The sequence below is a fragment of the Corynebacterium kalinowskii genome (assembly GCF_009734385.1).
Classification (GTDB): domain Bacteria; phylum Actinomycetota; class Actinomycetes; order Mycobacteriales; family Mycobacteriaceae; genus Corynebacterium; species Corynebacterium kalinowskii.
This window is the reverse complement of the sequence record NZ_CP046452.1, coordinates 862,936-920,606: the sequence shown is the minus strand read 5'-3', so window position 1 is coordinate 920,606 and position 57,671 is coordinate 862,936. Positions and strand designations below refer to the sequence as shown.

The following is a 57,671-nucleotide window of genomic DNA, read 5'->3' as shown; positions in this document are numbered from 1 at the left end:
CCTGGGCGCACGTGCTGGCGCTTGCCCACTGCAAGGCGGTAGACATCCATGTCGTCGTTGCGCTCAAAGCGAGCACCGCGATCGCCGCGATCTCCACGGTCACCACGATCGAAACGGTCACGACGCTCGAAGCGGTCGCCGCCACGGTCATCACGATCAAAGCGCTCGCGACGCTCACGACGCTCTGGTGGGAGCTCCTTGAGCAGGAAGTCGTTGCCAGCCTGCGCCTGGGTAGCCAGGGCTGCAGCAATGTCTTCGAGAGGCACGTCGTGCTCCTCGGAGTATTCCTTGACCAGGCTGCGGAACAGCGCGATCTGGGAATCTTCCAAAGAAGAGGTAATGGAGTCAGCGAACTTGGACTTGCGGGACTCGTTGACCTCGTCGACAGTCGGCAGTTCCATCTCTACGAGGGTCGCGTTGGTGGCGCGCTCGATGGAGCGCAGCATGCGACGCTCGCGAGGGGTCACGAACAGGATTGCCTCGCCGGAGCGGCCTGCACGGCCGGTACGGCCGATGCGGTGCACGTAGGACTCGGTGTCATGAGGAATGTCGTAGTTGAAGACGTGGGTAATACGTTCCACGTCGAGGCCACGAGCTGCGACGTCGGTAGCTACGAGGATGTCCAGGCGGCCATCCTTGAGCTGGTCCACGGTGCGCTCACGCTGAGCCTGGGCGATGTCGCCGTTGATGGCTGCTGCGGAGAAACCGCGAGCGCGGAGCTTTTCTGCAACTTCTTCGGTCTCGTGCTTGGTGCGCACGAACAGGATCATTGCTTCGAACTCGGTGACCTCGAGGATGCGGGTCAGCGCGTCGAGCTTGTTGCGGTGCGAGACGTTGAGGAATCGCTGCGTGATGTTGGTGTTGGTGCGAGTCTCGGACTTGACCGTGATCTCGGCTGGGTTGTTCAGGTACTGCTTGGACAGGCGGCGGATGCCGTTTGGCATGGTTGCGGAGAACAGAGCAACCTGCTTGTCCTCAGGGGTGTCTTCCAGAATTCTTTCGACGTCTTCTTGGAAGCCCATGTTGAGCATCTCGTCGGCTTCGTCGAGGACGAGGAAGCGCAGACCGGAGATGTCCAGGGTGCCCTTCTTCAGGTGGTCGATGACGCGACCTGGGGTACCCACGACGATCTGAGCGCCACGGCGCAGACCGGACAGCTGAATGCCGTAGGCCTGGCCACCGTAGATCGGCAGCACATTGATGCCACCGAGGTGATCGGCGAATTCTTGGAATGCGTCTGCTACCTGGAGCGCGAGCTCGCGGGTTGGGGCAAGCACGAGGGCTTGTGGTGCGCGCACGGACTTGTCGATGCGGGAAAGCACTGGCAGCGCGAAAGCTGCAGTCTTACCGGTACCGGTCTGCGCGAGGCCGACGACGTCGCGGCCTTCCATTAAGACTGGGATAGTCTCGGACTGAATTGGGGATGGGGTCTCATAGCCAACCTTGGCGATGGCCTTCAGCACTTCTGCAGGCAGCCCCAAGTTTTCGAAACCTTGCGTGGTGTCGTCCTCAGAAGTGTTCGCATCCCTGACGTCATTATTGACGTCCTGCGAAGTATCCTGAGTTTCCGACGTTGTGACATTTTCCAGCTCTTCTACGCCGCTGGCAACGTTATCGGTGTTACTCATCGCACCCAACCGTACGCCACTTTCCCCAATAATGCGAAGCGCGCCACTTTTTGGTCTCGGAAGATAACGATTCATGCACTTTCATAGCTGGATTCATTAAGGAAATTTATAGTAAACACTATGAAAAAAAGTACTTCTTTCTTTGCTGCGTCCGTTGTGGCCGCCACGCTTCTGACCGGCTGTACCGGCACAAATGAATCAGGCAACGCCCCTCAAACATCTGACATGAAGGATTCAAGGGCGTCGAAAAGCGATGGCAAGGGGCCGAAGGTTGAGGATTCTGAAATGTACCTCGACGGCCAGCTGGTACGACTGATCGGCGGGGCGAACCCGGACGATTGGAGCGTCGAAATGACCGCCGCGGAGTCTGTCGAGCTGGTCAAGAAGTACCAGGAGGAATACCGCGCGAATCCGAGCACTCCGACCGCAATCCACGTGACCATCGACGGCACCTCCACCGAGTTTCTGTTCACCGATCCGGCAATCGATTTGGCCGGGCCGTGGGAGAAGTTTGCGAAGGAAAGCGTGAAGTTAAAGGATCTTCCGGAGACCGTGCACCACTTCAAGGGTCAGGATTCTTCCATCGAAAATGACATCTCTTCTCTTTCAGCGCAGGTACCAGTGGATCAATGTGTGAAGAACATTCAGGACATGGCAGCGACCATCGGCAAGCTGGATCCCGCCCTAGATAAGGAGTACTCGGCCAACATCGGAGCGAAGTCTTGCGGAGAGAAGGAAGCGCACGTCATCTTTGACATCTCCCGCCCACAGGCTGAGCTCGCAAAGGATTTGGCTGCGGTGTACGGCGAGACCAACGGTCCTGAGACGTTTGAGGAGGTCTACTTCGACGGCGCGACCGGCGAGCTGAGCGTGACCGCGTTCGAGGGACAAAGCGACGATGACTCTAAGTTCCGCGAGGTTATGGACAAGTACCCTGAGCTGGCGCAATAACAGCACGCTTCTCGACGCCCGTTCCTAGTTGCATATTATGCGCAGGGTCGGAAGAAATGTACAGTTAGTCTGACACTTAAACTTCCGACAGAGACAAGGCAACCCCATGTCCACTATTGCCAAGGGTGCCGGGCTAAAAGCTCGCCACATCCACTTCATCGCGTTGGGCTCGGCCATCGGCACGGGCCTGTTCTACGGCTCGGCCGGCGCCATCCAAGCAGCCGGCCCATCCGTGCTGTTGGTCTACCTGCTCGGCGGCGCCGTGGTGTACTTCATGCTCCGCGCGCTGGGTGAAATGGCAGTTCAAATGCCTGTCGCCGGCTCGTTCGCCGAATACGTGCGCGAGCACCTCGGTGGCTGGTCGGGTTACATCACTGGCTGGATGTACGCCTTCGAGATGATCATCGTCTGCCTCGCGGACCTCACCGCCATCGCCATTTACATGAAATTTTGGTTCCCGGACACGCCGCAGTGGGTGTGGGTGGCCATCACGCTGCTGATCGTCGGCGCGGCAAACCTGGCGTCTGCGCGCTGGTTCGGCGAGCTTGAGTTCGGCATGACCATCATCAAGGTCTCCGCCGTTATTGCCATGATCCTCGGTGGCGCCGCCATCCTGATCTTCAACCTGGGCGACGGCAACCAGCACGTGGGCATCGACAACCTGTGGAACGACGGTGGCTTCATGCCTAATGGCCCAACCGGAATGATTTCCGCCTTCATCCTGGTCCTGTTCGCCTTCGGTGGCACGGAAATTATCGGCGTGACCGCGTCCGAAGCGGAAGATCCAGAAAAGACCATCCCAAAGGCCGTCAACACCGTCCCGGTTCGTATCCTGCTGTTCTACGTCTTGGCGATCTTCTTCATTGTCTCCATCAACCCATGGCGCACAATCACCGGCGAGCAGTCGCCATTCGTCCAGATCTTCAGCACCCTCGGCGTGAACTGGGCCGCTGCCCTGCTCAACGTCGTGGTTATCTCTGCTGCGCTGTCCGCTATCAACTCTGACTTGTTCGGCGCTGGCCGCGTTATCACCGGCATGGCGCGCTCCGGCCAGGCCCCTGCGTTCATGGGGGTGACTAAGCGCGGCGTTCCAGTCATGACCACCATCTGTTTGCTGGTCGTCCTCATTGTTGGCGTTGTTGCGAACTACTTGATGCCGGATTCAATCTTTGCCACGATCGCAGAGCTCGCCACCTTTGCCACGATCTTCGTCTGGCTGATGATCCTCCTCGCGCAGGTAGCTTCCCGACGCCACATGACCGCCACCCAGGCGGCCGAGCTGAAGTTCCCAGTACCGTTCTGGCCTTATGGACAGTACTTCGCCATCGCGTTCATCATCTTCACCTTCGGCATCATGGTATGGCAGCCAGACTTCCACATGGCACTGATCGCCGGCATTGTGTTCACCGTGGTGATGACGGGGCTGTACTTTGTGCGTCGCTCCCGCACCGAGGCTTAATCAAGGCTTTTCGACGCTCCTAGCCCCTCAGCACCCGTGGATACGTAATTTCCACGGGTGCTTTTAGTTACTGTCCGTTACTTGCACGGCACCCGCAACCATTGGCCAAGCGGGGTTCGGACTTCAATGCCTGACTCGTCCTCAACGACTACCACTTCCTCATCCAGCTCAGCCCATTTGCGTACAATGCCTGCTCGATCCCCAACCACTGACTCTAGGAAGAAGGAAAGCTCCTCAAGGCTGAGCATCTCTAAATGGTCCGCCAAGAAATACCCATTGGCCAGGTCTTCTTGAGTCGGCACCGTGAAATTGCATTCGAATACAGTCACGGCACGCAGCATAGCCGGCGGTGTTAAAGTCGTTGGAGTTAGCAATCGAGCGGAGGAGATGCGCACATGAAAAAGCGAATCGAAGTTACTGGCGCTGTCATCGTTCGTGACGGCAAAGTTTTGTGCGCACGCCGTGGCGAGGGCAAGTCTCTCGCTGGCTACTGGGAGTTTCCAGGAGGCAAGATCGAGCCAGGTGAAACTCCAGAAGAATCTCTGGCGCGCGAGCTTAAGGAAGAACTGCTGTGTGATGCAGAAGTGGGCAGCCACATCACAACTACCGAACACGAATACGATTTCGCGATCATCGTGCTTTCCACCTATTACTGCACGCTTGTGAAGGGCGAGCCTGTTCTTACCGAGCACGCGGAAATCCGTTGGCTGACCGGCACTGAAATGCTCGAATTAGAGTGGGCTCCGGCAGATGTTCCAGCCGTAGAGCTCATCGCCAAGGAGTATTAAGAATTGAGCAGCTCGCCGACGAGCTTCCGTGCAGATCTTGAGTTCGGATTCATTAACAACGCACATCCTGCACTTGAGATTCATGATCCGCGTTTGATTGCGAATTTTGAAGATGAACGGACGATGCTGGCCGCAATTACCAACGAACTGCGGACCTGCAATTCTTTCCAGTTTTCGATAGCCTTCATCACCCCTAGTGGCCTTGCGTTATTGAAAAACGAATTTTTGAAGTTCAAGGGCCGGGGAACCATCATTACTTCCCGATATTTGGACTTCAATGAACCGTCAATGTTTCGTGAGCTTTTGAACTTCAAGAACATCGACGTGCATATTTACCAACACCCGAACGTTGGTTTCCATGCCAAGGGTTACGTTTTTGAGAAGTCCCCAATGCTCACCGCGATAGTGGGCAGTTCAAATCTCACTGACCAAGCTTTGGTTTCAAACCAGGAATGGAATCTCCGGTTCTCCACACAGACATCAGGAAACATCGCAATTCAACTCGAATCGGCGATTGCTCGTCAGCTCGATTTTTCTGTTCCGCTCACTGAATCATGGATTCGGCAGTACGAGGCCACGCGTCGACCTCAAGTACGCCCATCTGTGGCAAGTTTCGCAGGCGAAGTGCTGCCGCTTGAAGACACGATCACGCCTAATAGCATGCAAAAGGAGGCATTGAATTCCCTAGCAGAACTGTGTGAACTGGGTGCTCGAAAAGCAATCATCGTGTCCGCAACTGGCACAGGAAAAACTATTCTCGCAGCCCTGGCCGCCAAAGAAGCGAATCCGAAGAAACTGCTCTTCGTAGTTCACCGAGAACAAATTGCTTCTAAGGCGTTGGAGGAATTCCAAAAGGTCTTTCAGCTTCCGGACAGTGAGTTTGGCCGCTTTAGTGGGGCTCGACGAGAAATCGACAGACGATTTGTTTTCGCAACTATTCAAACGCTCACACAGCCAGCAGTCCTTGAATCCCTACCTCGAGATTATTTCGACTACATCATTATCGACGAATCTCACCACTCCGCCGCAGAATCCTTTCGAAAAATCATCGATCATTTTGATCCCGAGTTCTTGCTCGGTTTGACTGCCACTCCCGAGCGCACAGACAAGTTCAATATCTTTGAGTTGTACGACTATAACGTTGCCTACGAAATCAGACTGCAACGTGCACTTGAAGAAAAGATGCTGGTGCCATTCCATTACTTTGGAGTCGCGGATTACACCGTAAATAACTCAACCACAATTACCGAAACCTCGAATCTCGCATTCCTCGTCTGCGATGAACGAGTGCGATTCGTGATTGAAAAGCTCGAAATGTATGGACTCCCGCAAGATGTCCGAGGACTTATGTTCTGTAGCCGAAAGGAAGAAGCTCACGAGCTCTCCCGATTGTTCAATCAATCCAATGTATTTGGAAAACCGCTACGTACGCTAGCCCTAACTGGCGACGATTCACGCGAAGATCGAGAACGGGCTGTGGCTCTGTTAGAGAATGGCGAGCTTGACTACATCATTACTGTTGACATTTTCAACGAGGGGATCGATATTCCCTGCTTGAACCAGATCGTCATGCTGCGCGCTACTCAATCCAGCATTATTTTCACCCAACAGCTCGGCAGAGGCTTGAGAAAGTTTGAAGGAAAAGATCATCTTCGCGTAATCGATTTCATCGGAAATTACTCAAATAACTTCCTCATTCCGATCGCTTTATTTGGGGATAATTCACGCAATAAAGACAACATTCGGAAGAAGATTATCGGCACGGATGGCAGGGACCGGAAAGCGATTTCCGGCGTATCCAGTGTCAATTTCGATGAAATTGCCGAATCACGAATTTTGATGTCACTAGCGAAGGCTACCTTGAATGGGAAGTTTCAATTCAAAACTGACATCCTTACATACCTGCACAGGCATGGCACGTTACCGAGACTTATCGACTTCGCACGATTTGATTTAGTAGATCCAGTTCTCATCGGAAGTAGCTATCACAACTACTGGTCGCTGCTCTCCTCATTGAAGTTTGTTGAATCTACGCCATCACCTCGTCAAAAGCATTTCTTGGATTTCCTATCCTCTGAACTACTCAACGGCAAAAGACCGCATGAGTTGCTGGTGTTAAAGCGACTACTTGTAGAAAACGATTCAAGCAGAAGCGATTTGCGTAATACCTTGTCTGATTTTGATACAAGCGACGATGAATCCGTGGTCGAATCTGCTTTGAGGGTACTTAGCTACAAATTCATCACAGGAGCCCAAAGGAAACGGTTTGGGGAAAACCCGATTGTCATTTCTGAGGGAGAAAATAACCCTCTCAACAAGGAATTTGCAGAAGATTACGCAAACTCCTCGGAATTCCGCACCCATGTAGACGACATCATAGAAACAGGTTTGTTCCTCGCCAGACACCGTTATTCATGGAATGGAAGCCTGGTCGTGGGCGAGCGATACTCTCGAAAAGATGTGTGCCGTCTCCTTAATTGGCAAGGTAACAACGAAAGCACCATTTACGGATACAAACGAGATCGGGCCACCGCCTCCTGTCCGATTTTCGTTACCTACCATAAAGACGAAAATGTCGATGCGAGCGTCAGCTACGGGGATAAGTTTAAGGACCCGCGCACCCTTCATTGGTTCACTAGAAGTCGTCGCACGCTTTCTTCAGACGAAGTCGTAGACATAGTTACCAATTCAGTCGAAATACATGTCTTCGTTAAAAAAGACGACGCCGAAGGAACTGACTTCTTTTACCTGGGCCAGGCAGTTTCCACGAATGCTGCGCAGACCACGATGCCGGGAAATAAAGGGGAAATGCTCAACGTCGTCAATATGGATCTCATTCTGGAGCACGAGGTCGAGCCCGATCTTTTCAACTATTTTGAGACGTCATCCAACCTAACGGGCAAGTGAATTCCTGACTCCGGCGCGTCGATAAGCAGGCAAAAGCCCCCAGCGCACGGCTAGGGGCTTTGGAGCTTCAGAAACTACTTCCGAACCGGCACCAATACGGTACAGATAGCACCGATGACGGTGGCGATGGCGAAGAACATGAAGGCGTCGGCAGCTCCGAGGCCCATGGTGATCAGGATACCGCCGAGCATCGGTCCAACGATGCCGCCGAGTCGGCCGAAGCCGGAGGACCAGGACATGCCTGCCTGGCGGGCCCTCGTTGGGTAGTGGTGGGACGTCATGCCGTAGATCAGGATCTGGGTGCCGGTCACACCCATGCCCGTAATGGCGATGGCTGGGAACATGAGCCACGGTGAGGCCAGGTATGGCATGGCGAACATGCAGATCGCGGCGGCGGAGAAGGTGAAGATGATGACGGGCTTCGGTCCGATCACGTCAGCAACCTTGGAGGCAGCCAACGCGCCAGCAGCCGCGCCGAAGTTCAGGGCGACCAGGGTGTAGAGGCCGGAGGTGGCGGAAACGCCTGCTTCCTTCATGATCTGTGGCAGCCAGGTGTTCAGGCCGTACACGGCCATGATGGCCATGAAGCTCATGACGCCAATCAGCAGCGTGGACACCACGTACTGGCGGGAGAAGATGGCGCCGAATCCAATCTTTTCCTTTTCACCACTCTCGGTGACCACGACTTTTTCTGAGGTGAACTGAGACTCTGGGAAATCGAACTTCTCACAGATCGCGCGGGCGCGGTCACCACGGCCCATGGCGGTCAGCCACTTCGGGGACTCGGGAAGCATGAACAGTGCCATCGGGAACAGGAACAGAATTGGGGAGGCACCGATCAAGAAGAGCCCGCGCCAGCCGATCATGTCCTCGAACCAGATCGCGAACATCGAGGCGACGACGCCGCCTACCGGAATACCTGCGTAGCCGATCGCATTGAACATGTTCTTGCGGGAAGCGGGAGCAAATTCCGCGATAACGGCACCACCACCGGCAGTAATAACACCCAGGGCAAGGCCAGTGAAGAAGCGCGTAGCGCCGAACATAGCAATGGACGTCGAAAAGGCGCCCGCAGCCATGCCCACTGAGAACCACACGAAAGCAACCAGCATCATGCGTCGGCGGCCAATGCGGTCACCAATCGCACCTGCTCCCAGCGCACCGAACATGATGCCGATCATGGTGTACGAACCGAGACTGCCGGCCACGGCGGCGCTGAGCTGGCCAATGTGGTGTGGCTCGGAAAGCAGCGTCGGAAGGATAGCGCCATAAACGACGATGTCATAACCGTCGAAGATCATGGCAGTGAACATAATGGCGACAACACCGTAAACCGAAAGCCGGTGCTTGGGCGAACGCCAATCAGAAGTTGTCTCGTGTGCACGTGAAGGTGCGGTGGTGGTAACGGTCATGCTCTTCCCTTCTCAAAGGATCAATTCGTGATACGTGACCCCCATGTGGGTGATGTGAATCACATGCACTGGTTGTAGCACGGGGCCAGGCGACGGGAAAGCGTGAATGAAATTTCAGTTAACGGCCATTAATCAAGTTAAACACTCCCCATGCTGGGGGTATATGACGAAAATGCCCCACAGTCACGGCCTTTGAAAATGTTGCTAAGAGGTGTATTCACAAGCACCCCCGGAAACAATTTTGACTACCGCCGCATCACACCACTGCTGGTAGTCCATAACTCTTAAGCGGGAGAACAATGCAACGTCGTATTTTGCTCGCCATCCTGGCAGCAGTCCTCCTGCTCGCGCTCCTCCCGCCCATCTGGGAAATCGCCGATCCCTGCCGCCCCTACCAGACCGATAAACTCCCTCCGCTTAAAGCTGCGGTCCTGAACTCCGCCCCAGACAGCGTCCATATCGAACTCGAAGACTTCAACCCCGGCTGTGGCGTGCAGCCGATACTGGAAGTTACCGCCTCCGCAGAATCCATGACGTTTGAGCAGGTCAGCCAGGTACTCGATTGGGCCGACAACCTACAGCCAGATGGCTTCTGGGGAATCCAATTCCGCCTAAACACCACCGTCGACTACAAAACGGTGACGATCAATGACACCAAAGCCTCCGCATGGTCGGACACCGGCCCCTATTTCGCCCTGAACATCACCCACATCAGCCTCCACACCAGGTCCCGCTCCGCCATCCTCACCCACCCAAACCTGGACACTTCGGACGATGTCAGAGCGTTGAACTCGGAATTGGAGAACTTCTCCTCGCCCCTGCGCACCACTTTCGTGAGCGATTCTTGGACCATCGTCTTCGCCGACCGTCCCGGCATACTGGGCGACCTTGCCGCCTTCATCGACAGCTCCCCGGAACTCGGCGCGGGTTACAAGGCAACTCTCCACATGGAAGACGGCACTATTCGTATTGATGAGACGGGGGCGTCGATAAGCCCAGAGCCTCTCCGCGAGCGTTGGCCACACGGCAACGTGTGGGTGACCCTGCCTTCAAAGCACTGAGAAATGCGCAATTAGGTGCGACTATGGAATTATGCCTACTCCTGACATCGATGGGGTCTCATGAAAAAGCCACCCTCCTGGCTCGTTCCGCTCGGTCTCATAGTTCTGCTAATTGCCGGCCTTGTGCTCTTCAACGCCAAGGTCGCCCGCAAGTCTTTCGAAGAATCCGAATTGGCTCAGAGCTTCCAGGCAAGGTACGAGCAGGCCCTACCGGATGGCGCACACGTCAGGGTGAGTCAATCCCCCAAAGGCGGGGACATCTGGGCCTACATCAGTGTGCCTGCTACCACCAGTGACGAAGCCGTTACCGAAGTGATCACCGACCTCGACTCCATCACCAACGATCTCATCACCCAACATGATGGCAATGCTGATCTCACTCGATATACAAACTGGGGATACTTCACCCTCGTCGTGAGCCCCGATCACCCCGGCTTGCAAAAGCGCTACGAGAAAACCAGATTTGCCACCCAGAACCTGCCCGAAGGCTTCTCGCGGGTAGCTCTCGGATACTCCGGCACCTCGGTCACCTACGACCAGGAGCTTCCCGACGCCCAGTCCTGCGCCAGCCTCTTGCGCGAGCTGCGCACCACATTGAGCGCCCTTCCCGAGGACAAGCAACCACTGGTCGATGATGTTGATTTCTACAACTGCAACCGCGCACGGGTCACTTTTGACGATCATGACGGACCTATGACGGAAAGCCTCACCCGAATAGAGGCTGCGCTAGAGGACGCGGGAACATTCCACCCCGATACGAGCATCACAGTGGATGAAAGCGGTGATTTGACCATCACCAATTCATCTACCGACCCCGTCGTTGAACGGAATGCCTTCCAAAACTGGGAATTCGGCGCAGTGAGGATTCAGGGTAAATAGAAACAATTCCCAGATTCCGCGCGCCAAACTTCCTCGGTGTTGGTAGCTTAATTAGCAAAATCAAACCCATTGCGAGGACTAATGAATAACTCGAGTCGCATGATTGTGACCACCGCAATCATCGCCGTCGCGGTAATCATCGCGGGCACACTTGCCTTCGTCCTGTATCAAGGCAAGGACAAAGAATCCACAACCACCAACGCGGACCCGTCAGCTGCAGCCAACACCACCGTGGCGCCACCATCCACCCTGACATTCGGCACCACCATTGCCCCACCACCGAAAGACGATATTAAGTTCGTCTTCGCTGAGCGCCTTGCCGGCGACCTCATCCCACTTGTCCCCCACGGCGCCACCGTCAACGTTGACCCGAAGGGCGAGCGCAAGGCCGTCACGATCAACTTTCCCACGTCTATCCCGGACGAGGACGTGAAGGCATCCCTGGAGAAAATCCAGCCCATCGCGGAACAGACCTACCAAAACAAGGGCATCATCACCGAAGTAGGCCGACGCACTGAAGGCAATATCGCCATCGCTGCGCAGCCCACCGCACCTTTCCTGCCGGTGATGAAGCTAACCGAACAGTGGGACCTCATTAACGCCGCTGCCCCGAAAATGAAGGACTACTTTGAGTTCGGCATTGTCAGCCCTGAAGGCACGGCTCTCCAAGCCTTTGAAAACTATGACAGGAACACCTGCGGCGAAAAGATCCGCAAGATCAACTCCTCTTTCCAGGAAGATGAGCTGGGCGTGAATGACCTCGGCATGGTTATGCGCTTTCCCGGCTGCGACAACCGACACGTCGTGATCTATGGCAAGCCAGGCAAGTTCGAACTGAAGCTGGACACCATCGCCAATGTCGTACAAACCCCAGACCTCGTCCCAGTGGACTCTGTCGTGGTGGTTGAAAATGACGGCACTCTGGTCGTCGAAACCGCAGGCCCTCCAAATCCAAGTCTCGAAGGCGAGCTCGGCAAGATCTGGGATCTTGGAGCTGTCATCGTCCAGCAAGCCAAATAGCCGCCATTTCCCCACCTCATTGCGCCCCTGTGCGCCCTCAACACACAAGGATCTCCAATGAAACTCCACATCCCAGCCCTGATCGTCGCCGCAGCCTTGCTCGTTGGCTGCGATAACCCACTGTCCGGAACTTCACCTGCCGGTTCCGACACCGAAACTGCCACCCAGCCTGCAACCGAGGCTGCAACCGAGTCCGCGACGCCCACTACCAAGGCTGAATCCAAGGGCAGCGCTGCCGACCTCGAGAAGGCACTCGGCGGATCCGGCGGAGCACTCGCCACCGGCCCTGACGACTTCCGCTTCGTCGAAGAGTACGTCGCTCAACTCCGCGGCGTAGTCACCCCAGAGGTGCGGGTCAACGCCGACCCTAAGGGAATGGACAAGCTCGTCGCCGTCAAAATCCCGCATACCCTGCCAGACGACGAAATCAAGCGCATTCTCGACGCCGTCCAACCCCTAGCCGCTGATGCCCAGCAAACCCACGGCATTACTACACACGTGGGTGACCAAGTTGGGCCAGTGCTTGCCACCGCCGAAGCCGTCTCCTACGAGAGTCAGCTGCTGGATCTGAAGAAGGAATGGGACATGGTCATGGGCACCGTTCCAATCATGGAAGGCAAGTACGAGTACTCCCGCCTAACCGCCTTGTGGCTGATCGCGGCCGACTTCACCGAGCACACCAACGAAACTTGCGTAGACAACCTGCGCTACCTCCACGGCGCATTTGAAGACGAAAAGCTCAAGCTTGGGGACCGCGAGCTGCTGCTCAAGCAAGAAGGATGTGGCGGCAAGTTCGTCGTTATCCACGGCGACCCAGGCGTCATGCAAGACAAGATCGAGAATTTGGCCAACCTCCTTGCCGTGCCAAACCTCGTGCCAGAAGGCTCCAAGGTGCGCGTCCAGTACAACGCTGACCTCGAAGTAGTTACCCCAGGAGCCCTCGACCCAGGCCTGAAGGAAAAGCTGGACAAGGAATGGCACCAGGGAGAGGTCATCGTCTCCAACATGTAGTTAGCCTGCTTGCGCGCAGCAAGCAGGATCAAGCCTGAACCTTCTTTAGCGTGCGTGCTCTAGTTGGCAGTGTTTCCCGACCGTGGAACATCCACACGAGCGCCGAGACCAGCGCGACTAGTGAGCACGCGAGGAAGGCGATTCGGTAGCCGTAGGCGTCGGCAAGCATGCCCACGAGGATCGGGCCGGTGATCGCGCCCAGGTCCTGCGCCATTTGGAAGTTGGCCAGGACCTTACCGCCGGAACGATCATTGCCGATCAGGTCCGCGAGGGTGGCTTGCTGCGCCGGATTCAGCAGTCCACCACCGATGCCGGCGAGGAAGCTAAACCCAATCACCATGACCGGGGTGGTGGCAAAGCCGAGAACGCCGGTGAACAGCAAGTTCAGCAGCAACCCGGCGACGATCATCGGCTTGCGACCGTTACTGTCTGCCAACCGTCCTGACACCTGAATGGAGAGCGCGCTGCCGAGCGCGAACGCGGCCATGGCAAAGCCTGCGATGGCACCACCCTGGTGGAATACGGAGGCCGCAAACAGAGGCAAGATGGCCACGCGCACGCCGAAATTCACCCAGCCATTGACAAAACCTGACAGCAGCGCCGACTGGTACGACGGGTGATGGATGACCTCGCTGACCATCATCGCAGGTGCCACCACCTTCACCTGCTCCTTGGTCTGCTTCGGTCGCAGCAGGAAGCCGACCATGACCGTGACCACGAGCAACGCCGCGCCGTAAATCAAAAATGGGATCCGCATGCCGAGCGGCTCAAGTAGAGCGCCTAGGACTGGACCGAGCACATTACCGATCAGAAACGCGCTGGCGTAGGCCGAGGACGCCCGACCGCGCATCTGTGGCGGGGTGTGCTGCACGATGAATCCCATGGCAGACACCGTGAACATGGTCGACCCCACACCACCGATCAAACGCATGGCCAGAATGTGCCAAAACTCCTGCGCAAATGCGATACCGCCGGTGGTCAGCGCGACAATGATAAGCCCAAGCATGTAGACCCGACGGCTGCCGAGCTTATCGACGGCCCATCCCGAGCTAGGCGCAAAGAGCAACCGCGAGAGGGCAAACACAGAGACAACTGCGCTGGCTGCAGCCACCGTCACGTCGAAGCTACGCGCAAACTGCGGGAGGATCGGCGCGATGATGCCGAATCCCAAGGCGATGATGAAGGCTCCGGCGACGAGCACCCAGATTTCATAAGGGATGGCAGTTTTGGAAGCAGCAGCTTTAGTTGTCATGGCACCCTATAGGCTAGCAGGCTGGACAAATAGCAACAGAATTCGAACATTCGTTCCAATTTAGGCGTGAGTTGTCCGAGCCATGTTTTACAGTGACGCCATGATCAATAACACGCAGACCTCAGCATTCACCGCCACCGTCGATTTCCTGCGTCGGGTGCATTTCACATCGCTTGCCACCGTCGGCATGACCATCAAACACCCACGCTCACTAGCGCGTAGCACCGCGGCGTGGCGTCCACCAACAATTCGCGTGAGCGCTCAGGGCGAACTCTCCCCCATCAACTTCACCATCACACGGCACAGAGTCGGGCACCTCGCGAGGGCGCGCATTCGAGGGTACGGCGAAACCCGTACGCCGGCATACATGATCATGGTTCGCCTCACGGCACCCGATGGCCGCGCCATCGAAGGCCATGAGGCGCGAACGTGGATGCGCGCCATCTTGCCCGATACCGGCAGCTTTTCCTTACACGGGATCGACGGACTCGGCGCCCCAACTTATTGCTGGGTTGTGGACCAGCACTTCACACCGATCGAATCCCCCGCCTCATTGTTCAAGACGGAGAAATCGGCAGCTTAACGCTTGGTGTCCTCGTCGCCCAGTTCCTCGACCTCGATGTCCAACTCGTCTTCGTCGAGTTCGTCGTCTTCTAGTTCATCTTCTTCAAGGTCGTCTTCTTCGAAGTCGTCATCCTCATCGAGTTCGTCCTCATCGAAGTCATCCTCTGCCAATTCTTCAGCAAAGATGTCGTAGACCTCTGGTTCGAACTCGTCCTCATCGAAGGCAGTGAGCTGAGCTTCCCAGTCTTCGGCCTGATCCGCAGCGAGGGAAAGAACATCGAAGAGGCGATCAAAGTCGGCAAAGCTACCGAGATCCAGGATTTCGCTCACCTGGGAGGCCACATCCTCTTGGATGCTTTCAAACAGGCGGGCGCGATCATCTTCGGAAAGCTCCGCATCGTCATCGGTCTCCCAGACCTCAGAGATAGCCTCGTCTACCAAGTCCTCGTAGGAGGTGTCCACGGAAACGAAAGCAACGAACGCGGTCGGAACGTCCTCGTGCACGTCCACCAACACGCGTACCTCGGAGTTCTCGGCAACATCGGCGATGACCAGGTTAGGGTCATCCGTGCTCTGGTAGAAGTCCAAGTCCGCGATGCGCTCGTCAGTGCCGAGCAGCAGGTCGCTGAGCAGAGTCACAATCTGGTCGGTTGCCACGTGGCGGTTCACCGTGGTCAGTGCGTCCTCCACGGAGAACACGACGGACACCAACACAGCCTCAAAGTCCTCATCGTCTTCATCCACATCTGCGGCAGCAATGTACACATTGGCTGCAGGAAGAATCGGGTCGATCTCCACGAACTGGATCTCCAGCTCCGCGGTAATAGGAACAAACATCGTGTCATCGTTGACGCGTGACTCGATTCCCTCTGCATCGAGGGCGGCGGCGATATCTTCGAAAAAGCTCATAACGTGACACGTTCCCTTCGTCAGAACATTGCTGGCAGGAGTCCAACTCGCTTTAGCCTAGTCGCACACTCTGTGACCCGCTGGGAAACAACGCCTAGTAGGCAGAATCCGCCAGCGCGATCATGTCCGCCTCCCGGCGCGCGTCCGGACGCTTCGGGCAAGAAGTACATAGGCCCGACCCCGGACTGCGGTAGACCATGCAGCACGACATCCGTCGCGCGAACACAAAACAGCCATCCCCCAAGGAAGGATCAAACGCCATGATCTCTCCGTCAACCACGGCGGAAAAGTCCACCTCAGCGCCCTTGCCAAGCCCTGCGATGAGATCACGAGCTACCTCCACCCCGAGCACCGGGTCAAAGTTCTCATTCCCCGCTTCCAGAGCAGATTGCCGCAGCGCATCAGCAGTCAGCGCCCACAGCGGGGCGGGGCGCAATTCGAAGGTGGAGCCGAGGACGTCGATAAGCGGTGCTACCGACTCCGCCAGCTCAGCGCCCGCCGCTTTCGCAGACTCAGCAGACTGCTCGGTGTGGAAACCACACCAAAAGCCTTCGCGGGTCACGCGCCCGGCCGAAAAGTCGAGCGATGGTATCGCTTCGTACCCCACCATCAGGTGGACGGCGGGCGCGATCACCGAGTTGCCGAAGCTGTACCACCACAATTGGGCCAGCTGTCTTTCCGGAAGCCGAAACTGCTCAGCCCCGGCGCGCACAGACTCCGGAACCCAATCCGTGCCCGTCACCTCGCTGCCGCCGAAGACGAACTGCTCAAAGCGGGGACTGTCGGCGACCAAAGACGCCCAGGGCAACGACATGTTTCTCCTTCTACGGCAGGAAAGCACTACCCTTATCATTATGGTTAATATCGTCGATCGCGACACCACTTTGTGCATTTCTCTGGCAGCACGTCCCTCCAATCATGGAGTGCGCTTTCACAACTGGCTGTACGCCGAACTGGGTCTGAATTACCTGTACAAGGCAGTCGCACCCGCTGACATCGTGGCAGCGATTGCTGGCATGCGCGGCCTTAACATCCGCGGCGCTGGTGTGTCCATGCCTTACAAGGGCGATGTCATTGCACTCATTGACGAGCTCGATCCCTCCGCAGAACGCATCCAGTCGGTCAATACGATCGTCAACACCGATGGCCATCTGAAGGGCTACAACACCGATTACATTGCTGTGGCCCAGTTGCTGCAGAGCCACAACGTGAACCCAAACCTGAAGGTCGCAATCAAGGGCTCCGGTGGCATGGCTAACGCTGTGGTCGCCGCTCTCGACGACTTCGGTATGAAAGGCACCGTCGTCGCCCGCAACCACGTCACCGGCAGCGCCCTGGCAAGCCGCTACGGCTGGGATTTTTCCGGCGAAGTACCGACCGATGCGAAATTGTTAGTCAATGTCACCCCAATGGGTATGTACGGCGATGCCGAGGACGCGCAAGCCTTCACCGACGAGCAGATCCAGGCCGCCGACGTGATCTTCGATGTAGTGGCCTATCCAGTAGAAACTCCGCTAATGAAGGCTGCGGAGCGTCTGGGCAAGCCGACGATCAACGGAGGCGAAGTCGTGGCCCTGCAAGCAGCCGAACAATTCGCGTTGTACACCGGTATTCGCCCAACTGACGCTCAGGTGATGGCAGCCGAGGAATATTCTCAGCAGAATTGATGTTGGACTAATCCTGGTCAACTGCCAGGACCCAACAAACGAAAGGCAGCACCATGAATAACCCTGTGATCACTGACGTCCTCGGCTCCGATGCAGCCCATCTCGATGACAAGGCTGGCCTCACCGGCCGCGTGCTTATCGACGGCCTCGACCACGCCGTCCGCATCCAGACCAGCGCTGTGGAGAACTACGTAAACCGGTTGCGTCGCAACAATCCGCAGGCTTCCCCTGCGGACCTGCAGCGCGAGATGGATAAGCACTTCAAGCGCCTGGCCACGGGTTCCGGCGGTGCTGCAGGATTGGCCGCTGCTGTTCCAGGCGTCGGCTTTGTCACTGGCGCAGCTGCCGTTGGCGCAGAGTCACTCGTGTTTCTCGACGCTGCTGCGTTGTACACCACTGCCTCCGCATACCTTCGCGGCGTAGATATCCGTGATCCGGAGCGTCGTCGCGCACTGATCCTGGTCGTAGTGTTGGGCGCCCCTGGCACTGCTCTCGTTGATATGTTCCTCGGCGATGCTCAGAAGCAGGACGGCGCGGACAAGAACGTCGCCTCGACCCTGAATAAGATGAGTATGCCAACCCTGAACACCATCAACTCTCAGTTGATGAAGATGGCACGAGCGCGTCTGACTAAGAAGCTGCGCAATATGTGGATCGGTAAGCTGCTGCCGCTGGGCGTTGGCCTGGTGATCGGCACCGTTGCGAACCGTAAGCTGGCTGACCAGGTTATTGAGAATACCCGCAAGTCCATGGGACCAATTCCAACCCAGTACGCTTATCCGCTTCCGGACAAGAATGATAAGAAGCAAAAGCGCAAGGGTTTGTTCCGTTTCTAATATGCCGACTTCCTCACCGATGAGGCGATTGTGGCACCTCATCGCCTCCTACCCGCTCACCGCTTTCCTGGCTACGCTTGCCACCGTCGGCGTGGTCGGCTTTGAGCTTTTTATTCCACTGCTCACCAGGGACGCAGTGGACGTTGCCACCGGCCAGGCCCATGGCAGCGCGGCCTCGCGTCTCCTGACGGGTTACTCCGAACTCACCGCCATCATCATTGTCATGGTGGCGGTGGCGTTGGCCCGTTTTGCCTCCCAGTTTGGTCGGCGCTACACCGCGGGTTTGCTTTCCATCAACGTGCAGCACCGCATTCGCGTTGCCTTGCTCGATACTCTCCAAAAGCTTGACGGACCCGGTCAGGATCGGATTCGGGTGGGCCAAGTGGTCAGTCGCTCCATCTCTGATATCAATATGATCCAGGGCTTGGTGGCCATGTTCCCGCTGGCCGTGGGGCACGTCCTTAAGCTCGTCTTTACCGTGGTCGTCATGCTGACGCTCTCCCCGATGCTGGCATTGGTCGCGCTCACTTCGCTGCCGCTGATTTTCTTCGGAGCGTTGGCATCTCGCAAACCGATGTTTGCCGCGACCTGGGCTGCGCAGCAGTCCGCGGCTGATCTCGCGACGCACGTGGAAGAAACGGTCACGGGCATCCGAGTAGTGAAAGCTTTTGCGCAGGAAGATCGTGAGATTGATCGCCTCGAGGAAGCCGGGCGCAAGGTCTATGCCGACCGCATGCGCTCTGCGCGGCTCAACGCCAAGTTCCAGCCACTGGTTGATCAGCTGCCGCAGCTCGCGCTGGTAGCCAACATTGCCCTCGGTGGTTGGCTGGCGATGACTGGGCACATCACCATTGGTACCTTTGTTGCCTTTGCTGCCTACTTGTCCGGTCTCACGGGCGTGGCCCGCATGCTTTCGGGCCTGGTGCTGCGCATCAACATGGCATCTTCCTCGGTCTCCCGCGTCTTTGATGTGCTGGATCTCAGGCCCGCGCATGAGGATCCGGTAGACCCACTGCCCGTTCCCGACGGGCCACTGGGGTTGGCCTTTGAAGGGGTCACGTTCAGCGACGGTGGTCGCGAAATTCTGCGCGACATGAAGTTAGCCGCTCAGCCTGGCGAGACCCTGGCATTGGTGGGCCCGCCAGGCTCGGGCAAGACCATGGCGGTGCAGCTCATGGGCAAGTTCTACGCCCCAGACACCGGCCGGGTTGCGCTTATTTCTCACGAGGGCCGCTTGAATCTAAAGGATGTCACGGACGCGGACCTACGCCGCGCCCTGATCTGCGTCTTCGACGATTCCTTCCTCTATAGCGACACGATTCGCCAGAACATCACGATGGGTGGCAGCTACACCCAGGAGGAAATCGAACACGCTGCTAAGGCTGCCCAGGCACACGAATTCATTTCCGGGCTCGCTAACGGCTACGAGGAGGTCGTCGGCGAGCGCGGACTCACCCTCTCCGGCGGTCAACGCCAGCGCATTGCCCTGGCCCGCGCACTGCTGGCCCGCCCCCGTATCCTCGTGCTGGACGATGCCACCTCTGCGATCGACGCCACTACCGAGGCGCGCATCTACCAGGCTCTGCGTGATGACTTCGCCGATGTCACCATCATTGCCGTGGCGCACCGCCAGTCCACGCTAGACCTGGCCGACCGAGTCGCCCTCATCGAGGAAGGCCACGTCACCGCTAGTGGAACCTTTGCCGAGATGCGCCACAACGCTCGGTTCTCTCACCTCATGGACTTAGGCTTCAAGGTTGTTAACGAGGAAGGCTTGCCTTTCGACGACGGCACCCGCGAACCAGCGTGGGACGAGTTGTGGCCGGATGTAACCTCTAAAGAATCCATGGGCATGAATTCAGCTGCGGTCAAGGCCGCAGCGTCCATGGTCGCCGGGCCGATGGGTCGTGGCGGCGGAGGTGGCGGAGGCCGTGGCGGCATGGGCGCCGGCATGGCTGCTGCGATGCCAGCGACACCAGAGCTTCTCGCACAGGTGGCCAAGCTGCCACCTGCCACCGAGCAGCCCAAGGTAGATATTCACCACGCACGCACCACGCAGGAGCCCTTCCGGCTGCTACCGCTGTTCCGGCAAGTACGCTGGCTCATCCTCGCAGTCATGGTGTGCCTGGTGATCGGTGTGGCCGTCGACCTCACCTTCCCTACCCTCGTGCGCTTCGCCATCGACCACGGCGTCGTAAAGCAGGAACCGGGAACCCTGTGGATCATCAGCCTGGCCGGCACCGCGATTGTGCTCATCGGCTGGGTGACCGCCATCGTCCAAACAGTGCTCACCGCCCGCACCGGCGAACGCCTCCTCTTCGGCCTGCGCCTCCGGACCTACGCGCATTTGAACCGCCTGAGTCTCGACTACTTCGAGCGCACCATGTCCGGCAAGATCATGACCCGCATGACCACAGACATCGACGCGCTGTCTTCCTTCCTCCAAACCGGCGTCGCCCAGGCGATCGTTTCCCTGGCCACGCTCCTGGGGATCTCCGGCATGCTGCTGGCCACCAACATGCGTCTAGCCTTGGTTGCCCTAGCTGCCTTACCGATCCTCGTCGTTGCCACCTGGATTTTCCGGCGCATTTCCGCCCGGCTATACACCCAGGCCCGCGAGGAAATCAGCCAGGTCAACGCCATGTTCCAAGAAAACATCTCCGGACTGCGCATTTCCCAGATGCACGGGATGGCGGATCATTCGCTGCACGCGTTTGAAAACCAGGCTGACAAGTATCGACGCACCCGCGTCGCCTCCCAAACCGCGGTTGCCGTGTATTTCCCCGGTATCGGCGCGTTGAACGAACTGGCTTCCGTCGCTGTCCTCGGTGTCGGCGCGCTGCAAGTCCAACGCGGCGAGCTCTCACCCGGCATCCTGGTCGCCTTCATCATGTACATGGGTTTGTTGTTCGGCCCGATTCAGCAGCTCTCCCAGCTCTTCGACGGCTATCAACAAGCAGCCGTCGGCCTCACCCGAATTTCCGAACTGCTGGGTACGCGGGCCAGTGTCGTCGATAAGGGCCAGCGCGCGGTGGGCAGTGCGGCGCGCGGGGAGCTCGCGCTTAACGACGTCTCTTTCGCATATGCGCCAGACCTACCGACTGTCACCAAGGATTTTTCCCTCTCCATCGCCCCAGGCAGCACCATCGCGCTGGTGGGACCAACCGGCGCGGGCAAATCGACCACCATCAAGCTGCTCAGCCGCTTCTACGACCCACTGTCCGGAACGGTGACCGCATCCGGGACTGATATTCGTCAGTTCCCGCTGCACGACTGGCGGCGCACCATTGGGCTGGTCCCGCAGGAAGCCCACCTGTTCAGCGGCACTGTGGCCGACAACATCGCCTACGGTCGCCCGGGCTCCCCGCAGGAAGCCATCACAGCGGCGGCACGCCGAGTGGGCGCTCTCTCCGCTATTGCTTCTATCCCCGGCGGATTCAACCACCCGGTGGGTGAACGTGGCCGAGGCCTGTCCTCTGGTCAGCGGCAACTCATCGCCCTGGCGCGCGCCGAGATGAGCGAACCAGACATCATGCTCCTTGACGAGGCTACAGCTACCCTCGATCCAGCCACCGAGGCGACAATCCTCAACGCTTCCGACCGGGTGACCTCCACCCGCACCTCGGTGATCGTGGCGCACCGCCTGGCTACCGCTGCGCGGGCTGACCGGATCGTGGTGATCGTGGACGGCGCGATTGTGGAAGACGGCAGCCACACGGAGCTCCTGGCACGAGGTGGCAGGTACGCAGACATGTGGAACGCGGTGTAGCTGCCATCAATGGTGGCAATCACCGTGTTTACCACCGCAATAGGGGTAGGTAACTGTCCCTGAGGGAAACGGGGGAAAACTTCGTGACTTTATGGGCTAAAACACGTTAGCCTGTAGTGAACTACTACAGTTGAAACTGACGTACATTCTTAAAACGGAAATGAGGCGAGACCCTGCCGTGAGCAGCGCTAGTAACTTCGGCCAGAACCAGTGGCTGGTTGATGAGATGTTCCAGCAATTCCAGAAAGATCCTCAGTCGGTAGATCCCGAGTGGCGAGAGCTTTTTGAAAAGCAAGGTGCACCGTCTGGCACCGAAGCTACCCCAGCTACCCCCGCACAATCTGCACCTGCTCAGACCCAGGCTTCTGCTCCAGCAGCAACTGTTGCCCGCGCGGCGGAACCTACCCCAGCGGCCAAGGCGCCACGCACTTCCGGCCCTGCCTCCAATTCCCTGGAGGCGCAGCTGCGTCGCGAGAAGGAGGCTAAGCTCGCTAAGTCTCCGATGGGTCGCGCAAGCGAACTCCCAGAGGCTGCGAAGACCCCGCTGAAGGGCATTTACAAGGCGATCGCTAAGAACATGGACATCTCACTCGAGATTCCAACCGCGACCTCCGTGCGCGACATGCCGGCTCGCCTGATGTTTGAAAACCGCGCGATGGTCAATGACCATCTCAAGCGCACCAAGGGTGGCAAGATTTCCTTCACCCACATCATCGGTTACGCCCTGGTCAAGGCCCTCATGGCCCACCCAGACATGAATAGCGCTTACGACGTTATCGACGGCAAGCCATCCCTTATTACCCCTGAGCACATCAACCTGGGCCTGGCCATCGACCTTCCTCAGAAGGACGGCTCCCGCGCCCTCGTCGTCGCAGCCATCAAGGCTTGCGAAACGATGAACTTCTCCCAGTTCATCGACGCTTACGAAGACATCGTTAAGCGCGGCCGCGAAGGCAAGCTCACGATGGATGATTACCAGGGCATCACCGTCTCCCTGACCAACCCAGGTGGCATCGGTACCCGCCACTCCGTCCCACGCCTGACCAAGGGCCAGGGCCTGATCATCGGCGTCGGTTCGATGGATTACCCTGCCGAGTTCCAGGGCGCGTCCGAGGACCGTCTGGCTGAGCTGGGCGTCGGCAAGCTCGTCACCATCACCTCCACCTACGACCACCGCGTCATCCAGGGCGCTGAGTCCGGCGAGTTCCTGCGCACCATGTCGCAGCTGCTTATCGACGACGTCTTCTGGGATCACATCTTCGAGACCATGTACGTCCCTTACACCCCAATCCGTTGGGCTCAGGACGTGCCAAATACGGGCGTGGACAAGAACACCCGCGTCATGCAGCTCATCGAGGCTTACCGCTCCCGCGGTCACCTCATCGCTGACACCAACCCACTGCAGTACACGCAGGAGGGCATGCCGGTTCCAGATCTGCGCGACCTGGATATTCAGGCTCACGGCCTCACCCTGTGGGATCTGGACCGTACCTTCCACGTTGGTGGCTTCGCTGGCCGCGAGAAGATGACCCTGCGCGAGGTTGTCAAGACCCTCCGCGCTGCTTACACCCTCAAGGTCGGCTCCGAGTACACCCACATCTTCGACCGCGACGAGCGTCTTTGGCTGCAGGACCGCCTGGAGGCGGGCATGCCTAAGCCAACTCACTCCGAGCAGAAGTACATCCTGCAGAAGCTGAACGCTGCTGAGGCTTTCGAGAACTTCCTGCAGACCAAGTTCGTCGGCCAGAAGCGCTTCTCCTTGGAGGGTGCAGAATCTCTCATCCCGCTGATGGATGCTGCGATCGACACCGCCGCCGGCCAGGGCCTGGACGAGGTTGTCATCGGTATGCCACACCGTGGTCGCCTGAACGTGCTTGCCAACATCGTCGGTAAGCCATTTGGCCAGATCTTCAACGAGTTCGAGGGCAACATGTCCATCGACACCGCTGGCGCATCTGGCGACGTGAAGTACCACCTCGGCGCTGAGGGCAAGCACATTCAGATGTTTGGCGACGGCGAGATCAAGGTTACGCTGACCGCCAACCCATCCCACCTCGAAGCTGTTAACCCAGTCATGGAGGGCATCGCCCGCGCTAAGCAGGACATCCTGGACAAGGGCCCAGACGGCTACACCGTCGTCCCAATCCTGCTCCACGGCGACGCAGCTTTCGCAGGTCTCGGCATCGTCCCAGAGACGATCAACCTGTCCCAGCTCCGCGGCTACAACGTCGGCGGCACGATCCACATCGTGGTCAACAACCAGATCGGCTTCACCACCACCCCAGACTCCGGTCGCTCCAGCCACTACGCCACTGACCTGGCTAAGGCTTACGGCTGCCCAGTCTTCCACGTCAACGGCGATGACCCAGAGGCTGTCGTCTGGGTAGGCCAGCTGGCCACCGAGTACCGTCGTCGCTTTGGCAAGGACGTCTTCATTGACCTCATCTGCTACCGTCGCCGTGGCCACAATGAGGCCGACGACCCATCGATGACCCAGCCAAAGATGTACGACGTCATCGATGACAAGCCAGGCGTGCGTGCTCAGTACGCAGACAACCTCCTGGGCCGCGGTGACCTCACCGATGCTGAAGCAGAGGCAGTTGCTCGCGACTTCCACGACCAGATGGAAGCAGTCTTCAACGAGGTCAAGGCCGAGGAGAAGACAGGTCCTGCTCACCAGGAAGGCATCACCGGTTCCCAGCGTTTGCCACACGGCCTGGAGACCAACATCTCCGAGGCAGATCTCGCTGAAATCGGTGGCGCATGGCACAACATTCCAGCGGGCTTCAAGGCACACACCCGTGTTGCTCCAATCGCCGAGAAGCGCGCCAAGTCCGCCATCGAAGGTGGCATTGACTGGGGTTGGGCTGAGCTCATCGCCTTCTCTTCCCTGGCTAACTCCGGCAAGGTTGTTCGCCTCGCTGGTGAGGACGTACGACGCGGTACCTTCACCCAGCGCCACGCTGTCATGGTCGACCCAGAGACCGCTGCTGAGTACAACCCGGTTCACGAGCTGGCTCAGGCTAAGGGCAACGGCGGCAAGTTCATGATCTACAACTCCGCACTGACCGAATACGCTGCCATGGGCTTCGAATACGGCTACTCCGTGGGTAACCCAGACGCTGTGGTTGCTTGGGAAGCTCAGTTCGGTGACTTTGCCAACGGCGCGCAGACCATCATCGACGAGTACGTCTCCTCCGGTGAGGCTAAGTGGGGCCAGGAGTCCGGCGTGATCCTGCTGCTGCCACACGGCTACGAAGGCCAGGGCCCGGACCACTCCTCCGCGCGTATCGAGCGCTTCCTGCAGCTATGTGCAGAAGGTTCCATGACTGTTGCTCAGCCAACGTCCCCTGCGAACTACTTCCACCTGCTGCGTCGCCACGCTCTTGGCGAGCTGAAGCGTCCACTGGTTGTCTTCACCCCGAAGTCCATGCTGCGCATGAAGGCTGCGTCCTCCTCCGTGGAGGAGTTCACTCAGGTGAAGAAGTTCCGCTCCGTGATCAACGATCCTACGATCCAGGACGCATTCGGCAACGTGATTGGCGATGCTGCCAAGATCAAGTCGGTTCTGCTGGTCTCCGGCAAGCTGTACTACGACCTTGAGAAGCGTAAGAAGAAGGACGGCCGCGAGGACGTTGCAATTGTTCGCCTCGAGCAGCTGCACCCGATCCCGCACAACCGTCTTCGCGAGATCTTCGAGATGTTCCCGAACCTGGAAGATGTCCGCTTCTGCCAGGACGAGCCAGCAAACCAGGGCCCATGGCCGTTCTACGCACTCAACCTGCCAGAACTGCTGCCTAACATGCCAAAGATGAAGCGCGTCTCCCGCCGCGCCCAGTCTTCCACCTCGACGGGCATCAACAAGGTGCACCAGCTCGAGCAGGCAGCGCTTATCGACGAAGCATTCGCCTGATACTCTAGGCGCGCATGATACTACCCGGTCCGCAATCCAGCGGGCCGGGTAGTGGCTTTTCTTCGCAGCATCGAAGAATACGGGCCGACTGCCTTGCCACTGCCGAGTCGGAATCACCTTGCTACGTTTGTGCGGCGTAGTCCCACAATGAAGGTGGGCTCCAGCGAAAGTATGTTTTGTTGATCGTACATAAGGTACTTTTTCAGAATTGGTTGCGATGATTGTTCGCTTATTACAGTAATTTGATAAAGTTGTCTGTCTTACAGCAATCCAATTCGCAAGTACGGTGCAGGCGTGGCAAATCAAAATCTCGGGACCGTTTATGACCTTCGTGATCAAGGTCTAGCAATGCTCATCACAGCCATCGGGTGGGCTGGTTATCTGATTTTGGTCGTGATCGCGGACGCAAACTGGTCCACTTCAATTCCCCTGGCACTGATTCGTTTTGGTGGCATACTGTGCCTTTTCGGTGTCCTCATCGCTTTTTTGAGCGCCATGCCGGCCTATCTTCGCACCCTAAAATTGCTGACATTCAGAATTGGCGCCATCTCGGGGTTGATTCAGCTCTACGGCACATTGGAACTAATCCAGCGTGTCCCCAATCTTGGTAGTTTTGAGACCTCTTTCCTCATTGCTCAGTTTGTCTTTGCAATAGCACTGTTTCCGTGCGCGGGTTGCCTTTACTACCATCCCCTTTTCCCCCGCTGGCTCGCTATTGGTATCGCGTTAGATGGTGTGTTCTGGATTTGCTACTCCTTGGCTAACATTGGCCATGAGTGGTACGCCTTCTTTGAAATCTTGGCATGGGGGCCATCTCTGATGATCGAGGTCCTATTCGGCGTCTACCTCGTACGAGTCGGCCTGAAGCTGCGTCGCAGTTCAGATCCAATAGATTGACCTTGCCTATTCTCAGGAACCTTATCTGCCTTTTAGTTGGATGTTGCAAAATAGGCAGCTAAATCTAATCTCCAGTACAGGTAAGCGAATAGACTTGATGTTTATAGTTTCTTAATGAACGAGGCAACCTAAACAAGTTTTCCCAGGTTGAATAAGATGAGCACGAAAGATTGATGGCTCAAATTGCCTCCACAATGAATCACGCTTTCATTCATATCTACATTTTGGTAAGAACACGATTTAGTTGGGACTCAGGGAGGTGCCATGACAGAACGTGTCCTGGGCACCGTTTACGAAGGTCGCGATCAGGGGCGCTCGATGATCCTGGCATCGAGCGCATGGTTTCTCTATATCGTTTGGGTTTCCATCGCTGACGCGAGCTGGTCGAGTTCCATGGTCTCAGCCCTCACCCGATTCGCCAGCCTCTGGTTCTTCGTCTCAGCATGTCTCATCTTTCTCGGCGCCATGCCACGGTATCTTCGGGTTCCAACCAGGCTGACCGTCGTCATCGCCCTGATCGGAGCGGTGGTTCAGTTATCCGGCGTATTGAAACTCTTCCAACGCGTGCCAAACTTTGGTGAGTTTGAGGCCACTTTCTACATCGCACAGTTGATTTATGCGTTGGCGGTCTTTCCGTTCGCCTACTGCTTGAAGAACCATCCACTATTCCCCAAGTGGTTGGCCCTTGCTTTGACCCTTGACGCAGTTTTCTGGATCGCATACTACTGGGCTTCGGTCAACAATTTTGCTTATCTCATCTTTGAGATTCTTGCTTGGGGACCATCCCTCATCATCGAAGTTCTCACCGGCTTCTATTTTGTCCGGGCAGGCTTGCGATTGAGCAGAATGGCCGAACCGGAAAGCCCCTCACTGTTAAAGGGGCTTTCCGGTTCGGGTGTAGCGACGTACTAGGCCTTCGCTACCTGGGCATTAACACCCTTGAGCACCTCAACGCCTTCGACAGGCTCAATGGTGATCTCGAAGGAAGTTGCGAGCACTTCGGCGGCGATGTGCTCCGCGTGACGGCTCGCCCACTCTTCCTTGTCCGAAGAAACAGACAGCACAACAGAGATTCGGTCAGAGACATCAAAGCCCGCGGCCTTACGAGCATCCTGTAGCCCACGGATAATGTCAGCAGCCCAACCCTCAGCCTCGAGTTCCTCAGTGACAGTCATGTCCAGCGAAACCAGACCGCCAAAGCCATCCACCTGGGCGGTGGACTCTGGGTTCGCCGCAACGAGTCGTTCGGAGAACTCGCCGTCGTGAAGCTCGATGCCGTCGGCCAGCACCACGTCGCCGGAGCGGGTGTAGTTGCCCGACTTGACGGCCTTGATAGCACGCTGAACGTCCTTGCCCAGACGTGGACCGGCGGCCTTGGCATTAACGACGACCTCGAACCTACCTACCGAATCTACGTCGTCGGACAGCAGCACGTCCTTAACGTTCACTTCGTCGCGAATGATCGCAGCGAAGTCCGCGAGGCGCTCAGAACCTGGCAGCGCCACGGTCAGGGATGGCAGTGGCAGACGGTTACGCAGCTTGTTGGCCTTGCGCACCGAGGATGCCGCGGAGCAGACGCCACGCACGCCGTCCATAGCCTCCACCAGCTCAGCGTTCGCTGGGAAATCGGCTGCGGAGGGGAAGTCTGCAAGGTGCACCGAGCGCTCGCCCGTGAGCCCCTTGTAGATCACTTCGGTGGCCATTGGCAGCAGTGGCGCAGCAGCGCGGGTCAGAGTCTCCAGCACCGTGTACAGGGTGTTGAATGCCTCTGGATGCGCTTCATCGCCCGCCCAGAACCGATCACGGGAACGGCGCACGTACCAGTTGGTCAGCACATCACAGAAAACGCGGACCTGGTCGCAAGCGGAAGCGATATCGGTGTTGTCGAGCGCCTCCTGCATGCCGGCCACGAGGTCGTGGGTCTTGGCCAGGATGTAGCGATCCAACACGTCCTCGGAGTCAACGCTCCAGGTAGCTGGCTTGGATGCGTAGAGCTGCAGGAAGCTGTACGCATTCCACATCGGCAGCAACGCCTGGCGCACGCCTTCGCGGATGCCCTGTTCGGTCACGATCAAGTTGCCACCGCGCAGGATTGGCGAGGACATCAGGAACCAGCGCATGGCGTCGGAGCCGTCACGGTCGAAGACCTCGTTGACGTTCGGGTAGTTGCCCTTGGACTTGGACATCTTCAGTCCGTCATCGCCAAGCACGATGCCGTGCGCCACGACCTTGGAGTAGGCCGGGCGGTCGAACAACGCGGTGGAGAGCACGTGCATGGTGTAGAACCAGCCGCGGGACTGGCCGGAGTACTCCACGATGAAGTCCGCTGGAGAGTGGGTATCGAACCACTCCTTGTTCTCAAATGGGTAGTGCTTCTGTGCAAACGGCATGGAGCCAGATTCGAACCAGCAGTCCAGCACCTCTGGGACGCGGCGCATCATGGACTTGCCAGTGGGATCGTCCGGGTTCGGACGGGTGAGCTCGTCGATGTAAGGGCGGTGCAACGACTCTGGGCGCACGCCGAAGTCGCGCTCCAGCTCATCCAAAGAACCATAAACATCCACGCGCGGGTAATTCTCGTCATCGGACATCCACACTGGGATTGGTGAGCCCCAGTAGCGGTTGCGGGAGATGTTCCAGTCGCGCGCGCCCTCTAGCCACTTGCCGAACTGTCCGTCGCGGATGTGTTCCGGCATCCACTGGATGCCTTCCTTGTTCAGCTCTACCATGCGGTCGCGGAACTTGGTCACTGCCACGAACCACGATGGCAGTGCCATGTAGATCAGCGGCTCGCCAGAGCGCCAGGAGTGTGGGTAGGAGTGCTCGATGGTCTGCTGGCGTACCACGCGCTGCGCAGCCTTCAGGTCCTTGATGATCTGCTTGTTCGCATCGAAGATCAGCTGACCTTCATACGGCTTCGCCAGCGAGGTGAACTTGCCGTCCATGCCGACTGGGATCACTGGGTCGATGCCGTACTTTGCACAGGCGAACATATCGTCCTCACCGAAGGCAGGTGCCTGGTGGACGATGCCGGTGCCGTCCTCGGTGGTGACGTAGTCAGCTACGATCACCTGGAACGCATTCGGGGCATCGAGGAAGAACTCGAACAGTGGGGTGTACTCCAGCCCTTCGAGCTCAGCGCCCTTGTAGGTGTTCACGACCGTAAATTCGCCGAGTTCCTTGGCATAAGCTCCGGTGAGAGCCTCAGCGAGCAGCATCTTCTGGCCTTGGAATTCAGCCAGGCCGTCCTCCCCCACCTCAACCAGCGCGTAATCCACCTCAGGATGCACGGCCAAGGCGAGGTTGGATGGCAGGGTCCACGGCGTGGTGGTCCAGGCCAGGAAGTTAGCGCCCTTGAGTGCGTCGTCAAGCTCGCCGCCACGCTTACCGACGACCGGGAAGGTCACCGTAAGCGTTGGGTCCTGGCGCATCTTGTAGGAGTCATCCAGGCGGGTTTCCTGGTTCGACAGCGGAGTCTGCTCGGCCCAGGAGTAAGGCAGGACGCGGAAGCCCTGGTAGATCAGTCCCTTGTCGTACAGCTCCTTGAATGCCCACATGACGGATTCCATGAAATCCATGTCCATGGTCTTGTAACCGTTATCGAAGTCCACCCAGCGTGCCTGGCGGGTGACGTACTCTTTCCACTCCTCGGTGTACTTGAGCACGCTAGTAGCGCAGTATTCGTTGAACTTGGCCAGGCCCATGCCCTCGATCTCGCCGGTCTTGATGCCCAGCTGCTTTTCTGCCTCAAGCTCAGCAGGTAGACCGTGGCAGTCCCAACCGAAGACGCGAGCGACCTTCTTGCCACGCATGGTCTGGTAGCGCGGGATGATGTCCTTGACATAGCCGGTCAGCAGGTGACCATAGTGTGGCAGACCGTTTGCGAACGGAGGGCCGTCGTAGAAGACGTATTCTTCGGCAGCGTCGCGGTTATCCAGGGATGCCTGGAAAGTCTTGTCCTTCGTCCAAAAATCCAGGACGTTGCGTTCCATCTCAGGGAATTTGTTGGACCCGCCTGACAGGTCTTCACGCGGGTACACCCGACCGGTCTCGTTCATCAAAGGCTCCTAGCAGCTCGTTTTATTTGGCTGCCGGGACGCCCAATGCGGACGCGGTACCACCCCGCTTGGCTTTGAAAACTCAAGGCCCACTTCTTTTGGTCTAGAAGGAAGTTGACGATCCCACCCGTCCGGTTCTACTTAGCCTGCTGAGCTGGGCTGTTCTTCCGGAAAGCTCCCCGGTGATAGCCGGATCAGTGCTTATGTGAACACAAGTATAGCAGGGGTCGAATTCGCGATTCTCCGTGAGGAGAGTTTTCACCGCTTTTTTCGAATGTCCATGACCCATACGATCAACCCGAAAATGGCGAAGAGGATGACGAGCATGTACCACATGACGTCGCCGGTGACGACGGCGGCGACAAAGGATGCAAACGCTGCCAACGACAGCAACAGTGTAATCACGGTCATCGTGCGGGCACCTTTCAAAAGTGGGTAGACATGCAAGAACTCCCTCTTGCTCTTCCACAAGTGTAGAGCAAGAGGGAGTTGATGTATCAATTACTTCTGGTCTGGGTTGCCGTTCGGAGCGGCAGGACCACGGGAGACGAGCTCTTCCAGCTGGGTCTCGAGAAGGGTCTTCATGCGGGTGCGGTACTCACGCTCGAAGGTGCGCAGCTCGGAGATACGGCCCTCAAGCACAGTCTGCTGCTGCTTGACGGTAGCCATGATCTCGGTGTGCTTGCGCTCCGCATCGGCCTGCAGTGCGTTGGCCTTGTCTTCTGCCTGCTTGACCTGAGTCTCGGACTTTGCGGTGGCGTCGGCGACCATCTTTTCGGAGCGCTGAGTGGCATCGGCGATCATCGTCTTAGCCTTCTCATCAGCCTCAGCGGTCAGCTTGTCTGCCTTGGCGCGAGCCTCAGAGAGGGTGGCTGCGGAAGCAGAGTTTGCATCGTTGATCGTCTTCTCAGCAGCTGCGCGTGCCTCGTCCAGCATGGACTTGGACTCTGCGCGAGCTTCGCTAGTGAGGCGGTCAGACATTTCCTGAGCCAGACCCAGGACGCGAGCTGCCTGCATGTGGGTGTCAGCGGTGGCAACACCTGCTGCACCAACACCAGCGCCTGCGACGGCTGCAGCAGCTGCAGGAGCAACGGCTGCGGACTTGGTGCCAGCCTTCTTGGCTTCTTCCTTGGCTGCCTGTGCTTCTTCGCGAGCCTTCTTGGCCTCGTCCTGAAGCTTCTTGTTAGCAGCTTCGGCGTCAGCAAGCTTCTTCTCAAACTCGGAGCGAACCTTTGCCTCAGCGTCAGCAACAGCCTTCTTCTTGGCAGCTTCAACTTCTGCAGTATTGACGGAAGGGGCTGCTGCAGCTGCAGCCGGCTTTGCGCCACCCTTTTCCAGTGCCTCTACCTTTTGGCGGAGGACATCGTTTTCCTCCTGGAGTTGAGCGAGAGTGTCCTCGACCAGGTCGAGGAACTGGTCGACTTCATCCTCGTTGTAGCCACGCTTACCGATTGGAGGCTTGCTAAAGGCGACATTGTGCACGTCAGCTGGAGTCAGCGGCATTGACGGTTCCCTTCGCGATACTTTTGCAGCCCCCAAAGGTTTTGGAGGCACGCTGCGGGCGATTCCACAGCAAATTTCTTTACAGTCTAGTTAATTCTTTCAAACAAGGGTAGCGAAACCCCGACTAAGCGCCGAGTTTTCTACTTCAAGTTTAAATAGAAATTACTTCATAATTTAGCATTTGCGTCACAAAGACGCGTGATGAACTGCGTTTTTAGATTGAACTAAGAACCCAAATCAACAATTGAATGAGAATAAATAGCACTAAAATTGACACGTCAAGTGCTACCCCTCCCATGCGAACTGGCGGAATTAGGCGGCGCAATGCTTTCACCGGAGGGTCAGTTACGACGAAGATCGGCTCAGCGAGCACGGCGAACCATTGTGGCGGGCGGAACTGTCGGGAAAAGGACTGAATCATCTCAATCAGGATGCGGGCGATCAGCAGGTACAGATAGATCGTCAATATCAGGACGAGAACGGAAGCGATAGCGGTCACTCTCAAGACACTACGTCATCACCGCTTGCCACCACAGCATCACACACTTGTGCTGGGCATTCCCGCTGCAGGATGTGCCCCACCCCGGCTAGTTCAGTGATCTGTGCGTGCGGGATAGCTTCGCGCACGGCATCTAAATGGGATACGGGAAGAATGGCGTCCCTGTCACCCCACAGCACGTGGGTTGGCACACCGAGTTTCCCAAAAGCCCGCGCTGTTGCCTTTCGCTCTGCTTGCGGCACGCGGACCAGCTCCTTCGACAACGCGATGAAGGTTCTGGCGTAGTCCGAATTGCGGGCAGTTCGGCGTGCGATGCTCAGCCGGTCAACGGTCACCAGCTCTGGATCGCTAACCACTTTGCCTTCGACCTTTTCCAGCAGTGGCCCGGTAGCAAGCGCCAGAAAGGCTCGCCCCACCGGCAACGCCGCGATGCGGACTGATGAAGTGATGTCTTCACTAAATCCACTGGGTGCCAGCAGTACCACGCGACCGACACTTTCAGGTCGAGCAAGTGCCATCCGCATCGCGAGCGCGCCGCCAAGCGAGTTTCCGACCAGCGTGACGTTGCCTGTCACGTCGAGTGCGTCCACTGCTGTCCACAGCGCTTCAACTATGCCTGACATAGTGGGGTTTTCTAACCCCGGCGTGGCACCGAATCCCGGAATGTCAAGCGCGATCACCCGTTTTCCAGGCAAGGAAATGAGGTCGAAGTCTTCCAATGACCGACCTATGCCGTGGATCAAGACAATCGGCTCGCCATCGATGGGGCCCGTGATCTTCGCGCGGATTCCAGCCAGGTAGGTAAAACCGAAGTCGAGCCCGGCAAGATCACAATCTCGAAATGCTTGAACTTCACGGAAGTGGTTGTTGTGCAGCGCGTACGGCTCCTGCTCGGTCGCATAGGGAAAGGCTGCGATCCCTCGTTGCACGTAGCTGGATTTCAGATCAATGATGGGCACCTGGCCCACTCCTGGTCGCGCAGTTGGCCGCACTACCCCGCTGCCCTGCCTCGCAAGGTCAATCACCTTGGCGACAAACTCCGCCACCAACTCCGAACGGAGAGTGAAGGATTCGTTGACATACCCCATGGTGAAGGAGAGGTTCGGGACGTCGAAAAGCAGGCATCCCCGGTACGCCGGGGTCTGCCCGAGCTCCACCGCCCGCCCGTCAACCTCAAGCGAGATCCCGCCCAGCGCTTGCAACTGCAGGCCGGTGGCGCTGACTATGATGTCTGCGGGTAGCTCGCGGCCGCCGTGGGTGCGCACCCCGTGGGCTGTGAGCTTGTCGACGCCATCGGTGACCACCTGCACCTGGCCGCGCGCGATGAGGTGAAAGAGATCGCCGTCGGGGATTCGACAGACGCGCTGATCCCAGACAGGATAATCGGGTTGGAAGTCGGCCCGGTGTTGCGGTGGCAGGATGCGCGCCCGCTGCGCCGCGAGCGCTTTATTCAGCAGTCTGGGGGCTTTATCGGCAAGTGCGACGATGAGTTGGTTCAGAGCGATGGCGCGGAGCCTGTGCAGTTTGTCGGGACCTTTGAAGGCAAGGTTCGGCATAGGTGCCATGTGACTCGGAGTGCGCTGCAGCATGGTGACATTGGCCGTCTTTGCCAACTCGGGAATGAGGCTGGCGGCAGTGGCGCCGGAACCGATGACCACCACGTTCTTACCTGCCCAGTCAAGGTCCTTCGGCCAGTTCTGTGGCTCGACGAAGTCCCCACGGAACTCGTTTCGCCCCTCAAAGTCTGGCACGTAGCCGTGTTCATGATTGAAGTAACCACCGGCGACATGGAGGTGACGCGCCCAGAGCGTATCCCGATTCGTTTTCACCTGCCAAGCGTTGTCGCAGCTGCTCCACTGCGCGCTGAACACCTCCGTTGTGAATTGAGTCTTCCCTAGCAAGCCATGATCGCGTGCGACTTCTTCCAGGTAGTCACGGATTTCCGCGCCGGCGCCCAGCGGCCTAGTCCCACGCCAAGGTGCGAAAGAGAATCGGTAGGAGTCCATTTCACTGTCGCTGCGGACCCCCGGGTAGGTGAAAATGTCCCAGGTGCCACCAACTCGATCGCGCTTGTCCACGATCCTAAAGTTAATCTCCGGCCGCTTCGCCAGCTCACAGCCAAGGGCAATTCCAGAGATTCCTGCGCCGATAATAAGCACGTCAAGTGGCGTTTCCATCACTACCCCTTTAGATTCTTGAACAGTGTTCAAATGAGGGTATCACGCGGCTGCCACTCGACCAGCCACGCCTTTAGCAAAACCGGCTATGTGGAACCGGCTATTCGGGGTCGCAATTGTGCTACATCAACCCTCATTGGAAAAATAGCAGATCCACTACTCCCAATAGCTGGATCTATATAGCTGGAATGGACTGTGGACTTTTCGCAGAGGCGTGGGCGGCCTGCCCCGGCCGCGGCCGGGAGGAAGCTATGCGCTGTTATGTCTATTCCATCGAAGTCGCCACTCTGGTAGCACATTCTCTACTCCGAATAGCCGGTTCCACATAGCCGAAATCACGGAAATCAAGAAACAAAACGTCCATCCCGGCTTAATAAAAGCCAAGATGGACGCTCAAAAAACAAAGTCGCTGCACTGCGACAGCTACCGGGATTAGCCCAGGCGTGCTGCTCGCTTCAGCTCGTAGCCGGTGATGTCTGCGTTCTCTGGGACGATTGCGAAGACGCGGGTGTCCAGCTTCTCCATGCGACCGCGGAGCGCGAAGCACAAGCCGGCGGCGAAGTCGACGATGCGGCGTGCGTCGTCGGTAGGCATCCGGTCGATGTCGAAGACAACTGCGTCACCATCGCGGAAAGGATCACCAATCTGGGTAGCCTCGGAGTAAGCAGAGATCACGACTGGAACGATGGTTGGTTCATAAGCTCGGGGAGCTGGCTCGTAGGCGCGAGCGGTAGCTTCTGCGGAGTACGCAGGGGCAGCGTCGTAACGGCGCTCATCAGAGTAGTACGCCTCGTCTTCGCCTTCGAATGGAGCGAGACCGAAGAATTCCTTGAACTTTTGTACACCAGACATATTTTTCCTTTTCGAGCAGTGAGTGTGCTGTGCAGCGTGCTGTGTGTTTTACGGTAGCGGCCGAGGCCCCAAGATTGCTGTTCCGACACGCACGATTGTCGATCCACACGCAATCGCCTCCGCCAAGTCCCCTGACATGCCCGCCGAGAATTCCAGCGTGCGACCAAACCTACTCTCCAAGCCGTGCAGAACCTCCGCTGCCTGCGAAAATGCCGCTCGTGCCTCCCACTCCCGCGGGGGCACACACATCAGCCCAGCGAAGGTGAGATGATCGGCGTTGGCAAGGAAATCAGCCAGCTTATCGACGCCATCGGCCGCCACTCCCCCGCGACTGGTGTCGCCGTCCAGGCTGAGCTGGATGAGGCACGGTAGCTCATCGGCCGGACGGTCTCCCCGCTCGATCGCGAGTGCCATGCCTCGATCGAGTGCCTCGGCCAGCCGTACCGAATCTACAGAGTGCACGCACGCGGCCCACCGAGCAACGGAGTTTGCCTTCTTGGTTTGAATCTGGCCGATCATGTGGATGTCGACATCAGGGACTGCCGCTGCCTTGTCGCGCGCTTCCTGTTCGCGGTTTTCAGCCACCGCGGTCACCCCTAGCTCGCGTAGCGTAGCGATGTCGGACGCTGGGTGAAATTTGGTCACGGGCAGCAGCCGAACTGAACCACTTTCCCGCCCAGCTGCTTGCTCGGCAGCTGCGATGCGCTCACGAACGGCTTGGAGGCGCTCAGCAAGTTCCTCTTCGCGACTCATGGCAACCACACGATTCCTGCTTGACGCCCGGTGACTCCTTCTCTGCGGTAGGAGAAGAAGGATTCTTCGTCGATGGTGCAGCGCGGATCGGAATCGATCGCTTGCACGCCCAGCGACAGCAGCTGGCGGATCAGGCCTGCGCGAATATCTAGCCCCCAGGTCCCTTTGGCGGTGCGTACCTTGGATCCGGGCAGCTTGGATTCCACGTCGTTAGCCATATGCTCCGGGACCTCATAGTTCTTTCCGGAGGCTGCTGCGCCCATCAAGGCATGAATTCGAGCTGGCTCCGCGCCGAGCTCCACCATGGCAGAGACAGTCTTTGCCACGATGCCATTGCGGGCACTCATGCGCCCGGCATGGACGGCAGCGATGACGCCGGCTTGGTCGTCGGAAAGCAACAGCGGTACGCAATCGGCGGTCAGGACCACCAGCGCTAGTTCGCGGACAGTGGTCACGATCGCGTCGGTAGCCTCTACAGGTTCAGTGACCGGCCCGTCCACCACGGTCACTGTGTTGGAGTGAATCTGCTCCATCCAGACCAGCCGCTCGGCCGGCAATTCGAGGATCGAGGCGAGTCGAGCGCGGTTGGCGGCCACTGCGGCCGGATCATCGCCGACATGATCGCCAAGGTTGAAGGAGTCATAGGGCGCAGCAGAAACCCCGCCCGCACGGTTAGTGAACACCTTGCGGACGGGGCGGAAATCTTTAGTCAGGGCCATGCCTGACAATTTTAGCGGAGGAAGCTTGGCACTCCGAGATCGTCGCCGAAATCATCACGACGGTCGTCGCGACGCTCACCACGACGCTCACGGCGCTCGTAGCCACGATCACGATCGCGGTCACGCGCATCGGTGTACAGGCCACCACGCTCGGCGTCCAGACGGTGACGTGCAGCCTCAGCGCGACGATCGTAGTCGGATTCCTCACGAGCTGGCTCTTGCGCAGCCGCTGCATCCTCGTGGAACAGACCGGAACCGGCAGCTGGAGCTGGGGTGGCCTGAGGCGCAGCAGGGGCGGCAACGGCAGCGTTGGCGCCAGCGGCGTTGATCTGGGCGGTGTTGTTAGCAGTGCCATCGAAGCCAGCTGCGACAACAGTAACGCGGACTTCGTCGCCGAGGTTGTCGTCGATGATGGTACCGAAGATCAGGTTGACCTCTGGGTCGGCCTGCTGCTGAACCATCTCAGCGGCCTGGTGGACTTCCAGCAGACCAAGGTCGGAACCACCAGCGAAGGACAGCAGCACGCCCTTAGCGCCCTGCATGGTGGACTCGAGCAGTGGCGAGTTGATAGCCTGCTCAGCAGCGTTAACGGCGCGGTTCTCGCCGCGTGCGGAACCGATGCCCATGAGTGCGGAACCAGCGTCTGCCATGACGGAGCGGACATCGGCGAAGTCCACGTTGATCACGCCAGGGGTGGTGATCAGGGAGGTAATACCCTGCACACCGTTGTAGAGAACTTCGTCAGCGGAGCGGAAGGCGTCCATCATGGACAGGGAAGCGTCGCCAAGTTGCAAGAGGCGATCGTTCGGGATGACGATGAGAGTGTCGCACACCTCGCGGAGAGCTTCAATACCCTCGATGGCCTGCTTGGTGCGGCGCTGGCCCTCAAACTTGAATGGTCGGGTGACTACGCCCACGGTCAGCGCGCCCTGCTTCTTAGCGATGTTGGCTACTACTGGGGCCGCGCCGGTGCCCGTGCCGCCACCCTCACCTGCGGTGACGAAGACCATGTCAGCACCCTTGAGAGTCTCTTCGATCTCAGACTTGTGATCCTCAGCGGATGCGCGACCGACCTCAGGGTTCGCGCCTGCGCCCAGGCCGCGGGTGGCCTCGCGGCCGATGTCTAGCTTCACGTCAGCGTCGGAGAACATCAGCGCCTGAGAGTCGGTGTTGATGGCAATAAACTCGACGCCCTTCAGACCTTCCTCGATCATGCGATTGACAGCGTTGACGCCACCGCCGCCGACGCCGACGACCTTGATAACGGCCAGGTAGTTGTTCGGTGAGGTCATGTGTTTTCTCTCGCCTTTCGAAGTTTTATCTTGAGGGTTTGCTCGCTGAGGATGTGTGGGCAGTAAACGGCCACCGATTCGCCGCCCACAAGGTGGGTGCGTTCGTGGTTTCCATCTTCATGCACAACGGGCGAAAAGGCTCGGACATTTCACCCCGCGTGTCGGTACCCTCAACTAGAGGTTTAGGGTTTTGACGTGCTGTTTCCCACGGACACAGCACCCATCCTACGGAATCAGCGTGACCATGCCAGGCGCACTGACATTCCAGCGATTTCCCTCCCGCTGAATCACCGTAGAAGTAGCTTTTGCCTTATCGTGAGCCTGCGTAACAGAGCCCCAATACACTTCCTTGCCACCCGCGAAAAACAGTCGCAACTCGTACTTGCTGGGCGCGTCCACACGCTCCAGTTGCACGCGGGCGCCCGGATCAAGAGCTTCGACGGCAGTGGCGATATCGGCGAACAATGCCGGATCATCGTCTTTGGTTCCCGTGACTTCGACGCACCCGATTGGGGGATTTTCAATCACGAAGGGACGGCCGGTGGCGTCGAAAAGGTGCGGCCCGTCGCCACGCTGCGCGAACAACACCGCTTGGCGCTCTTCGATGTTGACCTGCACGGAGTTCGGAAAAGCCCGGTCAACGCTGACCTTCGCGATCCACGGCAGCTGCGCCACATTCTGCGCAGCCTGATGAGTGTTCGCTCGAACTAAGGGTGTCCCCATCGCGATGCCCGTGGCGGTCTCAACATCGGTCTGACTGGTATTGGCGTTGCCGTTGACCTTGAAATTCGACACTTGGAATAGCGGCACGAACAGCAACACCAGAGTTGTCACCAGCGCGAGCAGAATTACCGCCCCGGCAACGCCGAACCCCACCTTGCGAGAAACTTTCATCGGCTTACGCCAGCTCGCGCAGAATTTCCGGCGCGGCGTGGGTGACGCTGCCCGCACCCATGGTGAGAATGAGGTCGCCTGGCTTTGCGACGTCCTTGACGGCAGCAGCCACCTTGTCAAAATCTGCCACATAGGTCACTGGCTTAGTCACCTTCTCGGAGATGATTTCGCCCGTGACCCCCTCAACTGGTTCCTCACGCGCACCGTAGATCTCCAGGACGATCACCTGGTCAGCCAAGGACAACGCCTCGGCAAATTCTGCTGCGAACTCGATGGTTCGGGAGTACAGGTGCGGCTGGAACGCCACGATTACCCGGCCGGAGCCTTCGGCGGCGACTTTCTGCTGGGCGGCGGTGAGCACTGCCTCAACCTCAGTTGGGTGGTGCGCATAGTCATCGAACACGCGTACCCCTTCGAACTCGCCGGCAGTGATAGTGCCACGGTGCTCGAAGCGACGGCGCACGCCGGTAAAGGCTCCAAGGCCTGCTGCCAGCTTGTCCAGCTCACCGCCGACGAGTCGGCCGGCAAGCAGTGCAGCAGCGGCATTAAGCGCCATATGTGCGCCAGGAATGTGCAGGTCAATGTCAAAGTCTTGGTCTTCCACCCGCATGATGACGGCGGAGCCGAAATCAGTCGACTGGCGGCTCACGATCTCCACGCCCACCGGAACTTCAGGGTGGCGGGCGATCGCCTCAGAGGTGCCATAGCCCAGGACACGAATACCACGCGCTGCGGTGCGCTTGCCCAGTCGGGCGGCATGGTCGTCATCCAAACACACGACTAATGTGCCTTCATCGGAGATGCGATCGGCGAAATCATCGAATACCTGGAAATAGGCTTCCGGGGTCTTGAAATAGTCCAAGTGATCAGGCTCGATGTTGGTTACCACGGCAACGGTTGGCTCGTAGCGCAGCAAAGAGGCATCCGATTCGTCTGCTTCTGCAACAAAAGCAGAACCAGTTCCGTGGTGTGCGTTCGTGCCGGACTTGCTCAACTGTCCACCGATGGCAAAGCTCGGATCCAGGCCCGCTGCCTGCATCGCAACGACGGCCATCGACGTTGTGGAGGTCTTTCCGTGCGTACCTGCGAGCAGCACTTGCTGATACCCGACCATGAGCTCGGCAAGCAAGTCGGAACGTCGAATAATCGGAATGCCAGCTTCTCGAGCCATGACTAGCTCAGGGTTGTCCTGCGGAATCGCGGCAAATGACGTCACCACGACAGTTGGCAGCTCTCCCGCCAGCTCCAAGTTCTCGCGAGCGTGACCGATGGCCACCTTCGCACCAGCCGCAGTCAGGGCATAGACGATCCGTGAATCCTTCGCATCAGACCCCGTCACCGTCATCCCGCGGTCGAGCAGAATACGAGCCAAGCCAGACATGCCGGCGCCGCCGATGCCAATGAGGTGAACCCGAGACAGGTCAATAGGTGCATTCACGGTAAGACTATTTCCTTCGATGTTCGTAATTTTTACTTGTGAGCGAGCTTGGCCACGATGTCGGCAATTTCGTTGGCAGCGTGTCCGAAGCCGGTTGCTTGGGCCGCGCGCACCATGTGTGAGCGCAGATCTTCGTCGCGAAGCAGTGCGATGACGCTTTCGCCGAGTCGGTCGCCGGTCAGCTCGGCATCGTCGATGAGCTGGGCTCCCCCAGCGTCGACCACCGGCATCGCGTTGAGAGCCTGTTCGCCGTTGCCGTGCGGCAGCGGAACGTACAGCGCTGGGATCCCGGAGGCGGTAACTTCGGCCACGGTCATCGCACCAGCGCGACTAACGACAAGATCAGCGACGGCGTATGCCAGATCCATGGTTTCAATGTAAGGCACCGCGACATAACCCGGCATCGTCTTTGGTTCTTTGTTCTTCTTGCCGTAGGCGTGCAGCACCTGGAAACCGGCACCGACGATGTCTTCCACGCACTCGGCCATAGCGTTGTTAATCGAACGCGCTCCCTGGGAACCACCAGTGACGAGCAGCGTCTTCTTAGCGGAGTCAAGCCCCCATTTGGCAAACCCGGCGGTACGCTTTTCCCACGATGGCTGCTCTGCGAGCGAAGACGAAATAGGGACGCCGACAACTTGGCCCTTCATGCCGGAATTTTCCACGGCATTGAGGCCGATGCCTCCGAGACGAACTCCCAGCTTGTTTGCCATGCCGGCTCGGGCGTTAGCCTCGTGGATGACGAACGGGATTTTGTTGAGCTTCGCTGCGATGTAGGCAGGCGCGGAAACATAGCCTCCGAAGCCGACCACTACGTCGGCTTCGATCTTGTCCAAGATGGCGCGGGTTTGATTGACAGCCTTGACCACGCGGAACGGCAGCTTGAGCAATGCGATGCTCGGCTTGCGTGGTACTGGTACTGGGTCGATAAGCTCCAATGGGAACCCGCGAGCAGGGACGAGCTCCCGCTCCAGGCCCTTCGGCGTACCGAGAGCCGTCACCTTCGCCCCATGGTTGACCACGAGCGCGTCCGCCACTGCCAGTGCCGGTTCAATGTGGCCTGCGGTGCCTCCGCCGGCCACGAGGACTGACAATCCAGAATGGGTCATGCTTAGCTATTCCTCCTGCGCTCAGGGCGCCCGCCGGCTGTTGGTGGGGTCTGACGGGTGCGAGATTGTTGCCGCAATGACTGTCGACGCTTTTCACTTCTGCGATCGACGCTACCATCGGCGCCGTCTCGAGGTTCAGCCCGGCGCTCCGCATTTCGTCCTACGACAGGCTCGCGCCGTGGTGCCTGTTTGGTACGCGGACGGGACGGGCGTGGTTGTTCAATATCCGCTAGATCCGGCTCCTTTAGCCTCAGCACCTGGTCTACGAATGGTCGGCCGTAGGACTGCATCGCGGAGATCGCTTCTGGTTCATAGCGAGCGCAGCTGGCCAGCAGCCCCATCGAACCCAAAGTGATAATCGCTGAGGTGCCACCTGCCGAGAGCATTGGCAGCTGAATGCCGGTCACTGGCAGCAGGCCGATCACATAACCGATGTTGATGAATGCTTGCACGATCACGCCCATGGTCAGGCTGGCCGCCAGCAGCGACATGTACTTGTTGTGCGACTGCAAAGCGCACCGAATGCCGTAGTAGGCCAAACAAAGGAATGTGGCGATAACGAGGGCACCACCCCACAGGCCCAGTTCTTCGCCGATGATGGCGAAAATGAAGTCGTTCTTGGCTTCCGGCAAATAGAACCATTTTGCACGCGACTGGCCCAGGCCAACGCCAGTGGCCGAACCATCAGCGAGGGAAAGAAAGCCTTGGTAGGACTGGAAGGAACTCGCTCGGGTGTCATGGAACCTGCCGAAGAGAGCATCGAAGTAAACGGTGAAACGCTGGGAGCGGAAACCGCTGCCCAACATGATCGCCACCAGTCCAAGCAGCGCAAGTCCAGCGGCACCGATGATCACTTTCAGGTCCACACCTGCGAAGAATAGGACCACCGCGACCATCAAGAGGAAGGTCATGGCCATACCGACATCGCCTTCGGCGATGATCAACAGTGTCATGAAGGCGGCCACCACGATAAAGATGCTAAAGCGTTTATTGGCCTTGATCATTTCATCGGAAACGCCCAGGAAGGATGCGCCCCAGATCGCGATGGCGACCTTGGCGAATTCCGATGGCTGGAAGCGAATAGGGCCGAACGCAATCCACGACTGGGAGCCAACTTCCTCGCGGCCGGTACCAATGCCTGGAATAAGAACCGCGATGAGCAGCACGATAGCAACCGCCATGAACCAAGGCGCGAATCTTCGGATGGTGGCCGGGCGGATTCGCATCGCGACCCACATGGCAACCAATCCGACAACCACCATGAAGGCCTGCCTCGATGCGATCGACCACACGGAACTACCGTCAACCACGGAGGTTGCCATTGAAGAGCTGAACACCATGACAACGCCAAGTACCGTCAGCATGGACACGGAAATCATGATCATCGTGTAATTGGTCAGCGGTCGCGAGTGCAGATCAGCAATCACTCCAGTGATCTTCTGCCATACCCCTTCTCGAGGTGTCGCTTTAGGCGCCGTCATTGTTCTCACCCCCTGCCGGTTCGAGGTTCCGCGCAGCAGCGGCAAACATATCGCCGCGCTGCCCCATGCCGGTGTACATGTCCAGGGAAGCAGCAGCGGGTGCGAGCAGCACAACATCACCCGGCGCCATCGCTTCCGCGGCCGCGGAGACAGCGTCGGTCATTGCTTCTTCAGGGTCGGTCGCCTCTATGAGGGTGATCGGAAGATCCGGGCGAACCGAGCGAAGGGCGTCGGAAAGCACCTGCTTATCGACGCCGAGCAGCACCGCACGCTTGATGCGCGCCGCGTGCGCCCGAACCAGATCAGACACATCCGCGTCCTTGAGCTGGCCACCCGCGACCCAAATGATGCTGTCCAATCCGCGCATGGCAGCATCGGCTGCGTGCGGATTCGTAGCCTTGGAGTTGTCAACGAACTGCACACCTGCCAGTTCGTGCACCACTTGACCGCGGTGTCCCGAAACTTCGAAAGTGGCCAAGGCTGCAGCGATCGCTTCTGGGGATGCGCCGAGTGCTCGGGACATTGCTGCAGCAGCCAAAGCATCGAGCTGACCGGCGGGGCCAGCTGGGGATATTCCTTCCGCGGTGGCAAGGTTGGTGTCCTCGCCAAAGGCTCGGTCGACGATCATGCCGTCGCGAATGCCCAGCTGTCCGTCGGCTGGCTCGCCCAAGGTGAAGCCGACCAGCTTCGTGTCCGCAAACTGGCGAGAGGCCTCTAGTCGCTGGACCTGTTCGATCACTGCGGTGTCATCGGCGCCGTACACGGCCACGTTTGCCAGCAGTGCTTTCGCCTTGTCCGCCGCATACTCCAGGAAGCTGCCGTGCCAATCGATGTGATCATCGGCAACGTTGAGCAAGCATCCAACTGCGGGACGCAACGAGTCCGACCAGTGCAGCTGAAAGCTGGATAGTTCGGCAACCAAGATGTCGATGCGCTCGTTGGACTGCAGTGCATCGCCGACGGCAACACCAATGTTGCCAACAGATGCCGCTTTCATCCCCGACTTCTGCAACATGGCCGTGGTCATCGCAGTTGTTGTGGTTTTGCCGTTGGTACCGGTGATCGCAACCCATGTGTGTGGCTGGCCAAAGGCGCCAGCTTGATCGAGCCGCCATGCCAACTCGACATCGCCGATGACAGGAATGTGCGCCAAATGGGCGTCGACAAGCACCGGCGTCTTGGGGTTCCACCCTGGGGAGGTCACCACCAAGCTGAACTCGCCGAGACGCTCGCGGGCTTCTTCGACGCTGAGATGGGCGACGCGACAAGCCTCGGCAAGGCGCAGGCGAGCAGTCTCGTTGTCATCTGCCACCGTCACTTTCACGCCCAGCTCAGCCAGCATCCGCGCGCAGCCCGCACCGGATACGCCGGCTCCGGTCACAAGAACCTGCCCGTCAAGCTCAGCGGGAAGCGTGAAAGTACTCATTTTTTACACTCCTGCGATAGAAAGCCAGTCACTGTAGAACAAGGCCATACCAACCAGGGAGGCCATTGCCGTGAGCAACCAGAAACGAATAACGACGGTGGTTTCGGCCCAGCCACCGTTTTCAAAGTGGTGGTGGAACGGTGCCATCCGGAAGAAGCGGGTACCGCGGGTGCGGAATACCGCGACCTGAATCACCACGGAAGCAGCCTCGATAACGAACAAAGCGCCGATGATGACCATGAGCAACTCAGTGCGCGTGGTCACGGACACACCGGCGACCAAACCACCGAGCGCGAGCGAACCGGTATCTCCCATGAAAATCTTGGCAGGAGCAGCATTCCACCACAGGAATCCGAGGCAGGAACCAAGACCAGCTACCGCGAGAATCGCCAGGTCGAGTGGGTCACGGACATCGAAGCAACCAGGCTCGACGGCAACATCGCACGAGTTTCGGAATTGCCAGAACCCAATCACGGTGTAGGAACCCATCACCATGGCGGTCGTTCCAGCAGCAAGGCCATCGAGGCCGTCGGTAAGGTTCACTGCGTTCGACCAGGCGGAGATCAGAATGTACATGAACACCAGGAAGATGATGGTGCCAATGATTCCGCCGCCGATGGCGATGTCGAAGGTGTCGATATCGCGCAGGAAAGAAAGATGTGTGGAACCAGGAGTAAGGCCGTTGTTATCTGGGAACTGCAGGACGGCAATGCCGAACGCCAGCGCAATGACCAACTGACCGACCAACTTGGCGGTTTTGTTCAAGCCAAGGTTTCGGCCTTGCGCCAACTTGATGTAGTCGTCGGCAAAGCCCAGGAGCCCAAGCGCAACCGTCAGCCCCAGCACGATGAGTCCTGAAGCCGTAAAAGCTTGTTTTCCGCTAGTCAGAGCGTAAAGATTAGCGGCGACATAGGCCAGCACAATGCCGGTGAGAATCGCGATGCCACCCATCGTTGGGGTGCCTCGCTTACGCATGTGGGAGCGTGGCCCGTCCTCACGGATTTCCTGGCCGAGGCCTTCGGCGCTGAAGTATCGGATCAGCAAGGGAGTCATAAAGATGGCTACCAGAAAGCTCACTGCGCCGCTGATGATGATCTGAGTCACGGTTGTCTACTTATCCTTGATCTTTGCCGCCGCTTAGTTGGCGGCACCACTTTCGGTACCTTGCTGACCAGACCCCTGCTTGCCCAGAAGCCCCTCTGCTACGCGCCACAGTCCTGCAGCATTGGAAGCCTTCACCAGGACAACGTCGCCTGGCTTGAGTTCCCGATCCACCGCATTGATGGCTGCGTCGGCAGAGTCGACAGTCAAGGTAGTTATACCCTGTTGCTCGGCGGAAGTGGCCAAGGCGTGGCTGTTGACATCTACACCAACTACCACGAGGCGATCGACCCGCATCTTTACCAGCTCAGCAGCGAGCGCTTCATGCTCTGCAATAGCGTTCTCCCCCAGCTCACCCATCTGGCCCAACACAGCCCAGCTGGAGACACCAGTGCGCCCGTGTGCGGTGTACGACAGTGCAGCGATGCCGGCCTTCATGGAGTCCGGGTTCGCATTGTATGAGTCATTAATAATGGTCACGCCATCCGCGCGGGTTTGCACGTCCATGCGGTTCGCGGATGCCGTGCGGTGGTTAGACAGAGCCTTTGCGACGTCCATCGCCTTCAGGCCGGCTTCCAACCCCACTGCGGCTGCTGCCAACGCATTAGAAACTTGGTGTTCGCCGAATACCTGCAGCTTGACGGGGTAAGAAACGGGATCGCCCTTAATCCGCATGGTGAAGCTCGCGCGTGCGACTTCATCAAGCCGGATATTTGTGGCGTAGAGGTCCGCGCGAGTTTTCACCGAGGTAAAGACCACCCGGGCCTTGGTACGGGAAGCCATATTTCGGACGAAATCATCATCGGCGTTGAGCACGGCTAGGCCGTCGGCTGGCAAGGATTCGACCAGCTCGCCCTTGGCTTGCGCAATGTTTTCACGACTGCCGAATTCACCCAGGTGGGCGGTGCCCACGTTAAGTACCACACCGATGCGCGGCGGGGCGATCTGCGCCAGATGCGCGATGTGTCCAATACCGCGGGCAGACATCTCTGCCACTAAAAACTTCGTGTCTTCCGAGCACCGGAGCGCTGTGTAGGGGTGTCCGATCTCGTTGTTGAAGGAACCCGGAGGTGCGACCGTCGTGCCTGCAGAACTGAGCACGGTAGCCATGAGATCCTTGGTCGAGGTCTTGCCTGCGGAGCCGGTTACCCCGACGACGGTCAGCCCGTGCTCGTCCACGCAGCGATCGATGACATAGCGAGCCAAGTCGCCCATTCCAGCAAGCACAGCGGCCATGTCATTGGCCTTCTCCCCTGCCATGGCGAAAGCATCCGCATTGGATGCGGGAACATCCGTCTTTGGCACGATGACCGCTGGGGCGTCTACCTCGCGCGCAGCGAGCACAGCAACAGCTCCCGCTTCCATTGCAGCCGCGGCGAAATCATGGCCATCTACGCGTTGGCCGGGGAGCGCTACAAACAAGGATCCTGGCGTGAGCTTGCGCGAATCGAATTCCACGCTGGAGGTGATGTGTGCGTTCGGGTCGGCGCCACCGGCAAGGATGCCACCGGTGGCTTCAGCGATCTGGGCAAGGCTCAAGGTGATCATGCGTCTGCTCCGCTCCGCTTGGCACGCGCATGCAAGGCGTTGCGCACGTGCTCACGATCATCGAATGGGTGGTTGATGTTTCCGACGAGTTGGCCATTTTCATGACCCTTACCTGCAACAATAATGGCATCTCCGGTTTGCGCCCATTCGACAGCCGCAATAATGGCTTCGGCCCGATCGCCGATCTCCTTGATCACGGGGCTGTGTTCAGCAGTCTCGGCAGCGCCGTAGGCTCCCTCGAGCACGGCGTTACGGATGAGCGCCGGATCCTCAGAACGAGGGTTATCGTCGGTGATGATCACAAAATCTGCCAATGCCACCGCGGCGCCACCCATCAGGGGACGCTTGGTCGCATCACGGTCGCCACCAGCGCCAAGGACAACGCCAAGGCGACCCGAGGTTTGCGCTTTTACGCTCTCCAGCACGGCAACTACAGCCGCTGGCTTATGTGCGTAGTCAACCACGGCCAGGAAGTCTTGGCCTTCGTCGATGCGCTCCATTCGACCGGGAACGCCGACCCCAGCGATTCCGTGAATAAAAGCAGTCATGTCGCTGCCTACTGCAGATGCCATCGAAACAGCCAACGCGGCATTGGCAACATTGAACTGACCTGGCAGGGCCAACTCGATGTGGTGGGAGTGGCCGTCGATAGTCAAGCTGAATTCTTGCATTCCGGCCAAGGTGGTGGAAACTTCGCCCACCTGCACATCCGCCGCGGCGCCACTGGCGCTCACCGTGAGGCACTGCTGACCAGCGACAGAGGACATCGTTCGACCCCACTCATCATCAACCATGATTACTGCCTTCTCCGCACGCAGCGGAGAATCAGCGCGGAAGAAGCCAGCCTTGGCCTCGAAATACTCCTCCATCGTGTTGTGGAAGTCCAGGTGATCTTGAGAGAGGTTGGTGAAGCCGCCCACTGCGAAGCGGGTACCGGCAATGCGCCCCAGGGAAATGGCGTGACTGGAAACTTCCATGACCACGTGGGTGCAGCCTTCGGCGAGCATCATGGCAAACAGCTCTTGGAGCTTAGGGGCCTCCGGGGTGGTGAGCTTGGTGGGGACAGCCACGCCGTCAATGCGGGTACCTGTGGTGCCGATCAAGCCGACCTTGTGTCCCTCCGCCATCAGGCCTGCCTCCAGAAGGTAGGTCGTGGTGGTCTTGCCGGAGGTTCCAGTAACGCCCAGGATGGTGAGTTGGTGGGAAGGGTTGCCATAAATTGCAGCGCTCACGACACCCAAGATTGCACGGATATCCTCGACCTCGATAACCGGGCGACTGTCGCCCTTATCGTGCAGGATCTTGTGACCGGCAGCATCGGTGAGGATGGCAGCGGCTGGGGTCCCCTCCGCGTATTCAGCGCCATGCGCATGCAATCCTGGCAACGCGGCAAACAAAGAGCCTTCGCGCAGCTCGGCGGAATTGAGAGTGATGTGGTCAAAGCTCTGCTCGGCAGCAGCCTCGCCACACAAACGTCCCTGACTGAGCGAAACCAACTCGTTAATTGTGATGGACATAGCCCTTGATCCCTTCAATAATTTATTAGTTAGCTTGCAAAATCAGTTGGCCTTCGCTCGGCGTGGACAGTGGAACGTTGTCGCGGTTGAGCAGCCAGGAAGCGATATCGTGGAAAAGTGGCGCAGCTGTCTGGCCGCCATCGCCGTGGACGCCCCGTTCAGGCTCGTCCAGCATGATGCCGATAACAAAGCGCGGATCATCAGCCGGAGCGATACCGGCAAAAGTAATCCAGTACTTGCTGTTGGAGTAGGCCTGGGTTGTTGGGTCCACCTTCTGCGCGGTTCCGGTCTTTCCCGAAATCTGATATCCCTCGATGGCCGCGCCAGCACCCGTGCCCTGTTGGACACCCGTCGGGTCCTTTTGCACTACAGAACGGAACATGTCGGTAACCACGCGCGCGGTCTCTTCGCTCACCACGCGGGTCTTGGCCGGTGCAGGCTGTTGCTGGGTAGTGCCATCTGGATTCGTAATGTTCTTGATGATGCGAGGCTCGATGCGCTCGCCACCATTGGCCAGCGTCTGGTAAATGCTCGACATCTGAAGCAAGGTCATGGACATGCCCTGACCGATCGGCAAGTTGGCAAACGTACCACCCGACCACTGAGATCGAGCCGGCAGCAATCCCTCGGATTCACTCGGGAGCTCGACGCCCGTCGTGCGTCCTAGCCCAAACTTGTCGAGGTACTCGGCAAACCTATCTTCGCCAACCCGTTCGGCCAGCATCAAGGTGCCTACGTTCGAAGACTTACCAAAGATTCCGGTGGTGGTGTACTGCACGTCGCCGTGGTCCCACGCGTCACGAACCGTCACTCCGGACATATGAATGGAGCCTGGAACGGTGAGGACCTCATCGGGCGTCGTCAAGCCATGCTCAATCGCCGCAGCCGCGGTGATGATCTTGGCCACCGAACCCGGCTCAAACGGGTGCGTCACGGCAGGATTGTCAAAGTTCTTGCCTTTTTCCACCTGCTTCGCGATATCCCCGGTCGGATCAATAGTGTCCGAGTTCGCCATGGCAAGGATCTCGCCAGTCTTGGCGTCGAGCACAACAGCGGAAGCTTCCTTCGCCTTGGAGTTGATCTTCGCCTGTTCCACCTGCTGCTGCACATAGGTCTGCAGATCCAGATCAAGCGTGAGCTCCACCTTTGAGCCGTCAGCTGCCGGGATCTGATCGCGCGCGGTACCCGGGATTGCCTGACCGTCATTCGAAAAATCCTGTGTCAGGCGGCCATCGACACCCGCAAGCAGCGCGTCTGAGCTCGCCTCCAGACCAAACTGGCCCTCACCATCCATCGAAATCTTGCCGATGACGTTTTCCGCAATCGCACCGTTCGGGTACTGACGAATGTCCTGGTGATCAGCTGCGACGCCTTGGAACTGCTGCGCAATCTGCGCGGCTACGTCCGGATCGACGTTGCGCACGAGGACCTCGTAATGAGTTTCTGCGCGCAGCTTGTTCTTGATGTCGTCGGAGTTTACCTTCGAGGCGGAAGCCCCGGACTCGCTAATGATCCGCGGGATTTCCGTGGCCATGCGATCGATTTCTTCCGTGAGCTTTTGCTCAAGCACCGAATCGCGCTGATCCTGCGGGATACCGGACCACTGGCCCTCGGTGGCCAGCGTTTGCTTCGCCCGTTCCTTGATTTCCCCGCGCAGACGTTGCGGCGACACCGTCAGCGAACGAGCCTGCATCGTGTATGCAAGAAGATTTCCTTCGTGATCGGTGATCGCGCCACGGCGCGCCGGATCGACATACACGTGCGTGCGCTGTGCCTCCGCTTTCGCCTGAAACTCTGGGCCCCACACGATCTGGACCCAGCCCAGGCGCGCTACCAGCACCGCAGCCATCGCGATGGCGACGCCACGCGCGACCTTCATTCGCCGCTGAGTCGGCGGATTCTCTGAATTGTTGCCGGGCCGAAACGAGGCGCCCCATGCTTTGCGACGCCCCTGGCCCTCATCACCTAGCTCGGCAGCTTTACGACGCGCCTCAGCATCAATCCGATCTGAAGACAGGTCACGAGACGAATAGCCCCTCCCCGACGGGGAGGTGCGACGCGTGTTAGACCGGCCGTTGCGGGGCGGGGTCATTGAGCTCCTTGCTCCATCCCTTCAACGTGAGCGCCACGTGCACGAGGCGCGTACGGTGCCACAGCTGGCACAGAAGAGTTGTTCTGCGGGATAGGTTGAATATTGTCGGTTACGTCCTTGATTTCATTGGGGTTCGTGGAAGCCTGTTCCGGGCGAATCGGCGCCCCATTGACATCAATAATAGGCCGTACGGCAGCGGGATCACTGGGACGCTGCTCCGTAATGGCACCATCTTTTTCAACCACAAGGATGCCTGGCAGGTCTGCCACAACCATTCCCTTATCAGCAGCAACTCGGGCCACTTCCGCCGCAGCCTTGGCCTGTTCAACATCGCGGTTGAGCGTTTCCAGCTGGTTATCCAGCTGCTGCTCCTGCGCATTGAGCTTTTGAAGTTCAAATGCCTGCTCAGTCGACTTGCCTGACAGGACCATGGCGGTAGCGATAGTGATGAAGAGCAGAACCAGCACGCCAATAGCCAAGTTCACCCGGTGTGGGTTCGGCTTTTGAGTGACAACGCGACGACCGCGAACGGACACCACCTGCTGGGATCCCAGCTTGCGCTGGAAGCGACGGGTGCGGTCCGGTTGCACCTCGTGGGGAACCGTGCGACGCTCCGGACGCAGCGTACGCTGAGTCCGGTCGGGACGATCCAGCAACGCCGTGGTGTTTGCAGTGCGCTTTGATGCCTGTGGCGGGGTGATGATGCTCATTAGTTAACTCCTCCATCAGGTAGAGCGATACGTTCAGCGGCCCGCACCCGCACGGGTGCAGATCGTGGGTTTTCGGCAATTTCAGCTTCGGTGGCTGTTTCTGCCCCTCGCGTAACGAGGGAGAATTGTGGTGCGGTCCCCGGCAAATCCATGGGCAAGCCTGGAGGAGTCTTCGAGGTGGTGAGGTCTGCCAGCGCCTTCTTCACGATCTTGTCCTCCAACGACTGGTAGCTCATGAACACCACTCGCCCATTTACTGCGAGCCGATCGCAAATCATCGGGATGACATTTTTTAGCGCGTCCAACTCCCCATTGACTTCCACGCGCAGCGCCTGGAACGTCCGCTTCGCGGGATGTCCACCGGTACGACGGGTAGCAGCAGGGATGGTGGCGTAGAGCAGCTCAACGAGCCGCGCCGAGGTCGTAAACGGCTCTTTCTCCCGCTCCCGGAGCACTGCGGACGCAATTTTGCCCGCGAATCGCTCGTCTCCATAGAACTTCAGGACGTGGGCCAACTCGCCGTGCGAGTAAGTATTGAGGACATCTGCGGCGGTGATGCCCTTGGTTGGGTCCATGCGCATGTCCAGAGGCGCATCAACCTTGTAGGCAAAACCGCGTTCCGGCTGGTCAAGTTGCATAGAAGAGACCCCGAGGTCAAACAACGCGCCCGCGATACCAAACTCGCGAGCGCGCTCTACAACGCTGCCCTGCCCCTCATCGACAGCTTCCGCAAGACCGTCGAATCGTGTTTGCACAGGCTGAAACCTGTCCCCGAACGGCCGCAGACGCTCGCGCGCATTTTCCAGCGCGATAGGGTCACGATCAATTCCGATGACGCTTACCTGCGGGAAGACCTGAAGGAAATACTCAGTGTGCCCACCAGCACCGAGGGTGCCATCGACGATCACTGCATTCTCGCCGAGCTTTTCGACGCCGGGCCGTAACAACTCTGCCATGCGATCGCGCATCACTGGGACGTGCCCGTGATTTTCTGTCATGCCGTTCATGTGATCGTCTCACCTCCTCGTTTCTACTGATGTTGTCCTGATACGTATAGGGCCCCACTCGGAGGGATCGATCTGATGTCGGGGAAGTACACCAGAGCGTTCACGCCCCCGAGCAGAGTCCTTACACGTACCGTTTTGCCGAAATCTTCCTAAAGCAGTCCGCCCAGGATCTCGCCCTCTGCACTGGAGAAAGAATCCTCGGTTTCAGCCTGGTAGGTGGCCCATGCTTGCGAATCCCAGATCTCAAGGAAGTCAACTGAACCGATCACTACGCATTCCTTAGTCAGGCCTGCATAGTTGCGATGAGGTCCTGACAGGGTGATGCGCCCTTGCGCATCCGGACGTTGTTCGTCCGCACTCGCCGCCAAGTTACGGATAAACGCGCGAGCTTCTGGAATGGTTCGGGACACTTGAGCCGCTTTCCTTGCTCGTGCCTCAAACTCCGCCTTTGGGTAGATCGCCAAACTGTGATCTTGCCCTTTGGTTACCATCAGCCCACCAGCCAGTTCCTCGCGAAACTTTGCTGGCAACGTCAGCCGCCCCTTGTCGTCCAGCTTCGGGGTGTAGGTGCCTAGGAACATTCCCGGACCTACCTTCCTTAGCTTGCTTGGATCGGGAGTCGTATTTCCTTGCGGTCTCTGCGATCTTCTGCCACTTGAAACCGTTTCCAGCCCAAACGACACATATCCCAACTACCGACACCCACAATACCCCACTTTGCCCCACCCACAACCCCCAACACCCCACCACTTTCCAACAACCCACCATACGCGCAGGTGAAACGATTTTATTCCCTAGAAACTAATTTTGTAACTATATGGCAACATTTTCACATTAGTCACACTGGCAACATTAGTACCGATTTTAACGTAAGTGAATTGGCCACCCTTCAACATTTCACCTAGTTGACCTGCACAAGTACAGAAAAGTGGAGCATTCTCCCGTCCACGTGGGGGAAAGTGGGGAAAGTGGGGAGTTTGCCCTATTTCCGACCTTGCCCAGCCAGCTACTCCACCGAAGTCAACGAGTCCTCAACTCAGGCACCCTCGAGATGGCAGGAGCAGGGCCCGCCAAGAAACAAAAAGAGGCGCCCCATGCTGAAAAGCATGGGGCGCCTCTTTGATGAAACTAGAACTGGCCGTCTTCGAAACGACTGCGGAAGCGTTCGTCCATTCGCCCTGCGAAACCGCCATTGGTTCCCAGGCTGTTTCGCTTTGGCCCTCGATCCACACGCGCCACATGAGATGAATCACCGGATCGCAACATCCAAATGCCGGACCCGAGCATGACCAGGAATCCAAATACGCTGAGAGCCACAAACCACATCGAGGTCTGGCTGAGCGCAATTCCACCGATCAACAACACTAGGCCCAGCACAAAGAGAGCGATCGCTTGCAGGGAGAAAACGACGCGGGATTCACTGGTGGCGCTAGCCACAGATGCACCAAATTTTGGATCGTCAGCCAAAAGCGACTGCTCAATCTCCCGCAGTGCACGCAATTCTTGCTCAGAGAGCGACACTGTTTCCTCCGATCGACTACTGGACAATGTAGATAGGCGTGATGGCCTTTCATAGTCTTTAACGCCCACAATATCGCGAAAGTTCCCCATAGTCGAAAATCAGTGTCTTCCGCGGTTAAGCGGCCATCGGAGAATCCTGTCCGCCAGTTTCCACTTCATCCAGAAAATGCTCGACGAGTTCGATAAGTTCAGTGACGGTTTCGCTGTCCACAGCAGAATCCAAGCCAGTAATGAGCCGAGAACGAATGGTGGAATATGGGGCGAAGCTCGCCGACCATGCTTTCCCCTCTGGCCCCGCCAAAGCCAGCTGACCCCAAGCACCCGTTGGCTTTCTGCGACGCTTCGCGACGGGAGTTCCAGCGACGTAGGCACCCGCAGTCCGCAAGGCTGCTTGGTAAGCGAACTCGAGGGCGTCTGCAAGCTCGCCCTGGCTGTAGCTTAGGACTGCATCTCGAAGCAGAATAGAAGCCCTACTAATGAAGCTGGCACGCTTGCCCTGCCCGCCAGAAATCGACCTGGTAGTTGCGGATACTACGGTTGCCATTTCCCTAACCTCGCTTCGATTCGTTTTCTTCTACAAGCACACCCTAAGGCGCATATCAGACACCTCAATTCCCAATTAGAACATTCGTTCTAATTTATTGACATAATTACTGCTCAACCCCTATTCTACCAACTCACCAATGCCTTTTTAGCGCATATTTCTAGCAATCATGATTCGATAGACGTGTGCCCGTTACTATCCGTCGACTGCAGCGCGCAGAGTTCGTCTACCATGCCCCCGCACTGGTAGACCTCTATATGAACGCCATGGGATACGAGCCGACGCTCCGAGAATCCTGGATCAGTTCCTGGCGCCGCACCGCTACCAGCGCTGGATTCGTCGCAACGGTCGCCTACGATGAAGATGGCATCCTGGGCATCGCTCACGGCCACTCGGGCGCGCCCATGCATTGGTGGCACCTGCAGGTCCAAAAGGGTTTGATCAACACCGGCACCTATGAAGTGCATCGACGAAAACTCGCCAGCTATTTCGAACTATCGGAGATCCACGTTCGCCCCGGCTTCCAAGGTCACGGGCTTGGCGCCAAACTCCTGAAAGATGTCTTGAGCGGCACACATCACCCTTTTGCGCTGCTGTCCACCCCGGAAGTCGACAACGAAGCCAACGGCGCATTCGGACTGTACAGAAAGTACGGTTTCGAGGATGTCCTACGTGACTTCACATTCAGTGGCGATCAGAGAGCGTTCGCCATTCTCAGCGCGCCCCTTCCCCTCAAGACACAAAGCTAGGACCACTGCGGAGCCATACCAAGGTTATGCAGCACTTGGTGGGTTGCCTTAGCAAAATTCATGGTCATGAAATGCAGGTCAGGGGCACCTTCGGCGATGAGTCGCTCGGCCAATTCCGTCGAAATGCGAATGCCTTCCTCGCGCACAGCAGCGTCACCACTCAGTGCTGCTCGCTCGAGTCGCTCCCCCACTTCGGGGTTCATCGTAGCCCCAGACAGCTCAATCTGTCGTTGGACCGAGCGCAGAGAGGTGATCGGCATGATGCCCGGAATGATCGGCTTCGCGCCAGCAACCGGATCCGCGGCAGCCAGCCGATCGCGCAACCGGAGGAAGTGCTCGACATCAAAGAACACCTGAGTGATGGCATACTCTGCGCCGGCGCGCAGCTTTGCCAAGGTGTAAGCGGTGTCCAATTCCAAGGATTCGGCGCGGTGATGCCCTTCTGGGAAGGCCGCGATGCCAAGGTCAAAGTCCCTGGAGTGATCGGTGGCGCGAACGAGCTCGATAAGTTCGCTGGTGTACTCCAACCCGTCTGGCGCCTTCATCCACTCACCGAGGGGATCGCCGGGCGGATCGCCACGCAACGCGAGCAGGTTGGTCAGCCCTGCGGACGCGTAATCCTCCAGGATGGACACGAGCTCGGCGTGGGAGTGCTCGACCAGGGTCAAATGGACGAGTGTGTTCAGTGGCAGTTCAGTGAGACGCTGGGCGATGCGAAAGGTACGCTCGCGGGTAGATCCTCCTGCACCGTATGTCACTGAGCCAAAAGCAGCCCCTAAGTCTTTGAAGGTTGTGGCTGCATTCCAAAGGCGTTGTTCGGCGGCGTCATCACGCGGGGGCATGAACTCGACAGAAAACATCACGTCTGTGGAATTAGACAAGAGGGATGAGATCGGTATCTGTCGTGTTTGAGCCATGGATAGGTATCTTATTGTTTAATGGGGTTTCGCGTGGAGAGTTTCCCCAGCTTCCATCGAAAACTTTTCCCAAATTCTTTTCTATTTGTTGAGGACTGTGTTGTGACTGTCTCAGATGCTGAGAAACTGACGCTTTCGGAATTCCCTGCTGCAGTCAGCAGCTGCCTCGAGGAGTTCTTTAATTCCAAGCGTGACATGGTGATGGAGATCGATCCCATCGTCTCTCAGGCAGTTACGCTTCTAGAGGACATGGTTCTCGGCGGAGGCAAGCGCATGCGCCCTATGTTCGCCTGGACCGGCTACTGGGGCGCCAAGGGGCACGAGGCCGAGAACCCCAATGCTGTGTTGCGAGCAGTCTCAGCGCTGGAGTTCATCCAGGCGTGCGCTCTGATTCATGATGACATCATCGATGCCTCCGACACCCGCCGTGGCTCCCCCACGGTGCACCGCCGTGTGGAAGCTCTCCATGGCACCAACGATTGGAAGGGCGATGCTGCCGACTTTGGCACCGGCGTCGCCATCCTCATCGGCGATCTCGCGCTGTCATGGGCTGAGGAAATGCTGCAAACTTCCGGGCTCTCCTGCGAGGCTCTGGCGCGAGTGCGCGAACCCTGGAGCGCAATGAAGACCGAAGTCATCGCTGGCCAAATCCTCGATATCTCAGTCGAAAGCTCGGGCAACGAAGACCCTGACATTGCGGAAAAGGTCAACCGGTTCAAGACCGCCGCGTACACCATCGAGCGCCCGCTCCACATCGGTGCCGCGCTTGCCGACGCCCCAGCCCCGCTTATCGACGCCTACCGCGCCTTCGGCCACGACATCGGCATCGCATTCCAACTTC

The 57,671-nt window shown here is 58.2% G+C and carries 47 protein-coding genes (2 of these 47 only partly in view); 17 read left to right on the top strand and 30 right to left on the bottom strand.

Features of this window, described 5'->3' with window-relative positions:
* Nucleotides 1-1,628 carry the 5' portion of a DEAD/DEAH box helicase gene (locus CKALI_RS04295; RefSeq protein WP_156192126.1) on the bottom strand. The gene continues 415 nt to the left of window position 1, outside the view, so only the first 1,628 of its 2,043 coding nucleotides appear in the window; it begins with the start codon at nt 1,626-1,628; the stop codon falls past the left edge of the window.
* Nucleotides 1,629-1,748: 120 nt separating this feature from the next.
* Between CKALI_RS04295 and CKALI_RS04290 the strand changes: the two genes are divergently transcribed.
* Both CKALI_RS04290 and CKALI_RS04285 read left to right on the top strand, forming a co-directional pair.
* Complete coding sequence (locus tag CKALI_RS04290; RefSeq protein ID WP_156192125.1) at nt 1,749-2,579, top strand: hypothetical protein; 831 nt, start codon at nt 1,749-1,751, stop codon at nt 2,577-2,579.
* A gap of 106 nt (nt 2,580-2,685) precedes the next feature.
* Nucleotides 2,686-4,038 carry an amino acid permease gene (locus tag CKALI_RS04285; protein ID WP_156192124.1) on the top strand — a complete coding sequence of 451 codons (1,353 nt, stop codon included), beginning with the start codon at nt 2,686-2,688 and terminating at the stop codon, nt 4,036-4,038.
* A gap of 77 nt (nt 4,039-4,115) precedes the next feature.
* On the opposite strand, the gene CKALI_RS04280 is transcribed toward CKALI_RS04285, so the two are convergent.
* Nucleotides 4,116-4,367, bottom strand: a complete 252-nt coding sequence (locus tag CKALI_RS04280) for a hypothetical protein (protein WP_156192123.1) — start codon at nt 4,365-4,367, stop codon at nt 4,116-4,118.
* Between the two features lie 66 nt (nt 4,368-4,433).
* On the opposite strand from CKALI_RS04280, the gene CKALI_RS04275 reads away from it, so the two are divergent.
* Both CKALI_RS04275 and CKALI_RS04270 read left to right on the top strand, forming a co-directional pair.
* Nucleotides 4,434-4,826, top strand: a complete 393-nt coding sequence (locus tag CKALI_RS04275; RefSeq protein WP_156192122.1) for a (deoxy)nucleoside triphosphate pyrophosphohydrolase — start codon at nt 4,434-4,436, stop codon at nt 4,824-4,826.
* Between the two features lie 3 nt (nt 4,827-4,829).
* Complete coding sequence (locus CKALI_RS04270) at nt 4,830-7,733, top strand: DEAD/DEAH box helicase (protein WP_231580529.1); 2,904 nt, start codon at nt 4,830-4,832, stop codon at nt 7,731-7,733.
* A 74-nt stretch (nt 7,734-7,807) separates the two neighbouring features.
* On the opposite strand, the gene CKALI_RS04265 is transcribed toward CKALI_RS04270, so the two are convergent.
* Nucleotides 7,808-9,145 (bottom strand): MFS transporter, encoded by a 1,338-nt coding sequence (locus CKALI_RS04265; protein WP_156192121.1) that lies wholly within the window; start codon nt 9,143-9,145, stop codon nt 7,808-7,810.
* Between the two features lie 299 nt (nt 9,146-9,444).
* Between CKALI_RS04265 and CKALI_RS04260 the strand changes: the two genes are divergently transcribed.
* The 4 genes from CKALI_RS04260 (at nt 9,445) to CKALI_RS04245 (ending at nt 13,116) form a co-directional block, all read left to right on the top strand.
* Entirely contained in the window at nt 9,445-10,206 is a 762-nt protein-coding gene (locus CKALI_RS04260; RefSeq protein ID WP_156192120.1) for a hypothetical protein, read from the top strand.
* A gap of 60 nt (nt 10,207-10,266) precedes the next feature.
* On the top strand, nt 10,267-11,085 hold the full coding sequence (locus CKALI_RS04255; RefSeq protein WP_156192119.1) for a hypothetical protein: 819 nt from the start codon (nt 10,267-10,269) through the stop codon (nt 11,083-11,085).
* Between the two features lie 81 nt (nt 11,086-11,166).
* Nucleotides 11,167-12,105, top strand: a complete 939-nt coding sequence (locus CKALI_RS04250; RefSeq protein ID WP_156192118.1) for a hypothetical protein — start codon at nt 11,167-11,169, stop codon at nt 12,103-12,105.
* A gap of 57 nt (nt 12,106-12,162) precedes the next feature.
* Nucleotides 12,163-13,116 (top strand): hypothetical protein, encoded by a 954-nt coding sequence (locus CKALI_RS04245; RefSeq protein WP_156192117.1) that lies wholly within the window; start codon nt 12,163-12,165, stop codon nt 13,114-13,116.
* Nucleotides 13,117-13,144: 28 nt separating this feature from the next.
* Here the strand turns inward: CKALI_RS04245 and CKALI_RS04240 are convergent, their stop codons facing one another.
* Complete coding sequence (locus tag CKALI_RS04240) at nt 13,145-14,368, bottom strand: MFS transporter (protein WP_156192116.1); 1,224 nt, start codon at nt 14,366-14,368, stop codon at nt 13,145-13,147.
* Between the two features lie 100 nt (nt 14,369-14,468).
* On the opposite strand from CKALI_RS04240, the gene CKALI_RS04235 reads away from it, so the two are divergent.
* Nucleotides 14,469-14,951, top strand: a complete 483-nt coding sequence (locus CKALI_RS04235; RefSeq protein WP_156192115.1) for a hypothetical protein — start codon at nt 14,469-14,471, stop codon at nt 14,949-14,951.
* Here CKALI_RS04235 and CKALI_RS12200 read toward each other — a convergent pair.
* Together CKALI_RS12200 and CKALI_RS04225 are read right to left on the bottom strand one after the other, a co-directional pair.
* Nucleotides 14,948-15,841, bottom strand: coding sequence for a hypothetical protein (locus tag CKALI_RS12200; protein ID WP_197079762.1), 894 nt, complete (start codon nt 15,839-15,841; stop codon nt 14,948-14,950). The genes CKALI_RS04235 and CKALI_RS12200 overlap by 4 nt on opposite strands.
* A gap of 94 nt (nt 15,842-15,935) precedes the next feature.
* Nucleotides 15,936-16,655: a (2Fe-2S)-binding protein gene (locus CKALI_RS04225; protein WP_197079761.1), complete on the bottom strand. Its 720-nt coding sequence runs from the start codon at nt 16,653-16,655 to the stop codon at nt 15,936-15,938.
* A 40-nt stretch (nt 16,656-16,695) separates the two neighbouring features.
* Between CKALI_RS04225 and CKALI_RS04220 the strand changes: the two genes are divergently transcribed.
* The 6 genes from CKALI_RS04220 (at nt 16,696) to CKALI_RS04195 (ending at nt 27,835) form a co-directional block, all read left to right on the top strand.
* Complete coding sequence (locus tag CKALI_RS04220; protein ID WP_156192113.1) at nt 16,696-17,508, top strand: shikimate 5-dehydrogenase; 813 nt, start codon at nt 16,696-16,698, stop codon at nt 17,506-17,508.
* 53 nt (nt 17,509-17,561) lie between these two features.
* A complete protein-coding gene (locus CKALI_RS04215; RefSeq protein ID WP_156192112.1) occupies nt 17,562-18,344 on the top strand; it encodes a hypothetical protein in 783 nt (260 codons plus the stop codon).
* A gap of 1 nt (nt 18,345) precedes the next feature.
* The gene (locus CKALI_RS04210; protein ID WP_156192111.1) at nt 18,346-22,113 is read left to right on the top strand and encodes an ABC transporter ATP-binding protein; all 3,768 of its coding nucleotides are present in this window, start codon (nt 18,346-18,348) and stop codon (nt 22,111-22,113) included.
* Nucleotides 22,114-22,291: 178 nt separating this feature from the next.
* Nucleotides 22,292-26,026, top strand: a complete 3,735-nt coding sequence (locus CKALI_RS04205; protein WP_156192110.1) for a multifunctional oxoglutarate decarboxylase/oxoglutarate dehydrogenase thiamine pyrophosphate-binding subunit/dihydrolipoyllysine-residue succinyltransferase subunit — start codon at nt 22,292-22,294, stop codon at nt 26,024-26,026.
* Nucleotides 26,027-26,320: 294 nt separating this feature from the next.
* Nucleotides 26,321-26,923, top strand: a complete 603-nt coding sequence (locus CKALI_RS04200) for a hypothetical protein (RefSeq protein ID WP_156192109.1) — start codon at nt 26,321-26,323, stop codon at nt 26,921-26,923.
* 264 nt (nt 26,924-27,187) lie between these two features.
* Nucleotides 27,188-27,835 (top strand): hypothetical protein, encoded by a 648-nt coding sequence (locus tag CKALI_RS04195; RefSeq protein ID WP_156192108.1) that lies wholly within the window; start codon nt 27,188-27,190, stop codon nt 27,833-27,835.
* Here the strand turns inward: CKALI_RS04195 and ileS are convergent.
* From ileS to CKALI_RS04080, 23 genes are all read right to left on the bottom strand, one after another.
* Nucleotides 27,832-30,981, bottom strand: a complete 3,150-nt coding sequence (gene ileS / locus CKALI_RS04190; RefSeq protein WP_156192107.1) for an isoleucine--tRNA ligase — start codon at nt 30,979-30,981, stop codon at nt 27,832-27,834. The genes CKALI_RS04195 and ileS overlap by 4 nt on opposite strands.
* Nucleotides 30,982-31,239: 258 nt before the next feature.
* Nucleotides 31,240-31,392: a hypothetical protein gene (locus CKALI_RS04185; RefSeq protein ID WP_156192106.1), complete on the bottom strand. Its 153-nt coding sequence runs from the start codon at nt 31,390-31,392 to the stop codon at nt 31,240-31,242.
* 90 nt (nt 31,393-31,482) lie between these two features.
* A complete protein-coding gene (locus CKALI_RS04180; RefSeq protein WP_156192105.1) occupies nt 31,483-32,484 on the bottom strand; it encodes a DivIVA domain-containing protein in 1,002 nt (333 codons plus the stop codon).
* Between the two features lie 214 nt (nt 32,485-32,698).
* A complete protein-coding gene (locus CKALI_RS04175) occupies nt 32,699-32,983 on the bottom strand; it encodes a YggT family protein (protein ID WP_156192104.1) in 285 nt (94 codons plus the stop codon).
* A 2-nt stretch (nt 32,984-32,985) separates the two neighbouring features.
* Nucleotides 32,986-35,160, bottom strand: coding sequence for an alpha/beta fold hydrolase (locus CKALI_RS04170; protein ID WP_156192103.1), 2,175 nt, complete (start codon nt 35,158-35,160; stop codon nt 32,986-32,988).
* Between the two features lie 432 nt (nt 35,161-35,592).
* Nucleotides 35,593-36,012: a cell division protein SepF gene (locus tag CKALI_RS04165; protein ID WP_156192102.1), complete on the bottom strand. Its 420-nt coding sequence runs from the start codon at nt 36,010-36,012 to the stop codon at nt 35,593-35,595.
* A gap of 48 nt (nt 36,013-36,060) precedes the next feature.
* Nucleotides 36,061-36,765, bottom strand: a complete 705-nt coding sequence (locus CKALI_RS04160; protein ID WP_156192101.1) for a YggS family pyridoxal phosphate-dependent enzyme — start codon at nt 36,763-36,765, stop codon at nt 36,061-36,063.
* On the bottom strand, nt 36,762-37,484 hold the full coding sequence (pgeF, locus tag CKALI_RS04155; RefSeq protein WP_156192100.1) for a peptidoglycan editing factor PgeF: 723 nt from the start codon (nt 37,482-37,484) through the stop codon (nt 36,762-36,764). The genes CKALI_RS04160 and pgeF overlap by 4 nt, the downstream gene beginning before the upstream one ends.
* An 11-nt stretch (nt 37,485-37,495) precedes the next feature.
* A complete protein-coding gene (ftsZ, locus tag CKALI_RS04150; RefSeq protein ID WP_156192099.1) occupies nt 37,496-38,776 on the bottom strand; it encodes a cell division protein FtsZ in 1,281 nt (426 codons plus the stop codon).
* 225 nt (nt 38,777-39,001) lie between these two features.
* A complete protein-coding gene (locus CKALI_RS04145; RefSeq protein WP_156192098.1) occupies nt 39,002-39,670 on the bottom strand; it encodes a cell division protein FtsQ/DivIB in 669 nt (222 codons plus the stop codon).
* A 4-nt stretch (nt 39,671-39,674) separates the two neighbouring features.
* Nucleotides 39,675-41,051, bottom strand: a complete 1,377-nt coding sequence (gene murC, locus CKALI_RS04140; protein WP_231580551.1) for a UDP-N-acetylmuramate--L-alanine ligase — start codon at nt 41,049-41,051, stop codon at nt 39,675-39,677.
* A gap of 89 nt (nt 41,052-41,140) precedes the next feature.
* The gene (gene murG / locus CKALI_RS04135) at nt 41,141-42,217 is read right to left on the bottom strand and encodes an undecaprenyldiphospho-muramoylpentapeptide beta-N-acetylglucosaminyltransferase (RefSeq protein ID WP_156192096.1); all 1,077 of its coding nucleotides are present in this window, start codon (nt 42,215-42,217) and stop codon (nt 41,141-41,143) included.
* Nucleotides 42,218-42,219: 2 nt separating this feature from the next.
* A complete protein-coding gene (locus tag CKALI_RS04130) occupies nt 42,220-43,698 on the bottom strand; it encodes a peptidoglycan glycosyltransferase FtsW (protein WP_156192095.1) in 1,479 nt (492 codons plus the stop codon).
* Nucleotides 43,685-45,124, bottom strand: a complete 1,440-nt coding sequence (murD, locus tag CKALI_RS04125; protein WP_156192094.1) for a UDP-N-acetylmuramoyl-L-alanine--D-glutamate ligase — start codon at nt 45,122-45,124, stop codon at nt 43,685-43,687. The genes CKALI_RS04130 and murD overlap by 14 nt, the downstream gene beginning before the upstream one ends.
* A 3-nt stretch (nt 45,125-45,127) precedes the next feature.
* On the bottom strand, nt 45,128-46,228 hold the full coding sequence (gene mraY, locus CKALI_RS04120) for a phospho-N-acetylmuramoyl-pentapeptide-transferase (RefSeq protein WP_156192093.1): 1,101 nt from the start codon (nt 46,226-46,228) through the stop codon (nt 45,128-45,130).
* A 33-nt stretch (nt 46,229-46,261) separates the two neighbouring features.
* Complete coding sequence (locus CKALI_RS04115; protein ID WP_156192092.1) at nt 46,262-47,773, bottom strand: UDP-N-acetylmuramoyl-tripeptide--D-alanyl-D-alanine ligase; 1,512 nt, start codon at nt 47,771-47,773, stop codon at nt 46,262-46,264.
* Nucleotides 47,770-49,290, bottom strand: a complete 1,521-nt coding sequence (locus CKALI_RS04110; RefSeq protein WP_156192091.1) for a UDP-N-acetylmuramoyl-L-alanyl-D-glutamate--2,6-diaminopimelate ligase — start codon at nt 49,288-49,290, stop codon at nt 47,770-47,772. The genes CKALI_RS04115 and CKALI_RS04110 overlap by 4 nt, the downstream gene beginning before the upstream one ends.
* A gap of 25 nt (nt 49,291-49,315) precedes the next feature.
* Nucleotides 49,316-51,169, bottom strand: coding sequence for a peptidoglycan D,D-transpeptidase FtsI family protein (locus CKALI_RS04105; RefSeq protein WP_231580550.1), 1,854 nt, complete (start codon nt 51,167-51,169; stop codon nt 49,316-49,318).
* Between the two features lie 209 nt (nt 51,170-51,378).
* Nucleotides 51,379-52,092: a hypothetical protein gene (locus CKALI_RS04100; RefSeq protein WP_156192089.1), complete on the bottom strand. Its 714-nt coding sequence runs from the start codon at nt 52,090-52,092 to the stop codon at nt 51,379-51,381.
* Nucleotides 52,092-53,090, bottom strand: coding sequence for a 16S rRNA (cytosine(1402)-N(4))-methyltransferase RsmH (gene rsmH / locus CKALI_RS04095; RefSeq protein ID WP_407643759.1), 999 nt, complete (start codon nt 53,088-53,090; stop codon nt 52,092-52,094). Before rsmH ends, CKALI_RS04100 begins: the two co-directional genes overlap by 1 nt.
* Before the next feature lie 158 nt (nt 53,091-53,248).
* The gene (mraZ, locus tag CKALI_RS04090; protein WP_156192087.1) at nt 53,249-53,680 is read right to left on the bottom strand and encodes a division/cell wall cluster transcriptional repressor MraZ; all 432 of its coding nucleotides are present in this window, start codon (nt 53,678-53,680) and stop codon (nt 53,249-53,251) included.
* Between the two features lie 547 nt (nt 53,681-54,227).
* The gene (locus CKALI_RS04085; RefSeq protein WP_156192086.1) at nt 54,228-54,620 is read right to left on the bottom strand and encodes a DUF3040 domain-containing protein; all 393 of its coding nucleotides are present in this window, start codon (nt 54,618-54,620) and stop codon (nt 54,228-54,230) included.
* Between the two features lie 115 nt (nt 54,621-54,735).
* Nucleotides 54,736-55,164, bottom strand: a complete 429-nt coding sequence (locus CKALI_RS04080; protein ID WP_156192085.1) for an SAV_6107 family HEPN domain-containing protein — start codon at nt 55,162-55,164, stop codon at nt 54,736-54,738.
* 185 nt (nt 55,165-55,349) lie between these two features.
* On the opposite strand from CKALI_RS04080, the gene CKALI_RS04075 reads away from it, so the two are divergent.
* Complete coding sequence (locus CKALI_RS04075; protein ID WP_156192084.1) at nt 55,350-55,913, top strand: GNAT family N-acetyltransferase; 564 nt, start codon at nt 55,350-55,352, stop codon at nt 55,911-55,913.
* Here CKALI_RS04075 and CKALI_RS04070 read toward each other — a convergent pair.
* Complete coding sequence (locus CKALI_RS04070) at nt 55,910-56,830, bottom strand: methylenetetrahydrofolate reductase (RefSeq protein ID WP_156192083.1); 921 nt, start codon at nt 56,828-56,830, stop codon at nt 55,910-55,912. The two genes, CKALI_RS04075 and CKALI_RS04070, sit on opposite strands and share 4 nt — an antisense overlap.
* Nucleotides 56,831-56,932: 102 nt before the next feature.
* Here CKALI_RS04070 and CKALI_RS04065 point away from each other — a divergent pair, with 102 nt between their 5' ends.
* Nucleotides 56,933-57,671 carry the 5' portion of a polyprenyl synthetase family protein gene (locus CKALI_RS04065; RefSeq protein WP_231580528.1) on the top strand. It continues 356 nt past the right edge of the window, so 739 of the gene's 1,095 nt are visible here — the first part of the coding sequence; its start codon is at nt 56,933-56,935; its stop codon lies off the right edge, out of view.

Bases quoted from the DNA above. Each gene is read 5' to 3' on its own strand.
- CKALI_RS04290 (WP_156192125.1), top strand. From the start codon at position 1,749: ATGAAAAAAAGTACTTCTTTCTTTGCTGCGTCCGTTGTGGCCGCCACG.
- CKALI_RS04285 (WP_156192124.1), top strand. From the start codon at position 2,686: ATGTCCACTATTGCCAAGGGTGCCGGGCTAAAAGCTCGCCACATCCAC.
- CKALI_RS04275 (WP_156192122.1), top strand. From the start codon at position 4,434: ATGAAAAAGCGAATCGAAGTTACTGGCGCTGTCATCGTTCGTGACGGC.
- CKALI_RS04265 (WP_156192121.1), bottom strand. From the start codon at position 9,145: ATGACCGTTACCACCACCGCACCTTCACGTGCACACGAGACAACTTCT.
- CKALI_RS04260 (WP_156192120.1), top strand. From the start codon at position 9,445: ATGCAACGTCGTATTTTGCTCGCCATCCTGGCAGCAGTCCTCCTGCTC.
- CKALI_RS04255 (WP_156192119.1), top strand. From the start codon at position 10,267: ATGAAAAAGCCACCCTCCTGGCTCGTTCCGCTCGGTCTCATAGTTCTG.
- CKALI_RS04250 (WP_156192118.1), top strand. From the start codon at position 11,167: ATGAATAACTCGAGTCGCATGATTGTGACCACCGCAATCATCGCCGTC.
- CKALI_RS04245 (WP_156192117.1), top strand. From the start codon at position 12,163: ATGAAACTCCACATCCCAGCCCTGATCGTCGCCGCAGCCTTGCTCGTT.
- CKALI_RS04240 (WP_156192116.1), bottom strand. From the start codon at position 14,368: ATGACAACTAAAGCTGCTGCTTCCAAAACTGCCATCCCTTATGAAATC.
- CKALI_RS04235 (WP_156192115.1), top strand. From the start codon at position 14,469: ATGATCAATAACACGCAGACCTCAGCATTCACCGCCACCGTCGATTTC.
- CKALI_RS12200 (WP_197079762.1), bottom strand. From the start codon at position 15,841: ATGAGCTTTTTCGAAGATATCGCCGCCGCCCTCGATGCAGAGGGAATC.
- CKALI_RS04225 (WP_197079761.1), bottom strand. From the start codon at position 16,655: ATGTCGTTGCCCTGGGCGTCTTTGGTCGCCGACAGTCCCCGCTTTGAG.
- CKALI_RS04220 (WP_156192113.1), top strand. From the start codon at position 16,696: ATGGTTAATATCGTCGATCGCGACACCACTTTGTGCATTTCTCTGGCA.
- CKALI_RS04215 (WP_156192112.1), top strand. From the start codon at position 17,562: ATGAATAACCCTGTGATCACTGACGTCCTCGGCTCCGATGCAGCCCAT.
- CKALI_RS04210 (WP_156192111.1), top strand. From the start codon at position 18,346: ATGCCGACTTCCTCACCGATGAGGCGATTGTGGCACCTCATCGCCTCC.
- CKALI_RS04195 (WP_156192108.1), top strand. From the start codon at position 27,188: ATGACAGAACGTGTCCTGGGCACCGTTTACGAAGGTCGCGATCAGGGG.
- ileS (WP_156192107.1), bottom strand. From the start codon at position 30,981: ATGAACGAGACCGGTCGGGTGTACCCGCGTGAAGACCTGTCAGGCGGG.
- CKALI_RS04185 (WP_156192106.1), bottom strand. From the start codon at position 31,392: ATGACCGTGATTACACTGTTGCTGTCGTTGGCAGCGTTTGCATCCTTT.
- CKALI_RS04180 (WP_156192105.1), bottom strand. From the start codon at position 32,484: ATGCCGCTGACTCCAGCTGACGTGCACAATGTCGCCTTTAGCAAGCCT.
- CKALI_RS04170 (WP_156192103.1), bottom strand. From the start codon at position 35,160: ATGGAAACGCCACTTGACGTGCTTATTATCGGCGCAGGAATCTCTGGA.
- CKALI_RS04165 (WP_156192102.1), bottom strand. From the start codon at position 36,012: ATGTCTGGTGTACAAAAGTTCAAGGAATTCTTCGGTCTCGCTCCATTC.
- CKALI_RS04160 (WP_156192101.1), bottom strand. From the start codon at position 36,765: ATGAGTCGCGAAGAGGAACTTGCTGAGCGCCTCCAAGCCGTTCGTGAG.
- pgeF (WP_156192100.1), bottom strand. From the start codon at position 37,484: ATGGCCCTGACTAAAGATTTCCGCCCCGTCCGCAAGGTGTTCACTAAC.
- ftsZ (WP_156192099.1), bottom strand. From the start codon at position 38,776: ATGACCTCACCGAACAACTACCTGGCCGTTATCAAGGTCGTCGGCGTC.
- CKALI_RS04145 (WP_156192098.1), bottom strand. From the start codon at position 39,670: ATGAAAGTTTCTCGCAAGGTGGGGTTCGGCGTTGCCGGGGCGGTAATT.
- murC (WP_231580551.1), bottom strand. From the start codon at position 41,051: ATGTCTGGCTTGGCTCGTATTCTGCTCGACCGCGGGATGACGGTGACG.
- murG (WP_156192096.1), bottom strand. From the start codon at position 42,217: ATGACCCATTCTGGATTGTCAGTCCTCGTGGCCGGCGGAGGCACCGCA.
- CKALI_RS04130 (WP_156192095.1), bottom strand. From the start codon at position 43,698: ATGACGGCGCCTAAAGCGACACCTCGAGAAGGGGTATGGCAGAAGATC.
- murD (WP_156192094.1), bottom strand. From the start codon at position 45,124: ATGAGTACTTTCACGCTTCCCGCTGAGCTTGACGGGCAGGTTCTTGTG.
- CKALI_RS04115 (WP_156192092.1), bottom strand. From the start codon at position 47,773: ATGATCACCTTGAGCCTTGCCCAGATCGCTGAAGCCACCGGTGGCATC.
- CKALI_RS04110 (WP_156192091.1), bottom strand. From the start codon at position 49,290: ATGTCCATCACAATTAACGAGTTGGTTTCGCTCAGTCAGGGACGTTTG.
- CKALI_RS04105 (WP_231580550.1), bottom strand. From the start codon at position 51,169: ATGAAGGTCGCGCGTGGCGTCGCCATCGCGATGGCTGCGGTGCTGGTA.
- CKALI_RS04100 (WP_156192089.1), bottom strand. From the start codon at position 52,092: ATGAGCATCATCACCCCGCCACAGGCATCAAAGCGCACTGCAAACACC.
- rsmH (WP_407643759.1), bottom strand. From the start codon at position 53,090: ATGACAGAAAATCACGGGCACGTCCCAGTGATGCGCGATCGCATGGCA.
- mraZ (WP_156192087.1), bottom strand. From the start codon at position 53,680: ATGTTCCTAGGCACCTACACCCCGAAGCTGGACGACAAGGGGCGGCTG.
- CKALI_RS04080 (WP_156192085.1), bottom strand. From the start codon at position 55,164: ATGGCAACCGTAGTATCCGCAACTACCAGGTCGATTTCTGGCGGGCAG.
- CKALI_RS04070 (WP_156192083.1), bottom strand. From the start codon at position 56,830: ATGGCTCAAACACGACAGATACCGATCTCATCCCTCTTGTCTAATTCC.